Source organism: Flavobacterium ranwuense, from assembly GCF_004349315.1.
GTDB classification, from domain to species: domain Bacteria; phylum Bacteroidota; class Bacteroidia; order Flavobacteriales; family Flavobacteriaceae; genus Flavobacterium; species Flavobacterium ranwuense.
The window spans coordinates 1-57,671 of the sequence record NZ_SMLH01000012.1 but is presented as its reverse complement, the minus strand read 5'-3'; the positions used below and the strand labels follow the sequence as shown (position 1 = coordinate 57,671).

Below are 57,671 nucleotides of genomic sequence, written 5' to 3'. Positions count from 1 at the left end.
TACCTACACTTTACAACTAAAAGGAGCAGGGCCTACACCATATTCCCGTACAGCCGATGGTTTTGCAGTTTTGCGTTCTTCTATACGAGAGCATTTGTGTGCCGAAGCGATGCATTATTTGGGTGTTCCAACAACACGGTCGCTTTCACTAATGCTTTCTGGCGATCAAGTACTGCGTGATGTATTGTATAATGGAAATCCTGCCTACGAAAAAGGTGCAATCGTTTGTAGAGTGGCTCCTTCTTTTATCCGTTTTGGTAGCTTTGAATTGTTTGCTTCCCGCGAAGATCATGTTAATCTCAAATTACTAGCAGATTTCACCATCAAACATCATTTTTCTCATATTAAAGGAGAAGATGTCGAAAAATATTTAGCCTTTTTTCAAGAAGTAACCCAAACTACACTCAACATGATTGTGCACTGGCAACGCGTTGGTTTTGTTCATGGAGTTATGAATACCGATAATATGTCTATTCACGGCATTACCATTGATTATGGACCTTACGGTTGGTTGGAAGATTATAATTCCAGTTGGACTCCAAATACAACCGATAGACAGCATAAGAGATACCGTTTTGGCAATCAACCTGAAATTGCGCTCTGGAACTTGTATCAGTTGGCGAATGCTTTGTACCCTTTAATTCAGGATGCGAAACCTCTTGAAGCTATTTTGGATGCTTTTAGTACAGATTTCGAAAAGGAGTATTTGAATATGATGCAAAATAAACTCGGTTTACAAATCAAAAAAGAAGAAGATGCTGTTTTAATTCAGAGTTTGACAGCGCTACTTGAAAAGGTAGAAACTGATATGACCATTTTTTTTAGAAATTTAAGTAATGTTGCTAAAGCTGATACGGCAATAACAGCTTTCAATACCATAAAAGATGCTTTTTATAACGAAAAGGATTTGAATGAAACTATCTTGAAAGATTGGCACAATTGGTTTGAGAAGTACAGTATTCGAATCAATGAAGAAACACTTTCAGATTCTGCAAGAAAAGAGCAAATGAATTTCGTAAATCCAAAATATGTATTGCGAAATTATATGGCGCAATTGTGTATTGATGACGCAGATAAGGGAGATTATTCGTTGTTAAATGAGTTGTTTGAAATGCTTAAAAATCCTTATGACGAACAACCAAATTTACAAAAATGGTTTGCCAAAAGACCCGATTGGGCCAGAGACAAAGTAGGATGTTCGATGTTAAGCTGTAGTTCTTAAATTGGATTTGAGCAATATTAAATTACATTGAAAATAAAATCTATTTAACACCGATTTTTTCTTGGCCTCTTAAAATAATGTTATTTTTAGTGTCTAAATTCTCTTTGGTTTTCCCCAAGATGTTAATGATGTCAAATTTAATATCGCTTTTTCTTAAATTATAAAATGTTTCTGAATTGGTGACTTCAACTTCTAAAATATAGTTTCGGTCCAATTTGAAAGTCTCAATATTGTTTTTTATTAATGCACCATTTACCATATAAATGACATCGTTACTTTTGATTTTGGTAAATCCAGATTTAATTTGTTCCAAACTTATAAAATCATATTTTTTGGGGTTTTTGGAAATAATGTAAATTTGACCATGGTATACAGTACCATTTATTGTGGTGTCTTTTTTGATAACATTTACAGATTCAATTTCATTTGGGTCGATGTATTCCATTGAATTTGTCGAAACTAATTTTGAATCAATAAACATGGCTGGTTCTTCAGCTTTATTGTTTTGTCCAAAAAATAGGGCAGTAACAAATAATATAGCGAAGGTTAGAATACATTTCATTTTTGAAAGGATAAATTAGTAATGATGAATAAATATACAGAAAATCCTGAGTGAAAGCTCAGGATTTTTTGTTTAATTTTGTAGAGACGTACAGATCTGCACATCTTGCTATTTTTTATTCTTACCGAAATTAAATTTCACTTTCTCCACTATTTGAACTTTTGGAGTTCCTTTTGTAAATTGTTTTTTGAATGGTTTCTTAGCAGCAGGCTTCGATTTTGAAGGACTTTCGTCACCTCTTGATTTTTCTTCGTCTCTTGGCTTTGCTTTAAATTCAGTTCTTTCTGAAGCTCCTTCTTTTACAGGAATTTGAGCTTTGTGTTTAGCTAAAACATCATTTGGATTTTTTGGATTTTCTTTCGTTCCACGCAAGTGAATTACCAATGCATTTAGGAAGTTACGCAACACTTGGTCACCACATTCCATATAATTTTCATGTTTTTCATCACGGAAAAAAGCACCCAATTCTGATTTAGTGATTCTAAAATCCACCAATTCTAATATTTCAACTATTTGATCGTCACGTAACATTAAAGCTACACGAAGTTTTTTAAAGATATCGTTATTTGTCATCATATTCTAATTTTTTACAAAGGTACGGTTTAAAAGCAATTGCACCACAATTTTAGATTTAGAATTGGTTTTGGTTCAGAATGTGAATTATTGTATCCAAATCTTCTTTTTTATGATTGGCAGTAATTACAATTCTATTTAAATCTCGGGTATCAGTTGGGTATTTAAAATTAGTTACAATAATTTTATTTGTTGCTAAAAGACCATTAAGACCTTCTATTTTTGGATAAATTAGCGGATAATTGGGATCAAAATGAACTGCTTCGTTTTTAATTAAATGAGTATCTAAATAGTTCAGATTGTCTTTTAATTTTTGATGCTGTTGCAAATAAATACTGTCCGCATCAGCCATTGTCTGAACAAATGCTGCGTTCATTCCGGCACTGGAAACAAAAATATCGTGAGTTGCCATATTATTAATAAATTCAGAATCGCTGGCAATTACGCCTCCCGTCAATCCAAAAGCTTTCCCTAAAGATGACACCATGATTTTTCTTTTAATATTGGGCAGATTGATTGTCGAAAAAATCCCGCAACCATTCGTTCCTAAAATTCCAAGTGAATGCGATTCGTCAATAACCAAAGTGATTTCTTTATTTGACGGAATCGAATTTAGAATAGAAAGATCGATTGGTTTTATATGAAATGAAGGAACCGAATCAGTTAGAATCGTAATTTTTTCAGTTGCGTTATCCAGCAAACGAGAATTTAATTTTTCTCCAATAAAAAAAGGAAGACTATTAGACACTTTTATCGCAGGATGTGTATCCGGAAAATGAAAAAAACAATCGGTTTGAGGTGTTAATACTTCAACAACTAATTTTCCCGCCAACATGCCGGAAGAAACTGTAAGTGCAGCATCCGCTTTAATGTAATTGGCTAAAAATCGTTCTCCATTTTCATAAGCAGATAGTTGAATATTGGCACTTCTGGAACTTCCATAAGCAGTTCCCCATTGTAAAATATTTTTGATGAGCAGTTTTTGGAATTCGGGATGCGTTGGTAAACCCAAATAAGCAGTTCCTCCAAAATAGAGATATTCTTCATTTTCGATTTCAATTGTTCGATCCGGAAATTGGTTGACTTTCATTTATATTTAAATTAAAGTTACTCCAGTTCCATTGATTTCAGAATAGTTTATTTTTCCAAAATCTATAGTCACACCGGTTGCAATATCTTCTTTCAAAAGCAATGCGCCATCCATATCTACATAATCCAGTTGTGGCAATAAATGTGCAATCGCAGAAATACCCACGGTAGATTCGGTCATACAACCCACCATCGTTTTCAATCCTAATTTCTTGGCTTCCTGAATCATTCGCCTTCCAGGAGTTAGTCCACCACATTTTACTAATTTGATATTTACGCCATGAAAATGATGGTGACATATGGCTACATCTTCTTCTATAATACAACTTTCGTCAGCAATTATTGGTAAAACCGAGTGTTTGAAAACTTCCTTGTGTCCTTCCCAATTGTCAGCTTTCATGGGTTGTTCCAGAAATTCTACACCTAATTTTTTTAACTCGATGGCATTATTTATGGTTTCTTCCACTCCCCAACCGCAATTGGCATCTATTCTAAAAATGGCATTGGTGTGTTTCCGAAGTTCGGTAACAATAGCAATATCTTCTTTGGTTCCCAACTTTATTTTATAAATCGGCCAAGGCAATTCCTTCATTTTGGTAACCATTTTTTCGATGGAAGCAATACCAATAGTATAATCTGTCAATGGGTTTTTTTCGGTGGTGTAATTCCACAACTCATACAATTTCTTTCCTTTTTTACGAGCATACAAATCATTGTATGCCATATCCAAAGCGCATAACGCAAACATATCGTGTTTTAAATATGGATGAATCTTTGCCCAAAATTTTTCCGGAGTTTCATCTGCAGTGGTTTCGATTATAGTGCGAATTTTTTCTAAATCCTGCATCATAACCGGAACTGTTGTCTTGTAATACGGATTAGAAGTTGCTTCGCCAAAGCCTGAAAAACCATCACTTTTTAATTCCACAATCAAAGAAGGCTGAAAGTCGATCGATTCTCTGGAAATTGTGAATGTATGTTTTAATTTGAGGTTGTATTCTCTTAAGATTAGTTCCATTTGAATCTGATTTTATACTTAAAATTAATTGAGTTTCTTTAAACAATAGATTTAATAACCAAGCCATAACATTGCTTCTACAAAATTATCACGCCATAATTTTTCATTGTGTTGTCCGCCTTTTATAATTTTCTTTTCATTCAAATTAAGGCAGTAACATCTATTTGAGTTTAACAAATATTCCATTTTGTTCAAATCTGAAACCATATCGTCACTTTCATTATCTCCACATAGGAAATAGATTTTAGACTTTATCTTTTTGGATTTTTCAGTCAGATTATAAATGTCTTTACTGTACCAAAATGAAGGGGAAAACACACCCGCTTTTCCAAATATCTCAGGGTATTTTAAAACAGCATAATAGGATGTGAGACCCCCGAGTGAACTTCCCATGATAATAGTGTTTTTCTTTTTAGCTTTGGTTCGATATGTTTTGTCGATTTGTGGTTTTAATGTTTTTACGATAAATTCTAAATAACTGTCTGCTTTTCCACCACCATATTTCTCGTTTTTAAAAGGTGTTAATTCATCGATTCGTTTGTCTTTTCCATGTTCGATTCCTACAACAATAACTTGTGCTTTTACACTGTCCAGTTTTTCATCTACATTCCATTCACCCGAATAAGAAGTTTTAGCATCAAATAAATTCTGAGCATCGTGCATGTAAATTACTGAGAATTTCTTTTTTGACGTTAAATAATTTTCAGGCAAATACACCCAGATTTTCTTTTCCATCTGAAGTTGTGGTGCTTCAATAGTAAAAGTAGAAACTTGTTTTGAAGCTGTACTTTGTCTCGACTCTTTAGAGTCCTGAGCAGTAATTTTTGCTATTGTAAAAAAGAAAAGTAGCAATAGGAGCAGTGGTCGAATCATTATTAGTTTTGTGTTTTGATTTAAAAATAATATTTTAGCTAAAAATAATAATTTGATGAATACATTCGAAGAAAAGAGGAGTTTACTTTTGGAGATGATTGCCTTTTCCACTGTTGATGGACATCTGCATAAGAGAGAATATGATTTTCTAGCAATTATTGCTAATGAGTTGAGTTTCGAAATAGATATTTTTAAAGATTTATTTCATCAGGAGTTACCACAATTACCTATTAAATCGGAGTTTTTACGCATACAACAATTTTACAGATTAGCCTTGTTAATGTATAGTGATGGAATTTTACATGAAAAAGAAATGACTACTATTCAGCAAATAGCTATTGATATGGGACTTAATCCAATAGCTACAAAACGAATTCTTAAGTTGATGAATGAAGCACCAAATGCAATTATTGATGGCGAGATTTTATTGAATGTTTTTCAGGAACAACATAATTAAGTCAATTGTCCTTGCAGCGCTTTTATCTCATCACGTAATTTTGCCGCCTGCATAAAGTCTAATTCTTTTGCCGCTTTCTCCATGTTTTTTCGTTTTTCACGAATGCGTTTTTCAATATCCGGTTTTGATAAATATTCTATTATAGGTTCCGCTGCAGTATTCAAAGTGTAACCCAATTCATAATCTGCTAAAGGATTTTTGGTAAAGGCGCTCTCGATTTTTTTATTTAAGGCCTGTGGAACCAAATTATTTGCAGTATTGTAATTAATTTGTTTGGTTCTGCGATAATTCGTTTCGTCAATGGTTTTTTGCATGCTTGCCGTAATTTTATCAGCATACATAATCGCTTTTCCATTTAAGTTTCTTGCTGCACGACCAATTGTTTGCGTAAGCGAACGGTGGCTTCGTAGAAAACCTTCTTTATCTGCATCTAAAATTGCTACCAATGAAACTTCCGGTAAATCCAAGCCTTCACGAAGTAAATTTACACCAATTAACACATCAAAAATTCCTTTTCGTAAATCTTGCATGATTTCGATTCGTTCCAATGTATCTACTTCAGAGTGAATATAACGGCAACGAATATTGACTTTTGTCAAATATTTGGCTAATTCTTCTGCCATTCTTTTGGTTAAAGTCGTCACCAAAACACGTTCGTCAATTTCGGCTCGAACCTGAATTTCTTCAATTAAATCATCAATTTGGTTTAAACTTGGTCGAATTTCAATGATTGGATCCAACAATCCTGTCGGACGAATCACTTGCTCTACAACAACACCTTCGGTTTTTTGTAATTCATAATCGGCTGGTGTTGCTGAAACATAAATCACCTGATTTTGCATCGCTTCAAATTCTTCAAACTTCAAAGGGCGATTGTCCATTGCTGCAGGAAGTCGGAAACCATATTCCACTAAATTTTCTTTTCGGCTTCTGTCTCCGCCATACATAGCACTAACTTGGGAAAGTGTTACGTGACTTTCATCTACCACCATTAAATAATCTTTAGGAAAATAATCCAGCAAGCAAAAAGGTCTTGTTCCTGGTAAACGGCCGTCAAGGTAACGGGAATAATTTTCAATTCCGGAGCAATAACCGAGTTCACGGATCATTTCCAAATCAAAATTGGTACGTTCTTCCAATCGTTTTGCTTCTAAATGTTTTCCGATTTCCTTGAAATAGTCGACTTGTTTCACTAAATCCTGTTGAATTTCCCATATAGCACCCTGCAACACATCTGGGGAAGTCACAAACATATTAGCCGGATAAATTGTCAGTCTATCAAATTTTTCTATAACCTGAGAATTCTTTGTGTCGAAACTTTCAATTTCCTCGATTTCATCACCAAAAAAATGAACTCGGTAGGCCTCATCGGCATAACTTGGATAGACATCTACTGTATCTCCTTTTATCCTGAAACTTCCAGGATTAAAATCGGCTTCAGTTCTGGAATATAAACTTTGCACCAGTTGATGCAATAATTTGGTTCGGGAAATGATTTGTCCCTTCTCAATTGGAATTAAGTTTTTCTGAAATTCTATAGGATTTCCAATACCATACAAACACGAAACCGATGCCACTACCAAAATATCTCTTCGTCCGGAAAGCAACGAAGCAGTTGTTGACATTCGCATTTTTTCCAGTTCTTCATTGATGGATAAATCCTTTTCAATGAAAACGCCGGTAACGGGCATAAAAGCTTCTGGTTGGTAGTAATCGTAGTAGGAAACGAAATATTCTACGGCATTATTAGGGAAAAACTGCTTGAATTCTGAATACAATTGTGCCGCTAAAGTTTTGTTATGTGCCAAAACTAATGTTGGTCTTTGTACTTCCTGAATCACATTGGCCACCGTAAATGTTTTTCCGGATCCGGTAACTCCTAAAAGGGTTTGGAATTTATCACCATCAATAATTCCCTGAGTCAATTTTTCAATCGCTTGTGGTTGGTCGCCTTTGGGCTGGTAATCTGATACTACTTGGAAATTCATTTGATTAAGTGGCAAAGTTTTAGAGCTGCAAAGGTACAAAGTTTGGATTCTTTTTTTACCAAAGTTTAAGCCAAAAAAAACCATCCTGTTTTAGCAGGATGGTTCTATTATAAAAAAATAATTCTTAGAAACTGAAGCTTAATCGGGCAAAAACGAAACGACCGTTTTGACCAAATTGAGACACGTTTCTGGAATACGCAAACTGGTTGGCATTTGATAAATCTATTGTCGCTGGGGCTGCTGTATAATCAATAGCTCCTGATACTAATCTAGGTTTGATTGCAGTTTGTGTTCCAAGATTTAGATCTGGATAAATATCAAAAATATTATTGGCACCAATAACAATTTTCGCTGCCTCGGTAATTTTAAAACCTACGGATAAATCAGTAATGATTTTTGCACCCCAAATTGGGTGCTCAACTTCTACCGCTTGACCGTTTACTATAATACCTTCAACTCTTCCATCTCCATTTACGTCTGCAGTATTTGGATCCGTTACTTTACCAAAATAAACATTTCTCAAGAAGAAATCGAATTTTTTATAAGAAAGAGAATTGGTTAAATTAGCTTTTACTCTAGGAATTGCTTCTTGTAAGTATACTCTACTTGTTTCAGAATAGTATCTGTTTACCTGACCCGCAGCTTCTAATACTGGGGAAGCATGAATTTCTCCCACTCTGTAGGTTTTAGAAAAAGTCCCTGATAAATCAGTTTTTAAAGAGACGTTATTTCCAAAACTTGTTTTATGACTTATTACAACATCAATTCCTTTTGATTCCGTGTCAATTGCATTAGCAAAAAAAGTCGCTGCAGTTGCTCCTGCAGTATCAAATAATGCATTCAAAATTGCATTTGGCGATCCAGCTGCAGGAGTTCCACCCGGTCTTGAAAATTGATCTGTAAGAACCACTCTGTCCTCAATTTTTACAACATATGCATCAGCAGTAAAAGTAATATTGGCAGCTGGAATTTTTGCAGTAAACCCAATACTTGCACTTTGCGATTCCTCTTGTTTCAATTTAGGAATTCCTAATAATTGTGCCGCTTGCGAATCATTACTGAAAGTTCCAACTTCAAATGGTACGCCACCTACAAATTGTGTAGCGGTTGAATTGAAATAAATTTGGTGTAATGATGGTGCTCTAAACCCTGTTGAAACGGCACCACGTAAGTTGATGTTGTCTGTTATTTTGTAACGGGAAGCTAATTTAAAATTAGTGGTGTTTCCAAAATCAGAATAATTCTCAAAACGAACTGCTCCATTTACTAACCATTTACTGGTTACATCTAGTTCTAAATCAGTATAAACAGCAACACTATTACGCCCTTTGTCAATAGCATTTGCAGGTCTGAAACCTGGGAAAACTTGTGCGCCACCTGGTCTGGTTGCCCCGTAAAAATCAGTTACCTTAATATTGGCAGGAGTTGTTCCAGTTACAACACCTCCATTGATGTCATATAGATTGTATGAATCTGGTACACCTGCATTGATTGTGAAGTTTTCATGACGGTATTCCGCACCAAAGGCAACGTTTAATCCTTCCAAAACATCAAATTTTCTGTTTATGTCAAAATTTGTTGTGTTTTGGGCGAAAGCCAAACCACCAGCATCAAATTCAGTTGGAGAATTTTCCCTTAAAGAGGCGTTTACTGTATTTTCGATATTGTAATCAAAAGCATTTCTTCCAAAGGTATTGCTTAAGTCAAAATTCCAATTTTTGAATAGCATACCTCTAAGACCAGCAGCAACTGAGATATCGTTGATTGTAGAATGTATCTCTGGTAAAAATCCGTTTGGATACAATCCCGTGTATGATCTGGCTTGATTAGGTCTTCTGTAAAAACCGGCTGCTTCTCCGGTTCTATAACTGGTTCCACCAAAAGCATAGGCTTCCAATTTATCATTGATTGGATAAGCAGCATTCAAAAAGAACTGAGCACTTTGCAATGAAGATTGACCCACTCTCATATTGAAATTGTTTCTTTCAAGACCTCTGTATGCTAATTCACCTGCTGTAGCATCAAAGTTCAATGCGGTTTGCATTTGTGAAATATTTGTTGCGCCAAGTATTGCTGTTTGTTGTGCGCCTGTAAAATAACCCACTTGTGGAGCATACTGTTTTATTGTGGTAAGTATTTGTGTTGTATTTGGAGTATTCGTTATGTTTCCAAATAAAGCATTGATATTTGTTCCGGCTTCAGCAGCTCTTTGTTCTACAGCATTGTATGCGTTGAATAAGTTGCCAGTAACCTCTTTTGCTCTGCTTGTAGCATCTCTAAGTTGGAAGCTAGCTGTTGCATTAATAAAACTTTTTTCTTTGCCAAGACCAGTACCGTAGTTTAAATCTAGTTGGTAGTTGTTACCGTCATTCCCTCCTGTGTGGTCGTTTGCATTTTTAGAAAAGTTACTTCCGGCAAAAAGAGCAACATCTAATTTATTGGTGTTTTTCTTTACGTTAATATTGATTACACCCGCAATAGCGTCAGATCCATATTGTGCAGACGCTCCATCTCTCAAAACCTCAATTTTTTCGATAGCAAAAGCAGGAATAGCATTTAAATCAGTTCCTACCGATCCTCTTCCTGGTGAACCATTAATATTTACTAAAGAAGAAGTATGTCTTCTTTTTCCGTTAACCAATACCAATACTTGATCTGGTCCTAAACCTCTTAATTGTGCAGGGTCAATGTGATCCGTTCCATCAGCTACAGTCGTAGTATTTGATGTAAACGATGGCGCAACCATGTTCAAAATTTGATTTAAGTTAACTTGCGGACCTTGTGAAGCAATGTCTTTCATAGAAATCACATCAATAGGCACTGCAGATTCTGTTACAGTTCTTGCAGGATTACGTGAACCTATCACAACAACATCTTGTAGTGTTTCGCCACTTCCCGTTAAAGTAACGTTTAATGTAGTTCCTGTTACTGTTACCGATTTAGTTTCAAGTCCCACATAAGAAAATTGCAATACGTCTCCAATTTCAGCACTAATGGTATAATTACCATCTATATCAGTTGTTGTACCTTTTGTAGTTCCTTTTACAAGAATAGTTACGCCAGGTAAAGATTCCCCTTTTTCATCCACTACACGGCCTTTAATGATTTCGGCAATTGTATTTTGATTTAAAGTCGAGAAAACTTCTCCATTAATCCCAGCTTTGGTAATTCCTTCCTTTTGTAAAATAATTTGATTGCTTACTTCGGTATAATTAATTTTTAGTGGTTTTAAAATGCGCGTCAGCACACTTGACAATGCTTCATTATTAGCATAAACACTTACTTTTTGATTCAATTGTGACATTCTCGAATTGTACGAAAATTTCACATGAGCCAATTTTTCAAGTTTAGTCAGCGCTGTATCTAAGTTCAAATCGGTCACGGTAATAGTTACCTTTGTGTCCAGTTTTTTTTGACCTCTGATATTATTCGCTATTGTTACACTTGAAAAGACAAGGGCTAAAACAAATTGAAATAAGGTTATTTTCATAATTCGGATTAGTAGTCGTTGTTTAAGGACGGTTTTTTTCATAGTTTTGGTCTGTTTTTATTAATATTCGTTAGTTTGGTTATTGGTAGAACACAGCAATTACTCTTTACAGAGAGCGAATTGATTTTATTCAAGGCGTCGGGAATGTTACAGCATTTTCGGCGCTTTTTTATTGTATACTTTAATTCATAGGCAAGATAATGTTAGTTACATCCATCTGATATAATAATAATTTGGTTTCCATTCATTTCATAACTCGTATTGTTGCCAAGACTTTTACAAATAATTTTAAGCTTTTCAGACAAAGGCTGATCCGTTAAAGATGTTGTGAGATAGCAGTCTTTTAATTTTGTTTGAGGAAAATCAATTTTCACTAAATAAGCTTGTTCAATAGTTTTGAAAATTTGTGTCACAGGAATATCTGTGAATTCAAATCCCAATTGCTCTATATTGCTGGTGGAACGACTCAATGATTCATCCTGTGTGATATCGGTAATTTTATTAAAACTTAAATTTTTCCGAACGAATCGTAGGGCTTGATTTGGTAATAAAACAATCAATTCGTCTTTTGGATTTGAGATTAATTCATTAGATCTTACTTTTACTTTTCCAGTTCGAACCACAACTTCCACATTTGGCTGATTAGCGTATGCTTTTATTTTAAAACTGGTTCCTACTACTTTTGTAACAATTTCATTTGCAAAGACAAAAAATGGTTTTTTAGGATCTTTACTGATTTCAAAAAAGCCTTCACCAGAGAGGTACACTTTTCTTTCATTGCCCATAAATATTTTAGGATAACTTAATTTACTGTTGGGTTGTAATAAAACAGAACTACCATCGGATAACGTTATTATTTGTGGTTTGTCTGAATTATTAGTTTGTTCAACCAGACCTTCCTCATTTTCATAGATAAGTTCACTATAACTAAGTACCGAGTTTTCAGCAGTGTTGCTTTGATTGTACAACCAGCCGGATAAAAGACTTAAAATCAAAACTGCAGCAACTCCGTTAAACCATTTTTTTCTCAAAAGTTTAAGAACTGGTTTTTCCTTTTTATTTTCTTCTTTTCTTTCAATTTTTCCCCAAGTGGCTTCCAGAGCATCTTGAACTTCATCCGTAGCTAAATCATCATTAGGAACTTTCATTGCTAACAACCATAATCTGGCCTCTTCTACCAATTTAGCACGACTGGAATTTTCTAAAGTCCATTCTTCCCAATCTTGTTGGTCGTCTTTGAAACACACCCATAATCGGAATGATTCATCAGCTAAAAAGTGTTCTATCTCGGTATAATTGTTACGTTGTTGCATCAAAAAAAGGGGTTACAATTATATAGAGGACCATTTCTTTAATTGATACTCACTAAATTGTATATTTTTTTGAATTTATTTTTTAGAAAACTAAAATGCGAATGAAAATAGTGCTAAAATAAAGAAGATATTTCCTTTCCACTCTTTGCGTAAGCTTAACAAAGCACGGTGTAAAAGATTGTTTGCCGATTGATAATTAATGTCAAGTGTATCCGCAATTTGGTCTACGGTAAGTTCTTGGTTGTAACGAAGATATAAAGCCTCTTTTTGTCGAGATGGCAAATCATTAATCAGATGATTGAGATGTGACACTTTAGAAGCTGTCGTTTCATCTGCGATAAGGTCATGTTCAATAGAAAAATCAAATAAAAATTCAACGGTATCTATGGAACTACTAAGGCGAAAAATACGATCTCGTTCTTGTGATCTTGTAATTCGCTTGCGAACACATGCCAATAAATAGGCTTTTACGACCACTTTATCATGCAGTTTGTCTCTGTAAATCCAAATATCTGTAAAAACATCTTGAACACAGTCTTGTACTTTTTCAGGAAAAGGAATAAAGGAATTTCCATAACGGACTAAATGAGGATAATGTCTTTTAAAAAGTATTGAAAAAGCATTTTCATTCCCTTCCTTCAGACTGTTCCAAAGTGTGGAGTCATCTAGTATTTCGGTATGTAGTAGTTGCCTTTTCACAATTTAGTTTGAATTAGTTCATTGGTTTTATGCGAAATTTTGATAAACGTATTTTGGGATTAAATGTCAAAAAAATAAAATAAAAAAGATAATAAATGGGGGGTGTTGTTATCTTGTTTTAATAGTTTTTTTGTTTAAGAATTACGATTTTAAGTTAATGGTTTAATGAATCGTAAAGGAATATCTTTATGTTTATTTAAAGATTTATTTATCAAACTTACGTAAATTTAAGTTGAATTTTATTTTTTTTTCTTAAAAACATAGAGAAATGCAACTATTTATGAATAGCTGTATGTTTTTTTCGGTAAAATAAATTTTTTGGGGGTTTAATTATTGATTCAATAATGGAAGTTTTTTTAATGGCTTCATTCTAAATAAATAATATGAAAAGGTATTGGAATATACTGATTATTTCTACTGTCAAGAATAACTTGTGGGATTGAATACTAAAACGAAATAGGGATTATTTTTAAAACTTCCAGGCTTTTTGTTGTGCTTCACTTAGGAAAGTCCAAGCTATAATTCGGCTTGTTTTTTGGCCTTGAGCCATATCAATTGTTTTAATTTCGACAGCACTTACCTTGTTTAATGTTTTGTAAAGACTGGAAAGATTCTCTTTTTTTGAAACTAAAGTAGTAAACCATAAACATTGCATCGGATATTTAGCACTTTCGTAAATCATCTGGGTAACGAAACCTAATTCACCGCCTTCGCACCATAATTCAGCATTATGACCGCCAAAATTTAAAACAGGTTTTGTGGTTTTGGTATTTTCTAAATTATTGATTTTTCTAACCGTACTTTTCGTGGCTTCATCTTGTGAGGCATGAAAAGGAGGATTGCAAATGGTGAATGTAAATTTGTCTTCGGGAGTGATGATGTTTTTAAAAATAAAACGCGATTCTGTTTGTTGTTGTAAGCTTATGGCATCAATCAGTTTTGGATTATCTTCAATAATGGCACTGCAATTTTCAATTGCTTTTAAATCGATATCCGTTCCTACAAAACTCCATCCGTAAGCTGAATTACCAATTATAGGATAAATGCAATTGGCACCCACACCAATGTCTAAACCTTGAACAGTTTCCCCTTCAGGAATGATTCCGTTGTTGCTTGAAGCTAATAAATCGGCTATATAATGAATGTAATCTGCTCTTCCGGGAATGGGTGGACAAAGATAATTTTTAGGAATATCCCAGTTTTGAATGTCATAATGCGATAACAATAATGCTTTGTTAAGTGACTTTACGGCATCAGGATTGCTAAAATCAATGGTCTCGATTTTATGTTCGTTAACTGAAACAAAATGCTGTAATTCAGGAGATTTTTCTATTAATTCTTCAAAATTATATCCAAATCTATCAAGATTTCTAGGATGTAAATTAGTCTTTTCGGTAATCGTTTTCGGTTTTATTTTTTCCATTTGGGCGCAAAGATAGTCAATCTTTTTTTGTCAAATTATAGATTATCAATCTAAACATTCCATCATCAATAAATCACCTTCGTCATGTTCGATTGTTACAATGCCGTCTTTAATCACATGATTGCTGCTTCCGGTTCTGTATCCAATGGTTAGACTATCATCTTTCAATGGGTAAAATAAATTATCAGAGTGAATTCCAGTAACGTGACCGATGGGAATTAATGAAATAGGAGTATTGGCAGTGTACCATTTTTCGAATTTTTTAGGCAATAAAAATACTTTTGAATGATCGTCCAGAATTACAATTTTCAATAGATTTCTATATCGTGTGATGTTGGTAAGATTGGTAATCGTATGATCGGCTCTTCTTCCGGTTGCCCAAACGACGTTTACGGCAGGAATCTTTCTTTCGATCAAATAGTCAAAAGCTTTTTCTAAATCGGTTTTATTCTGGTCCGGCGTATGAATAATTTCGATTGGATATTGAGACGTTTTATAAATTTCTGGATCAAATCCTCTGTCGAAATCTCCTAAAAGTACATCTACTTTGATGTCTAATTCCATCACACGTACCATAGCCGAATCTAATACAAGGACAAGCGGTGACCATTCCAATAATTGGCCTAATAGTTCCGGGTTACAGGAAGCGCCGTTGGCAATGATTAAAGCAGGTTCTTGGTCGTCGCGAACGATATGGTGTGAAGACATTAGGATTTAAGATTTAAGAATGTTGATTTAGGATTTATGGTGTAAAGGTAAAAAAAGAAAGTTTATGGTTTACAGTTGCGATTGTAATGAAAAATAAAATAGTTTGCGTGAAAATTAAACTTTATTGGGTTTGAATAGAGGTATTTGTAGCGGTACTAATTTATTTTGCAAACATTTCTTAGATTTTGATTTCCAAATTTCACTAAATCGAAGTTGATTCTTGTTTGAGAAATGTTGATGTATTACTAAGGTAAAAAAAAAGACAACCGTTTCCAGTTGTCTTTTTAATATAGTTTATGAAAAAAATTAAGCTAGTTTAGCTTCTAAATTTTCTTTTATGGCTGCCAAGAATTTTTCGGTAGTTAAGTAATCAGCTTCAGTCAAACCTTCTGGTTTTACTAACATTGCTAAATCTTTAGTCATTTTTCCGCTTTCAACAGTATCAATACATACTTGTTCTAAGGCATGACAAAAATCAATTAAAGCTTGGTTTTCGTCAAGTTTACCTCTGTGTTCCAATCCTCTTGTCCATGCAAAAATAGAGGCAATTGGGTTAGTAGAAGTTGCTTTTCCTTGTTGGTGTTGTCTGAAGTGACGTGTTACAGTTCCGTGAGCAGCTTCCGCTTCTACTGTTTTTCCATCAGGAGTTACTAATACAGAAGTCATTAGTCCAAGTGAACCAAATCCTTGTGCCACAGTATCTGATTGTACATCACCATCATAGTTTTTACAAGCCCAAACAAAACCACCGCTCCATTTCATTGCAGAAGCAACCATGTCGTCAATTAGTCTGTGTTCGTAAATAATACCTGCTTCAACAAATTTTGCTTTGTAGTGCTCTTGGTACACTTCTTCAAAAATATCTTTGAAACGCCCGTCATAAGCTTTCAAAATCGTGTTTTTTGTAGAAAGGTATAAAGGCCATTTTTTTGTCAAAGCCATTTGGAAAGAAGAATGGGCAAAACCAAAAATACTTTCGTCAGTATTGTACATTGCCATTGCAACACCATCACCTTGAAAATCGTAAACTTCCCAAGACTGAGTTTCTCCAGCTTCGTTAGTAAAACTCATTGTCAAAGTTCCTTTTCCTTTGATTACGGTATCAGTCGCTTTGTATTGATCTCCAAAAGCGTGACGACCAATAACAATAGGTTTAGTCCAACCCGGAACCAAACGTGGTACGTTACTCATAATAATTGGCTCACGGAAAACAGTTCCGCCTACAATATTACGAATCGTTCCGTTTGGTGATTTCCACATTTTTTTTAAACCAAATTCTTTTACTCTGTCTTCATCAGGAGTAATGGTAGCACATTTGATACCTACATTGTATTTTTTTATCGCTTCTGCAGAGTCGATAGTGATTTGATCATTGGTAGCATCTCTGCTTTCCATTCCTAAATCGTAATATTTAATATCTAAATCTAAATAAGGAAGAATTAATTTTTCTTTAATAAAGGACCAAATAATTCGTGTCATTTCATCGCCATCCAATTCAACCACAGGATTGGCTACTTTAATTTTTGTCATAGTGTATTGATATATGTAATTCTTATTTTTAAATGTAGCTACAAATGTAATAAAACGTTATCGTAAAAGAAAATGCGTTTTCATTAAGTTTTTAGTAGTTTAAAATGAATTATCAAATTGTTGTTTTAGGGTATTCAAATTAAGAATATGAAAAAGATATTCCTTATTTGTTGTCAAATACGAAGCGCTTGAAATCCGCTTAATTCTTGTTAAATTTAAAGAATAGCATTGAGTATCTTGGTTTTAAACCAAAAAAAGTCCCAACAGTGTTGGGACTTTTATAGTAAAGAGACAGTAAACTATCTTCTTTTGTCTTTAATTTTAGCTTTTTTACCAGTAAGTTCTCTGAAGTAGAAAATTCTAGCTCTACGTACAGCACCTTTCTTATTGATTTCAATTTTTTGCAATGCAGGAAGATTTACTGGGAAGATACGCTCAACTCCAACAGCTCCTGACATTTTACGAATAGTGAAAGTTTCTGTGTTAGCAGAACCTCTTCTTTGGATTACAACTCCTTTGAAAAACTGTGTTCTAGTTTTTTCACCCTCTCTAATTTCGTAGTAAACGGTGATAGTATCTCCAGCTGCAAAAACTGGGAATTCTTTTCTTGTTACGAATTCGTCTTGAACGAATTTCATTAAATCTGCCATGATAATTTTTTTAATTATGGGTTGTATTAAATCAACATTCACGGATCTCGCCAGAGGTTGAACTAATGTGGGTGCAAAAGTAAATAAAAAAGTTTTAAGTTTTAAGTTTTTCTGGTTTAAAGTTTAGAAGTTGTTAAACACCAACTTTAGATCTCAAGCTTTAAAATAATTTTTTACTCTTCCAATAAATCCGGACGTCTGTTTTTAGTATGTTCATACGCCATATCTTCGCGCCATTTGTCAATTTTGGCAAAATTTCCACTGGTCAAAACTTCCGGAACTTTCCAGCCGTTGTAATCAGCCGGGCGTGTGTATATAGGTCCTGACAATAATCCATCCTGAAAACTATCCGTCAATGCTGAGGTTTCGTCACTTAAAACACCAGGAATTAATCGGATTAAAGCATCGGATAGTACCAAAGCTCCTAATTCGCCACCGCTCAATACATAATCACCAATTGATATTTCTTTGGTAATAAAATGATCGCGAACCCGTTGATCTACACCTTTATAATGTCCGCAAAGGATAATAATATTTTCATACATTGACATGGTATTCGCCATTTTCTGGTTCAAGGTTTCCCCGTCCGGCGACATATAAATAATTTCATCGTAGGTTCTTTCACTTTTCAAATGTGTAATGCAGGCATCAATAGGCTGTACAGTCATTACCATTCCAGCGCCACCTCCATACGGATAATCATCCACACTTTTCTGTCTGTTGGTGGTGTAATCCCGTAAGTTATGAAAATGAACTTCTACTAAACCTTTGTCAATAGCGCGTTTCATAATTGAGGCCTCAAATGGACTTCGCAATAATTCTGGGAGAACGGTAACAATATCGATGCGCATAATTTTTATTAAAAAGGTTCTAAGTTGCAAAGGTACAAAGTTGCAGAGGTTTTCAAATAACCAAATCAATGATTAAACTTTTTTTAGGAACTTTTTTAGCTTTTGGCTTAACTGATGTTGCTTTTAGCAGGAATTAATTCTTCAGGGCAATATTTCATATGATACTTTTTTCAACTACTTTTATGTCTTAAAAATAAACCACTTAATTATGCAAGTTTTTTCAAAAATAATCGTTGCTAGTTCCTTGTTTTTAGTTGCTTCTTTCCAAACTGAAACACTCTATGCACAAAACAAATCCGTTAAGATGACGAATCCTCTTTTGCAAAAAAGTGCGTTGCAGTATCAAGCACCGACTTTTAATTTAATTAAAGACGAACATTTTAAACCTGCTTTTGAATACGGTTTAAAAATTCATGATCAAGAAATTGAAAAGATTGCAAACAATCCGGCGAAACCTACTTTTCAAAACACGGTATTGGCATTAGAAACCAGTGGTGTGGATTTGAATAGGGCAAAAGGAATTTTTGAGAACTTAACGGGTTCAAATACCAATCCCACTTTACAGGCTATTGAAGCAGAATATGCTCCTGTTTTTTCAGCGCATGATGATAAAATATATTTGAATAGTAAATTATATAAACGATTCAAAGCATTGGATATTAATTCTTTGAAAGGTGAAAATAAAAAACTGGCAGAATATTATTTGCAAAAGTTTGAATTAGCAGGTGCGAATTTGTCGGCAGCCGATAAAGAAAAAATGAAAAATATTAACGGAGAGTTGGCTACTTTGGGGACACTCTTTGGAAATAAATTATTGACTGCCCGTAAAAATGGAGCCGTTGTATTTGACAATGTAAATGATTTAGCGGGTTTAAGTGCCGATGAAATTGCCGCTGCAAAGGCAAAAGCTACTGAAGCAGGTCAAGACGGAAAGTATTTAATAGGATTGTTAAACACGACGCAACAACCATTATTGCAAAGTCTTACCAACAGAGCCACGAGAGAAAAGATATACAAAGCATCTTGGAATCGTGCCGAAAAAAGCGATGATGGTGATACTCGTGAAGTAATTGAGCGAATGGCAAGATTGCGTTTGCAAAAAGCAAATTTAATGGGTAAGAAAAGTTTTGCCGAATGGAAATTACAAGATCAAATGGCGCAATCACCGGCACCAGCGATGGATTTATTGGCAAAAATTGCAGGTCCGGCAGTTGTAAAAGCAAAAGTTGAAGCAAAAGAAATTCAAGACCTGATTGATTCACAAAACGGAGGATTTAAATTAGAACCTTGGGATTGGAACTTTTATTCAGAGCAAGTGCGTAAAGCAAAATATGATTTAGACGAAAGTCAAATAAAACCGTATTTCGAAATTGCTACTGTTTTAGAAAAAGGCGTGTTTTTCGCCGCACAACAAATGTATGGCATCACATTTAAAGAGCGACATGATTTGCCGGTCTATCATCCAGATGTAAAAGTGTATGAAGTATATGATAATGACGGGAAATCAATTGCGATATATTATTTAGATTTTTACACTCGAGACAATAAAAATGGAGGCGCTTGGATGAATAATTTTGTGAACCAGTCGCATTATTTAAAACAAAAACCAGTTATTGTCAATGTCTATAATTTCTCAAAACCAGCCGGTGGAAATCCATCCTTGATTAGTTTTGATGATGTAACCACTCTGTTTCATGAGTTCGGGCATACTTTACACGGATTGTTTGCAAACCAGCAGTATGTAACGCTTTCTGGGACATCCGTTCCACGTGATTATGTGGAGTTTCCTTCCCAAATCAATGAGCATGCAGCATTGGATCCTTTGGTTTTAAAAAATTATGCGATACATTATCAAACCAAACAAGCCATTCCACAGGAGTTAATTGATAAAATCAAAAAAGCAGATACCTTCAATAAAGGATACGTAGTAACGGAGCTTTTAGCGGCAGCAACGCTAGATATGGCTTGGCATAGTGTAGAAAAGGAATCCGATTTCAAACCCACTTTAGTTTTCGAAAAAGAGGCACTGCAAAAATACGGCTTGTTGGTAAATGAGGTTCCAACAAGGTACCACACGCCTTATTTTGCTCATATTTGGGGCGGAGGGTATTCTGCAGGATATTATGCGTACACGTGGTCAAAAACATTAGACTATAATGCTTTCGACTGGATGCAGGCCAATGGTGGTATGACAAGAGCTAATTGTGAGCGTTTTAGAAAATACATTTTATCAGTGGGTAACAGTGTTGATTTAAACAAAGCTTTCAAAGATTTTATTGGACATGACATGCAAATAGAACCGTATTTGAGAAACGCTGGTTTATTAGTGAAATAATAAAATTTTGATGCAAATAATTAAAATGACATTCGTAAGGATGTCATTTTTTTTAGGATTTATTCTGAATTTAGTTCAGAAGCATTTTCCAGCTATTCGTTGCAATCTTTTTAAGGCGATGAAAAATCGCCTTAAAAAAGGATTTTCACTGCTATCTGGGCTAGGATTTAGTGGAATTATGGGGTTTTAAAGGACTAGATTAGTACGAAAAGTATTCAACAAATTGAAGGTTCTTCTGATGATTTGTAAGGATTAATATTTATATTTGGGTTTGAATAAAGTGTGTATATTACCACACATATACACCCGATTATGGGTAGGTATGTGTGATTTTGTCACACATATATACAAGTTAGCAGAAAGCCTTAGAAAATGATTGCAAAAAAGAAAATATTTGTCTTCTCAATTGTTTCGGTTAGCACTTTAATGCTAATACTTTTTTGCATCATTGTTTTACTTAAAAATAAAACCTTTGAACAAGAAAATCTCTTTAGTTTAGGTTTACCACCAGCAAATTTTTATGAAGATATTTGTGGCTGCTCACTTGAAAAAGTTTTAAGTTTTAGAAATTTCAAGTCATATGAATTAACAATAGAGACTAATGAAAAGCAAAAACAATTCGGTCAAATTCAAACAGATATCGGAAATATTGTCAGGAGAAATGATTCAAAGAATGGAATTCACGTTAAGTTAAATAAAAAAACAAGTTATGGCGACGTGGTTAGAATATTAGATATTTGCGAAATTGAAAAGGCACCAACTTATATTCTTAAAGATTACGATATTTGGATTATGACAGGTTCGAATCCTGAATTAGTAAAAAATTGCCCAATGAGAAGACCAAAGTCATAACGGCCATCTGCTAACAGCCGTTTGGCAAGATTGGGGTTTTGGCTGGATTTTAAATCGGTCTTGTATTTGTAAAATCAGTGATTAACCGAAATATAAATCTTAATTTAGTCCCCAACCTCGCCAAGCGGCGGGACGTTACCTGCTATTTTATCAGAAACTCAACAGAAACAATTATGATTTAAAATTGAATTTAGAAAAATGAAAAATATTATATTACTATTTGTTTTAACCCTGTTAAGTTGCAATACCAAAAAGAATGATGATTTAATTCGCGAGAAAGAATCAATTATCATTATTCAAACCTTAATTGAAGAAAAAGGATTAGAAATGGTAAGCGATTTTCGCACTGAAAAAGAACTTCCAATTTGTTTAAACTTAAAAAAAGTTATTGTCAAAACTAAATGTTTCGAAGAAACGAAAGCTAATGATAAAATAACAGTGATAAAATTTCCGGAAAAATCGTTTACAAACCAAGCAGAAGTTTGCATAGAAAAAATCTACAAATCTAGACCAATTAATAACTCATTTTTCTTGAAAAACGATTCTCTTAATATTGTTAATCAAAATGAAACTTTTAAAGCATTCAAAATCCCAAAAAGTATAACTCAAAAGTTTAAAACTGTTGAATTAACTAAAAGTTTAAAAATAACTGAAAAATATATTCAGTTTTCTATTCCAATATTTTCAAAAGATAATACTAAAGCATACTTAGAATTTGATCATTACTCCGACAATGAAAATAGTTATGGTAGATCAATATATTTAGAAAAAGTAAATGGAAAATGGAAAATAAAGTATATCGAAAGAAATTGGGCAATTTAAAAAACAGCAGGTAACAGCCGTTTGGCTAGATTGGGGTTTTAGGTATAATTTAAAGTTGGTCTTGTATTTGGAAATTTTGTGCTTAACCGAAATATTAATCTTAATTTAGTCCCCAACCTCGCCAAGCGGCGGGACGTTATGCGAGATTTTCACAACCAAAAGAGAAAGATGAAACATTTTTTTATATTACTGATAATTTTTCCAAATTTAGTTTCTGGACAAATTTTCAATGAAATGCAGAAATGTGACACCCTTATTTTTAAAGTAGGTCGAAATTTTGCGGATTCAGACGTCAGAATGCAAATAACTGATCGCAAATCTCAGGAAAGATACATTTTTACGAAAGGCAATATCAGTATTACATTTAGAAAAGATATAAACATAGAAGATATTCAACTTCAAAAATCTATTGAAAAACCTATTTTTAAGCTTGATGAAAATTTCTTCCAAACTACAGATTTCCAAAACTTTATAGAGTTCCTAATTGTTTGGAAGAAACCAGTTTATATTATTGATCGCGTTATGAAAAATAATAAGCTAATTAAAAGAAAAGTTTTTATTACATATACGCTTTAAAACCTCGCATAACAGCCGTTTGGCTAGATTGGGGTTTTAGGCTGAATTTAAAGTTGGTCTTGTGTTTGGAAATTTTGTACTTAACCGAAATATTAATCTTAATTTAATCCCCAACCTCGCCAAGCGGCGGGACGTTGTGCGATATTTTAGAAAAAATCGGAGAATTCAACAAACCTATCGAAACAAATTGATAAATTTTATTTAGTTAAATTTGGAAGTAGCTTTGAGATATCGAACAAAGGTAAAACTAAATCAATAGGTAAGTTAGATACTTTATAAGACATCATACCACGTGTAGCACCAATAGAAATACTCAATAAAGTACCCATTAATTCATCTGCTACAAAAACCTTTGAATCTTCTATTTTAATAACATTATCGTAAGTACTTTCAAACTTAAATAATGTTTCTGTTGTAAACTTAAAAAACTCTTTATATTTGTTTTCAATTTTGTATTTATAAAATATTGTTAAACTTAAAGCTACAGATTTTTCATTGGGAAAACCCTTAAGAGAAAAAGCAAGCCCTAATTCTAAATTATCATGATTAAAATCATTAACAATATCATCGCTTAACTTATTACTAAATAAAGTTTCTTTAATGTTTTTAAACTGAACCCCTATTTCTTTACTTTCTTCTGACATAATTATTTTAACAATGTAAAGTTTTAAACTTTTGAGCATTAAGCCTATAAGACTTTTGATTTTGAATATTTATTGGTGCTTTATCTACTTTTATATTGTTATATAAAAATTCTTTGTAAATGATAACGACCTCAGTTTTTTGTTTGTATTCTTCTTCTGTACAAATACTTAAAAGCTTACTACCTAAAACTTCCTCAATTTTTGCTAAAGTTTTAATAGTATAGTTATGAGAACCACTCATCCATTTGCTTATTTCGGATTCGTTTTTATTTAATTTTTTAGCAAGTTCTTTTTGATCAAAACCTTTTACATCCATCAAATATTGAATCCTTGTAGATAAGTCGTAAGAATTATCAATAAATATATCAATATATTTAGCTCTAACTTTTCTTATTCTATCTAATAACGAATTTCTTTTCATATGTTGTAACTTAAATTTCCAACTAATTTACGATTAATTATTGAAAGTCTATTGTATTTAATATTGCTTTTTATTTTGAAATCAATTGTTTGAAGTAATGAAACACAACTGTCTAAAAATGGGTCTTCATTATATGTTTTAGTAGTTTTATAACCTCCATTACCAATTATTACAATGTTTTTTGAGATATGAATTACATAAAGCCTTAATTTTGAACTATAGAGATATTCCGGAAGAGATGCAACATCATCTCTCATCTTACCTACATTTCTAAAATTTCTTGGTTCTGCCCCAGATTTACCAATTTTTTCAATCATTTTTGTAATTATTCCTAAATCTTCTTCAAACTCTTTCTTATCAATAAAGTTTAAAATAAATTTTTCTGCTTCACTAAACTCATCGCCAAGAAACCTGAAAGTGTAGTACGTCACTTCATCATATTCTTCAAAAATTTCTAATGTTATATTGTTACTTAAATTCACTTATAAGTTATGTGCAAAATTAGACTTTAAATCGAGTATTCCAAATATATTTAATTCAAAATTAACTTATAAGTGAATAATGAAAGTATTCTTGAAATTTAAAAAATTATCACTCCTACAAAAGTAATTATTTTTAACGAAAAAAAAACTATAAAAAAAACATCGCACAACACACGTCTCGCGCAATTTGCGAATTTAGTGGAATTACCGTTTTTTATTGTATTTTCGTTTAGCCGAAAATACTCGTCTTCGAAAGTCGCAAACTGCGCGAGGCGCGGGAACGTTATATGCCATTTTCAGGAGATTGAGAATAAAAACAACCAATTGAAAACACAACAAAAATCTATGAAAGAAGAAATTATAAACTGGATAAATAATATTCACCAAATTGATGGAATTCCTCCAAAAGAAGTAATCGCATTTAATTTTGGAATATATGAAGATGAAACAGGATATAAAATGTATTTAGTTGGCGGTTTTGAATATGATGAAAATAATGATGATTGGGCAAGTATTGAATTGCCTAAAGAATTACACAGATACCTAAATCTTCCTGTCAAATTACAATCAGAAACGTGGGATTTTATTTTAGATTATTGTGCAAATACGTTAATAGAATTAGAGACAGAAGGAAAATTAAATAATCCATTATTACAAAATGCAATTGCAATAACAACTGGGTTTGATGATGGAGATTTAATTAAAATTAGATAAAAACGGCATATAACAGCGGTTTCGCCTCATTGCGGCATAGTGCTTAATTTAATTGTTATTTTGTACTTGCAATATTTTGGCTAATCTAAAATTCTCTGTTTATTTGTCCGCAACGCAGGCGAAGCCGCGAGACGTTATGTGCTATTTTAAAGACGATTACGTATAAAATTAACTATTGAATTAAAAGTCAGAATGCTGAAAATTTACTACAGAATTTGGGTTAGCTTATTTCTTAAAATACAACTTTCACAAAATGGCAATAAATATTATTCTTTAATTATGTCACTTCTTGCTTTGAGTGTAACTAACTTTATAAATATTTTATTAATTATCACAATACTCGTTTTATCAGGAACTAAAATAAATATTTTTGAAATATTTCCAGAAAATAGAATGATTCGAAATATTTCAATTTTGCTTGTCTTTTTATTACCAAATTACTTTTTATTAATTTATAATAATAAATATCAATTGTTATTAGATAAATATGAAAGTCAAAATATTAAAAATTTGGGTATTAAATACTTTTTTGTCAGTACTCTTTTATTCTTGCTACTAGTGATTATAACTATGATATTTCCAGAATTTTTTAATTTAACTGTGAAAAAATAAAACAGCATATAGCAGCTACTACAACGGATTTGGGTATTAGGCTTAATTTGAAGTTAGTTTTGTATTTGGAAGATTTGGCCAATCCGAATAATGGGCTTAATTTAGTCCCAAACTGCGTGTAGCGCGGGAACGAACGTTAGATTAGTATTAAAACCAAAAAATCGCAACGTATTTCTACGCTACGCTTCCTTTTTTTTAATATTCTGAGATGCTATTTCAATATAGGATTATGGTTTTTACTACATGAGTTTACTAAAGAAAACTGCATTCCAAAATAATTTTTCGGTTCCCAACCAGAAAGCTCTGAAATTAGTGTTATCAGTAAAAATTAAGATATTCCCTTCTCCTTTTCGTATCGCTTGAAACGGAACGGTTTCTTTTAATAATTCTAGTTTTGGTTTCGAAATGTAACCGCTGAGTAATGGATTTTTAGTGTACTGTATCGGGTTGCTAAAGCTGTTTTTATTGGGTTCAATAAAAATCGATGAATTCCTGAAAATAGGCATTGTATTTCTAGGCATTCCATAATTAATCGGGTGGGATAAATCTAATTTAGTTTCAAATATGGCTCCGCCAATCTCTTGTGCTCCTTTGTAATCGCTAGTTTGTTCAAAGGTAATCGCTTTGGCTTCACTTTTACTGGTTTTTAAAGTCAACTCAATTAATTTGGCATCATTCAGCCATTTAATAGCATCCTGATAAGCAATTAAAGTCCCTCCGTTTTGTGTCCATTGTTCTATTTTAGTTACTGTGGCCGGTGAAAGTCCACCATAATTTCCATTCACGATGATTAAAGTAGTGTAGGCGCTTAGATTCACTTTTTGTAGTTGTTCCACATCTATTTTAGTTAACGGAATTTCTGCTTTTTGATCAAATAAATGCCATAATTCTCCCGCATCTGATGGATCAACATTACGGCCCACAACCATGGCTACTTTTGGCATAGTGAGATTAACTAAATTAGGGTTTCCTAAATTGGCACCATCGGTAAAACCTGTTTCTACTGCGGTAATAGCAATAGCATAGTTTGGGATAATTTGGTTGAGGTAGGCATAAATTTCATCCGAACTCAGCGTTTGATTTTGAATAGGCAATAATAAACTTCCATAGGAAAAAGTTTTCCCGTTGTGTACAAATGGTTTTTTGGTCGTTTTTACGCGCAGTCCTTTGGCCAGTAATTGGTATAAAAGTTTAGGAGAATTGTAATCGGTCCATTCAATTAAATAACCCACATCACTTTTTTGATTCACCATTCCGGATTTGAACGGGTTTTCGTAACGCGCTCCAGCCTGTGAAAGGGAATTCATTCCTTCAAAATTTAAATTGAAAGCCAAATCAAAATTCCATGCTGAAATGTCATAAAATAAGCTGTCTTTGAACTTGGTTTGTCTGTCGAAAATAGCGTGTATCAGCTTTGAGTTTTTTTGTTCCATAGGAATAATAACGCTCAAGTCTTTGCTGAATTTCTTTTTGTTGATGGTGATGTCTTCTTTCAAATGAAGCATTTCAATCTTATGTTGGCTAAGAATTTTAGTCAATTCTTTAACTTTAGTGGCATCTTTTTCGTCTCCAAAAACGTAGCCTTTTATTTTATTATTTTTACTTTCGATACTGGAATTAGCAAAAAAATCGTGTTGGTATTTCAATAATTCTTTTCGCATTTCATACGTAGCCTGCAGCGTTGATAGGCTGGAAGTAAATTGATTTCTGATCGTAAATGGGAAAGTGATTACTCCGTTTACGCTTTGTTGGGCATGTCCTCTTGAACTCGCTTGTTCGAATAAAATGCCGATACCGCCATTGATGTCTGGATAAGTAGATCCTTTGCCGTAATAAAAGTCATCAAAACCGTCTTCGACAAAATAAAAACTTCCAATTTTATCCAATGCTTTGGCATGGTAGCCAGCAATTTTTGCAGTTAGTTTTTGGTTTAATTCAGGAGTAAGCGGATTAGTGCGACTTTGAACACCAGGTTGAAAAAAGTAGGTCGAATTAGTTCCCATTTCGTGGAAATCACATAATACGTTAGGCATCCATTTTCTATAAGTTCTAATGCGTGCCTGACTTTCCGGAAGTTGAACAGGAAGCCAGTCTCTGTTCATGTCAAACCAATAATGATTAAATCGACCACCTGGCCATGCTTCATTGAATTCTCTATCATTAGGGTCAGTTACTAAATTTTTGCTTTTATGGCTATTTACCCAAGTAGAAAAACGATGTAATCCGTCTGGATTTAAACTGGGATCTAATAAAATGACCGTATTGTCCAGTATTTTTTCAAGTTCAGGACTTTCAGATGCTGCAAGATAATACGCCAAAGCAATCGCAGCACCCGTTCCGCTGGATTCATTACCATGAATTGAATATCCTAAATAGACGACAATAGGTAAGTCAGATACGTCCTGAACACTGGCATTTGAGTCCGTTAGTGCAAGATGTCTTTTATGGATTTCATCAATTTTTGCTAAATTTTTAGGGCTCGAAATAGTAAGTAATTGAAGCGGACGGTTTTCATAAGTATAACCGGTTGTTTCTATTTGTACTCGGTCAGAAGCTTCTGCAATTGCATTCATAAAATGAACCACTTGATTGTGATCCGTGTGCATTTCTCCTAATTCAAAATTAAATATACTTTTAGGAGTCGGAATTTTTTCATTGTATGTAGAATTTTGTGGCAAAAAATATTCTAATGTCACCAACTGCTGTTGCGCATTACAAATGAAGCTAATAAAGAATAAAATGCAATAGATAGATTTCATGAAAAAATAAGTTTTTATTGGTGATGGTATTAAAAGTATCAATTGAATTCAAGTTGACTTATAATTTATTCAAAGGTTAAATTTTAAACTACTTTAAATAAGATATTTTTAAGGCTGTAAATTGGACTAAATATCAAGATAATTTATCAAATGTAACATTTTAGTGAATAGGTTCAAATAAATTATTTTCGTAAATTTGCCCTTCAATAATAAATTAAACAAAAATGGAAAACGGAATATATGCTAAATTCAACACCACTAAAGGTGCTATTTTAGTAAAACTAGCACACGATTTGACTCCAGGTACAGTGGGGAATTTCGTAGGATTGGCAGAAGGAAACTTAGAAAATAAAATAAAACCACAAGGGGTTAAATTTTATGACGGATTAAAATTCCACAGAGTAATTCCTGATTTCATGATTCAAGGTGGTTGTCCACAAGGAACAGGAACTGGAGATCCAGGGTATAAATTTGATGATGAATTTCATCCAAGTTTGAAACATGATCGTCCGGGAGTTTTGGCAATGGCCAATTCAGGACCTGGAACAAACGGTTCTCAATTCTACATTACACACATTCCAACAGAATGGTTGGACAACAAACATACTGTTTTTGGTCATGTGGTAGAAGGTCAAGATATTGTTGATGCTGTTGCTCAAGGTGATGTTTTAGAGTCTTTAGAAATTGTTAGAGTAGGAGAAGAAGCTAAAAATTGGAATGCAATAGAAGCTTTTATCACTTTCAAAGGGTCTCGTAACAAGCGTGATGCAGCTTTAAAAGCAGATGCTGAAGCCGCTATGGAAAAACTGGCTGCTGGTTTTGAAAAAACAGAAAGCGGTTTGCGTTACCAATTCATCCAAAGAGGGGAAGGTAAAAAAGCAGAAAACGGAAAAACAGTTTCAGTACATTACACAGGACAACTTCCTGATGGAAAAGTTTTTGACAGTTCTTATCCTCGTAAAAAACCAATTGAATTTCCATTAGGAAAAGGAAACGTTATTGAAGGCTGGGACGAAGGTATTGCCTTGTTGCGCGTAGGAGACAAAGCACGTTTTGTGATTCCGGCTCATTTAGGTTACGGATCTCGTGGTGCTGGAGGAGCAATTCCACCAAATGCTACGTTGATTTTCGACGTAGAATTAATGGATGTTAAATAGTTTATACTATTCAGATAGCATATAAAATTTAAAAATCCCAAAACGAAAAGTTTTGGGATTTTTTTGTAATAAATGAATTGTGACTTATCAACTCTATTAAATTTGAATTTATGAATTCAAAAATTCAATCAAATCCTTGTTTAATTTATCTTTTTCAATGTAAAATAGCCCGTGTGGCGCTCCTTCATAAACGATAAATTTATTGTCCGGTATTAATTTTGCTGCTATCTCAGAAGTAATTTCAATTGGAACTGTTTTGTCTTCATCTCCATGAATAATTAATGTAGGAACATTTACGGATGCCATTTCACGACGAAAATCGGTTGTTGAAAAAGATATGGCACATTCTAAAGTGGCACGTGGTGAAGCAAAAGAGCACAGCATTCTATAATAATCCAATAAAGGTGTACTGATAGGTTTGCTGATAAAACTCACTCCAAAAAATGTTTTTCCAAAACTATCCAGAAAACCAATTCGGTCTTCCTTGATTTGTGCTGCCATGGCATCATACTTTTCTTGTGGAACACCATTTGGATTAGAATCTGTTTGCAATTGAAACGGTGTTACTGAAGCGATAAGTACCGCTTTTGAAACTCCTTTTCCACCATGACGACTGAAATAGCGTACCACTTCGCCACCACCCATTGAAAATCCAACAAGTGTGGCTTCTTTTAAATCCAATTGCTCAATAATAGCCTTTAAGTCGTCTGCTAAAGTATCATAATCATAACCATCCCAAGGTTGTGAGGATTTTCCAAAACCACGACGGTCATAAACAATAACTCTAAAATTATTTTGAACTAAAGTATCAATTTGGTATTCCCACATTTCATTCGATAGTGGCCAACCGTGAATAAGGATTACTGGTTTCCCTTCGCCATAATCTTTGACATATAATTTTACATTTGGTGCTGTTTCAATGTACATGTCTAATCCAGTATTATTTTTCTTTCTCGATTCGCTGCTGTTTCTTTGACTCATTTCCATAATAGTTTGCTATTTACAAGATGAATTTAATATTCATCTTTTGTAAAATTAGATGGATAAACTGAAAATAGTATTACAGAATTAGTGTAAATACTTGTAAAATTTATAGGTTTGTTATTCAATACTTTGTTTAATAAAATTAACTATGGAAAATCTTACTTGGCATGAATTTGAAAAAGTAGAAATGCGTGTGGGAACTATTCTGGAAGTCAATGATTTCCCTGAAGCTAGAAAACCCGCGTACCAACTTACCATAGATTTTGGTTCTGAAATCGGAATTAGAAAAACATCGGCACAAATAACCAAACGTTACAAAAAAGGAGATTTGCTCCACCGTCAGATTGTAGCGGTAGTGAATTTCCCTAAAAAGCAAATCGGAAAATTCATGAGTGAATGTCTGGTATTGGGTGCAGTAGGAAATGAAGGAGACGTGATTTTATTGGCTCCCGATTTCAAAATAGAAAACGGATTGCGAATTGGGTGATGTTGGATTCATAAATAAAAAACGAACTGCTATTTAGATTGGCCCCATAAAAAAAAGTCCAAAAATCTTCTAATTTTTGGACTTTTTTATTTGTAAGGAATAACTAAGAATTAAATATCATCAAATTCAATATCGGTAAAAGTCGATGTTTGTGGTATAATTTCATCATCTGATTTTTCAGAAGGATATTCTTTTTTGAAATCTTTTTGATGTCTTTCTGAAATTACTTCTTCGCCTTTGTGGTTCAAAACATAAGAAGTCATTTCGCCAAGAATTTCTGCAAAAGCTGCAAAATCTTCTTTGTATAAATAGATTTTATGTTTTTTGAAATGGAATGATCCATCTTCTTCAGTAAATTTCTTGCTTTCGGTAATGGTAATGTAATAATCATCTGCTTTTGTTGCTCTCACATCAAAGAAGTATGTTCTTCTTCCAGCTCTTAAAACTTTAGAAAATATCTCTTCTTTTTCTAACATGTCATGTTCTCTCATATTCCTTTCTATCAATTTATGGTTGTTAAGTAGTATCCAAAAATCTAAAAAATATATGTATTATCCAACAATTATATCATTTCTTTTTCTGAAAGTTGTTTCAAATACAAAGCGGCGTAATAGCCTTCTTGATTTATCAATTGATTATGAGAACCTTGTTGTATAATTTCACCCTTTTCAATGATGATAATTCTATCTGCATTTTTAGCAGAAGAGACACGATGGCTTACAATAATGGTAGTTTTGTCTTTGCAAATTTCATGTAAGTTGTTTAAAATTGCTTCTTCGGTTTCGGTATCAACTGCAGATAAACAATCGTCAAACAGTAAAATGGGAGGGTTTTTAATAATTGCTCTGGCAATAGAAACCCTTTGTTTTTGACCTCCGGAAAGTGTAATTCCTCTTTCTCCCAGAACCGTTTCGTATTGTTTATTAAAGCCCATGATGTTATCATGAACTACGGCGCTTTTTGCGGCTGCTTTTACCTCTTCTTCCGTTGCATTCTCTTTGCCAAACATAATATTATTCTTGATGCTGTCTGAAAATAAGAAAGCATCTTGTGGAACGATCCCAATACTGTTTCGCAAATCAAAAAGATTGACGTTGCTTATTTCGCTTGCATCAATGGTTATTTTTCCATCGGTTACATCATACATTCTGGAAATTAAGGATAAAATAGTTGATTTTCCGGATCCTGTTTTTCCTAGAATGGCTAAAGTTTCCCCTTTTTTTACTGTGAAAGAAATGTTTTGTAACGCTTTGATATTAGTGTCTTCGTAAGTATAGCTTACATTTTCGAAAGAAATAGAACCTTCAATCACTGATTTATTCAGATTTTTATTTTTTATCTCCGGTTCGATTTTAAGAAATTCATTGAGTCGTTTTTGAGAAGCTTCAGCCTCTTGAACCATCGAAGAAACCCAACCTAATGAAGCTACTGGCCAAGTAAGCATATTAACATACAAAATAAATTCGGCAATGGTTCCAATACTTTTTATGGATCCATTGATGTACATTAAACCACCAAAATAAATGACGACTAAGTTACTGATTCCTATCAGCGCCAACATTAATGGTCCAAATAAGGATTGCACTTTGGCCAAATTCAAACTTTTACTTTTGCTTTCATTGGCTAAATCAACCATGTTATTCTGATGTTGGTTTTCCAATGAATAGGCTTTTATCACTCGGATTCCTGAAAATATTTCTTGTGAAAAACTGGACACTTTAGATAAATATTGTTGAAAAATGGTGCTTCTTACATTGATTTCGGAGCTCAGCTTAAAGATAGCGTACGATAAAATTGGTAAAGGAAGTAAGGTGTATAAAGTCAGTATTGGCGATACATTATACATATAGACGATTACTATAGCAAAACGAATGACGGTATTTATGGTGTACATCACCGCTGGTCCCACATACATCCTTACTTTAGAAACATCTTCGCTGATTCGGTTCATTAAATCTCCAGTACGATTTTGCTTGTAGAAGTTCTGCGAAAGATTTTCATATTGGCGGAATACTTCGTTTTTTAAATCAAATTCTATGTGGCGTGACATCACAATTAAGGTTTGTCTCATTAAGAAAGTAAGAAACCCGGCAATAATTGTAGTGGCAATAATCAATAAGATATTCGAAATTAATTCTTCATAAATAATTGATTTGGCTATGGTTTTATCTTTGGCGAAAGCCTCAATGGCTTTGAATGATTTGCTAATCAACTTGGGCGTGAAAAGCATAAATATTTGTGCGATAATGGTAAAAATAATTCCCAGTAAGAAGCTGTATTTATATTTGACGAAATATTTATTTAAATAACGTAATTCTTTCATTTTTTAAGATATTCTATGTTAAAATGATTTTATTTTTAAAATAATTTTATTTTTTAATAATTTCAGCGACAAATTATTAATGGGGTTAAATTATTGATTTGATAATTTTTAAACAAAAAATCAATACATATTTGTTTTTTGTTTAAATTTGGATTGTCTTTTTGACAAATTCGTAATTTATTATTATAAAAACTTACACTATGAATGCAGCTTTCACAACTGGAAAGGAACTTCAAAAAATGGATCCCGTTTTTGGTCAATTATCATTTGATGATCACGAACAAATTGTATTTTGCAACGACAAAGATACAGGTTTAAAAGCAATTATTGGTATTCATAATTCGGTTATGGGTCCTGCTTTGGGTGGTACACGAATGTATAATTATGCAAACGAATGGGAAGCATTAAACGATGTACTACGTCTTTCTCGCGGTATGACTTATAAGGCAGCAATTACAGGATTAAATATTGGTGGAGGAAAAGCAGTGATTATTGGAGATGCTAAAACGCAAAAAACTCCTGAGTTGATGCGCAAGTTTGGTGAATTCGTGCATTCTTTAAGCGGGAGATATATTACTGCTGAAGATGTAGGAATGGAGACCGCAGATATGGATATCGTCAGAGATGTAACGCCTTATGTTACCGGAATTTCTGAATCAAGAGGTGGTTCAGGAAATCCTTCACCTGTTACAGCTTACGGTGTGTATTTAGGAATGAAAGCTGCTGCAAAACAACAATTTGGTTCTGATGTTTTGAGTGGCAAAAAAGTATTAGTTCAAGGAATTGGTCACGTTGGTGAAACTTTAGTTGATTATTTGACAAAAGAAGGAGCAATAGTTACTATCGCGGACATCAATGAAGAAAAATTGAATGAGGTAGGAGCCAAGTATAATGCAGAAATCTTCAGAGGGGAAGATTTGTACAGTGCTGATGTTGATATTTATGCGCCTTGTGCCATGGGAGCAACGTTGAATGATGCTACCGTTTATAAAATTAAAGCAAAAGTAATTGCTGGTGCTGCCAATAATCAATTGGCTGATGAGAATGTTCACGGTGCAATTCTACAAGAAAGAGGTATACTTTATGCTCCGGATTTCTTGATTAATGCAGGTGGAATTATCAATGTTTATGCTGAATTAGCGCATTATGACAAAGCTGAAATTATGCGTAAAACAGAAAATATTTATAACACGACATTAGAAATATTTGATTTTGCCATTGCTAACAAGATGACAACACACCATGCTGCTTTGACAATTGCTCAAAATCGAATCAATCAAAGAAAAATAGAAAACAGTAAAAAGTAAAAAAAACGTTCAGTTATCAGTATTCAGTGAACAATTTAGTACCGTTCACTGAATACTGTTGATTGAATACTTTTAAAATAAGCGATTATATATTTTATTTTAAAAAATGAAATACTTATTTTTGCAGACTAATTAATAAAAGTTCTTACAAGGTGGTAAATAGAAGACACATTCGCGTTAAAGTAATGCAATCCATTTATGCGATGCATCAAAGCGGTTCAGATAATCTGGAAAAAGAAGAAAAATTCCTTTTTTACAGCATCGACAATATTCAAGATTTATACCTTATAATGCTTTCTTCGCTGATTGAAATTTGTAAAACAGAGACTGTCTTTTTACATAAATCAAGTTTGAAACATCTTGCAACTCCAGAGGAACGTAAACCCAACGAAAAGTTCATCAAAAACAGAATCTTTCAAATTCTTTCCGAAAATAATTCACTAAGCATTGCATTGGAAAACCGTAAAATCAATAATTGGTCTTTAAATGACGATTATATTTTACTGCTTCTGAATGATGTAAAAGCAAGTAAATTGTATGCGGATTACATGAGTAATTCAGTAAATACATTTGAAGAAGACAGACAATTTATCGTTGATTTATTCATGGATGTAATTGTTCCAAACGAGAAATTATATGAATATTTAGAGGATGATAAGTTGACTTGGGTTGATGACATTCCATTAGTGAATACGCATATTATCAAGCAATTGAAAGCGATTAAATCTGGTGAAGACGATAATTTCAGAGTGCCAAAATTGTATAAAGACAATGAGGATAAAGATTTTGTTAAAGATTTGTTCCGAAAAACAGTCTTAAACGAAACGGAATTAGCCAAAGAATATCTTGATAAAACCCCAAATTGGGACACTGAAAGAATTGCTGAGATTGACACGATTATCCTAAAAATGGCAATCTGTGAATTTTTGAAATTCCCTTCCATTCCTGTAAAAGTAACTCTTAACGAATATTTAGAAGTTGCCAAAGAATATTCTACGCCAAAAAGTAGTATTTTTATCAACGGAATTTTAGACAATTTAGTAAAAGAACTGGAAGCCAGTAAAAGAATCATTAAAGCTGGTCGTGGTTTAATGTAATAATTAACAAATAAAAAAAGAATTTAAATTATGGAACAATTAACTCAATTTGCACCGTTTTTATTAATGTTTGTGGTAATCTATTTCTTTATGATCAGACCACAACAAAAAAGAGCGAAAAACGAAAAAGAATTTGAAAGCAGCTTGAAAGTAGGTGATAAAATCATTACAAAAAGTGGTCTTCACGGAAAAGTTTCTGAGTTATCGGATACAACAGTTGTTGTTGAAACGATGTCAGGAAAATTGAAAATGGAGCGTTCTGCTATTTCTATGGAAATGAGTGCCGTATTGAACAAAAAATAATTTTCATTTTAATGAATTAAAAAGTCCCAACCGATTATTCGGATTGGGACTTTTTTTTGATAAAAAAATATTATTATTTTTTATTCTTTTTATTCTTCTTCGCTTTTTTTGATTTTGCTTTGGCCTTTTTAGCTTTTATCTTGGCTTTGACTTTCGCTTTTTTCGCTTTATCCTTTTTGGCTTTTTTTGCCTTTTTGGCTTTTGCTTTCGCTTTTTGCTTTGCTTTCTCTTTTGCGTCGGCTTTTTTAGCCTTTTTCTTGTCTTTATCTTTCATTTTTACTTTGTTTTTAGTCTCGTTTTTATTTTTTTTCTTATTTGAAACGGTACTATCTTCATCCAGACTAATAGTCGAGATTTCTATAATTTCCGTTATGATTTCTTCAATTACCGGTTCTATAATTTCAACGGGTTCCGCTACAGGTTTAACAACTTTTGTTCTGCGAGCTCTAATTGGCTTATCAATTTCAGGTTTTGCTGGAGATACTGGATCAGTTTCCGCTTCTTTCTTTTGTATCATAATTTATAGTATTAGCTTTTATTCAATTAAACGAGTAGTTGTCCAGGTGTTACTAAATTATTAAGTGATTGTAAGTAAATATAGTGATTTAATACACTGGTCAATGTTAAGTTTTTCAGAATGGTACGTGTAATGCAACAAATAATACTCAAGGAAGAAGTGTTTTCTTTTTTTAAAGAAAGAGATTGTATAAATGATTAAGTAAGTAGAGTATATTATTCTAATGTGACTTTAAATAAAAAGTCCCAACTCTGAGTTTCAGGATTGGGACTTAATGTTATCGGTATTTATCATTCAAACCAATGTTTTCTTTTATCATTGGTTTAATTTTTTCGATCCGGGAACGTTTGGTTTCTTCTCGTTTTGCAGTTTCAATATACTCTAAGAATTCATATTGTTTGTAAGGAGAAAATTTTAGAAAAGCATCTGCCAAATTTACATCTGCATCTAATTCTTTTTGAAGAAGTTCAGAAACGATAGGTTCTTTTTTCTGTGGCTTACTATTTTTCCCTTGTTTCTCATTAGCAAGCGCCTCATGAATATAATCTAGTACTGCCGCTTCATTGACTTCTTCTTTTGATGAAAAGCGCCATTGTCGCAATGATTTAGTAACGCCTGCTTGTGCGTTAACTAAAACTTTTTTTTCATCTTTCAGAAAAACGCCATTAAAAAACCAAATTGTAAAATAATTTTTGAATCCTCCTATTCCGAGTACGTTTTTACCATTCAGAACATAAACAATACCACCCCATTTGGTAGTTTCCACGAGTTCAGTTTTGACAATAATTGATTTTAAAAGTTCTAATTCTTCTGACCAATTATTGTTTTTATCCCATGTATGAGTTGTTTTTGAGGATTCCAACAGCTTATTTTTTAGATGAATCTTTTGTTGCTGTCAATTCAGCAATTTTCACAATTACTTCGACTGCTTTTTGCATACTTTCTACAGGAACATATTCGTATTTTCCATGAAAATTATGTCCACCAGCAAAAATGTTTGGGCAAGGTAATCCTTTATACGATAATTGAGAACCATCAGTTCCACCACGAATCGGTTTTATAAGAGGTTTAATTCCTATTTCTTTCATCGCTTTTTCGGCAATATCAACAATATGTTTCACAGGTAGAACCTTTTCTTTCATGTTGTAATATTGATCTTTAATCTCAGTTATAACAATATCTTCACCAAATTGTTTCGCGAATTTTTTATTGATTTTTCGAGTGATTTTCTCGATTAGTTCTTTGCGCTTTTCAAACTTTTTCTTGTTATGATCGCGAATGATTAATTCCAAAACGGTTTCTTCGATACTTCCGGTTAAATGATGTACGTGAAAAAAACCTTTGTATCCTTTTGTTGTCTCGGGTGTCTCATCAATTGGTAATTCATTGATAAAATCATTGGCAATCAACATAGAATTAATCATTTTTCCTTTGGCATAACCCGGATGCACGCTTTTTCCTTTGAAAATAATTTTGGCGCCAGCCGCATTAAAATTTTCATATTCCAATTCGCCTATTTGACTGCCATCCATTGTGTACGCCCAATCCGCTCCAAATTTAGCTACATCAAAATGATGGGCACCACGACCAATTTCTTCATCTGGTGTAAAACCAACTCTGATTTTTCCGTGTTTGATTTCAGGATTGTTGACAAGGAATTCCATTGCAGTCACAATTTCAGTAATTCCGGCTTTATCATCGGCTCCTAATAATGTTGTTCCGTCAGTAGTAATCAAAGTTTGCCCTTTGTAAAGCAATAAATCTTTAAAATAGCTGGGTGATAATACTATGTTTTGTTCTGCATTTAATACAATGTCTTTGCCGTCATAATTAGGAATAATTTGAGGCTTTACATTGGCTCCAGTAAAATCAGGGGTAGTATCAAAATGTGAAATAAATCCAATAGTTGGGACTTCATGAGTTACATTACTGGGTAAAGTTGCCATGATATACGCTTTCTCATCAATTGTCACGTCTTGCATTCCAATAGCTTTAAGTTCTTCAACCAGTTTATTGGCTAAATCCCATTGTTTTTTTGTACTGGGTGTAGTTTCAGAGCTGGAGTCAGATTCCGTATCTATAGTTACGTAACTGATGAAACGGTCAATTATATGTTGCATTTTAATTTGTTTTTTATGCAAATATAAACATTTTTTCAGGAGCATTTTGAAGTTAATCAGGAACTAATTTTTACGAATTAAAAATAATAATTGCAGTATATGAATCTCGATAAACGATACTGTTTTCGGGGTGTAATATACTTTTTTATATAAAAAAACCACCCGAAGGTGGTTCAAATTATTCTCTCATTTTAGTTAACTTTTCTTTTGCTTCATCAAGATTTCCTTCCAGCTTATTTATTTTTATTTGTTGTTTACTGATTCGGATATTTTCTTTCTCAATTTCAATAGAACTGAGCTTTCCTTTAGATTTCTTTTGTTCAAATTTTTCTTTGAGTTTAATTAAATTTCTTTCTTCATTTGAAATCTTTGATTTTATTGTACTAATTGATTTTTCACTGGAAAGAATTTTGTCTTGTCGCTTGTCAAAAGCTTTTTGTTTTTTTTCAAAATCCTTTTGCTCTTTTTCGATTTTATTAGCTTCTCTTAGCGCTTTTTTCTCAGCTTTGAGTTTGTCTTTTAGTAGTTTAGCTTCCTCTTTTAATGCTTTTTCATTTGCATTATTTTGTATTGCTGCTGCGACAACCCCAGTTTCTACAGCCTTAGACACAATAACAGTGTCTTTAATTGTTGTTACAGTAGTTTTTGTCGCTAATTTGGTTGTGTCTTTTTTTGTTTCATTTTTTACTGCTTGCGCAAAAAATAGTTGAAAACTGGAAAGTAAAATAGCTGTAAAGAGTAATTTTATTTTCATGTCGGTACTATTTTAAGTTGATAAAAAATTAAATAAATACTTATTTATTTAGTACAATATAAGAAAAAACATTGAAAAATAAATATTTTATTTTAAATGAAGCAGATTGAAAGTAAATTTTATTATTTGTAAATAATTAGGAGCAAGTATTTTGTTTAACTACTGTTTTTTTGCTATTTCTTCTTTGGCTACAGCCAAATCAAATGTTGATGTATAATTTTTTTTCGAAATATTTAATTATCGATGAGATAGTTCTATTTTTGCACCAACAAACTACAACTATGTATAAAGTATTCATTCGCCCATTTCTATTTTTGTTTGATCCGGAAAAAGTCCATTATTTTACTTTTTCATTGATTCGATTTGCATCTAAAATTCCTGGATTTACCTCTCTTTTTAAGTTGCTTTATGAAGTCAATGACCCAAGATTAGAGACCGAAGTTTTTGGTTTGAAATTTAAAAATCCAGTTGGACTTGCGGCTGGTTTTGATAAAGATGCCAAGTTGTATAAAGAATTGTCCAGTTTTGGTTTTGGTTTTATCGAAATAGGAACGCTTACTCCAAAAGGGCAGGAAGGAAATCCTAAAAAACGATTGTTCCGTCTGAAAGCAGATAGCGCCATTATCAATAGAATGGGATTCAATAACGGCGGAGTTCAGGAAGCGGTGGAACGTTTGAAACAAAATAAAGGCGTTTTGATTGGTGGAAACATTGGTAAAAATAAGTTGACACCAAACGAAGAAGCAACTTCGGATTATGAAATCTGTTTTGATGCTTTGTATGATTATGTGGATTATTTTGTGGTGAATGTAAGTTCCCCAAACACGCCAAATCTCCGTGCCTTACAAGACAAAGAGCCATTGACACAATTGTTGCAAACACTTCAAAATAAGAATTTGGCTAAGCCAAAACAAAAGCCAATTCTGCTAAAAATTGCTCCAGATTTGACTGATGAGCAATTACTAGATATTATTGATATTATCAAGGAAACTAAAATTGCGGGTGTTATCGCTACCAATACCACCATTTCCCGTGAAGGATTACAATCCGAAAATAAAACAGAAATGGGTGGTTTGTCAGGAAAACCATTAACGCAACGTTCTACCGAAGTCATCCGTTTTTTATCTCAAAAAAGCAATAAAGCCTTTCCTATTATTGGAGTAGGAGGAATCCATTCTGCCGATGATGCGATTGAAAAATTGGAGGCAGGAGCGTGTTTGGTGCAATTGTACACCGGTTTTATTTATGAAGGTCCAGCTTTGGTTAAGGCCATAAACAAAAAGATTTTAGAAAAATTGCAACAACCCAAATTTTACTAAAAGCCCTGTCAATAATGCAATGCCAAAACTCAATAAGGTTCCGATAAGAACATATTCAGTAAGTTTTCGGTCTTTGGCTTCTTTTAAATCTCCAAATCGGAAAATAGATTTTGCTGCCAATAAAAAACCAATGGCTTCAAAATGGCCAGTAATCACAAAGCAAAAAACGAACAGGCGTTCTAATATTCCAATGTAATTTCCGGCATTGGATAAGGAATCGTCGCTTGTTTTGTTTTCAGGAGTCCAAATCGAAATGATATTCTTTATAATTATCGATGTAGGTTTTGTTAATAAAAGTATTCCAGTCACAAAGATCCAAAATCGGTTGTCGAATGCTGTAAAATCAATACGTTCGTTATTGTAAAATAGTGTAATTGCTATGAGTACAATAAGATGCAACAGTTGATCCATTACAAACCAGTTGCGTTTTGTTTTATTTTTTTGAAAATGTAATTTCAAAAAATCAATTCCTCCATGCGTTAGTGCCAGTAAAATGGCAAACCAAACAAAATCAGTCCCGCCAACTAAAGCCCAAGCCAGTATAAAATGAAGAAGTGTATGGATATAAAGATAAATACTTTTGTGTTTCTTGTTTTCTTTATCTAAAACCCAAGATGTAGGTTGAAATAAAAAATCACCAAGTAAATGTGCCAATAGTAGTTTTACAAAAATAATCATACACTGAGGGTTTTAATTTTTTTTCTGAAATGATTATCTAGTTCCAGCACCAAATCAAACTGCGCTCGTTTTCGTCTGCGACTTACTGCAGCTTGATTTATACCTAATCTCACACCTATTTCTTCTTGAGAAAGCGATTTGTTTTCTATGGATGCCAAAACAAATTCAGCCGATTGCACCAGCCAATTATCCATAAAGGTCAATCCTAAACGGAGCATTAAATTCATCTCAGTGTCTAAATCAGTATTCCCTGAATTAATGGCTAAGGTAGTTTTTTGTTTTTTTAAAGTTTCAAAAAGCTCTCCCGAACGAACGAACGCAGTTCCATTGCTTTCAGAAATTGTTACTGCTGAATAGGTTTTATCTCCAAAACCAATACTCATTCTCGCGTCGAGCTTTAGGGTTTTTAGATAGGCCTTAATTTGCAAAGCTGTCAATAGTGCTTCTTCAGGATTTATAATTTCCATCTGAAATTCGTCACCACGATAAATTTCCCATTCACTCGGGTTTTTACCTTTGGTATTCAATAGTTCTTTCAAACCGTCCATCCATATTTTAGAAGGTAGTTTTCTTGAATTAACAATGTCTCCAGTTATTATGCTTGTCATATCCAAATATAATTAAAAAAGTAAGGTCTACTTTAAAAGTTTAAAGTAAATTATTACCAAATAACGTAATAATATTTAATATTACCAAATTACGTAATATTTTAATTTATTACCAAAATACGTAATAATGTCAATTTTCAAAAATTTAAAACTGATAATTTAAAATTCTTAATTGTTTTTCTATCTTTGGCTTTCTATGGAGCCAATAAAAATTATAGAATGTCCACGTGATGCCATGCAAGGCATAAAGCCTTTTATTCCTACGGCGAGAAAAGTGACTTATATTCAGTCTTTATTGCGTGTAGGTTTTGACACCATCGATTTTGGAAGCTTTGTTTCGCCAAAAGCGATTCCACAAATGCAGGATACGGCTGAGGTTCTGGCACAACTTGATTTATCTCAAACCAAAAGTAAATTATTGGCGATTATAGCGAATACGCAAGGAGCAAAATTAGCTTCAAATCATTCTGAAATACAGTATTTAGGGTTTCCATTTTCGATTTCTGAGAATTTTCAAATGCGGAATACCCACAAGACGATTGCCGAATCATTAATTACGTTACAGGAAATTCTTGAAATTGCCGATAATACGAATAAAGAAGTTGTAGGGTATCTTTCTATGGGATTTGGTAATCCTTACGGCGATCCTTGGAGCGTTGAAATAGTAGGGGAGTGGACTGAAAAATTAGCTTTAATGGGAGTCAAAATTTTATCACTTTCGGATACGGTAGGAAGTTCAACACCAGATGTGATTTCGTATTTGTTTTCGAATTTAATTCCAAAATATCCAAAAATAGAATTTGGAGCTCACCTTCATACTACGCCTGATAAATGGTTTGAAAAAATTGATGCGGCTTACAAAGCGGGTTGCCGTCGTTTTGATGGTGCTATTCAGGGTTTTGGCGGATGTCCAATGGCAACAGATGATTTAACGGGTAATATGCCTACAGAGAAACTATTGTCTTATTTTACCTCACAAAAAGAGAGTACTGATATGAGCCCTATAAGTTTTGAAAGTGCTTACAATGAGGCTTCAAAGCTATTTGGTGAATTTCATTAAAATGGAAAAAATGGTAATTGAACTCTATATCTTGAAAATAATAAGTTTATGATTGATACGTTAGTTATACTGTTCCCAAATTTACCTTTAACATACTAAATATGATGAAACTACGGGCCATTCATAGAATCTTAAGTATACTAATTTTGATATTATTTTCATCTTCATGCGCAAGTGATTTAGATTATAATCAAGTCAATGATATAAAATTAGAACCTGTATTTATATCAAACTTAGCTTATTTTAATATTCCCGCAAATGAATTTGTAACTGGAGGAATAGAGCACACCGTTTTTATGGATACGCCAGCTGTTGATGTATTCAATGATAAATTTTTCAAGGATAATTTAAGCAGAGTAGACCTTTTTTTTGAAGTTAACAATACTATAAATAGAAGTTACAGAATAGATTTAGTATTTCTGGATAGAAATAATCAACCTGTTCATTCCACAAATTTTATTGTGCCAGCGTATACTGGTGCAGAAAATATAGTTACTAAAACTGAAATATTTCAAAATGCTACACTGGACTTATTAAAAAGAACTACTAAAATTACTTTCACGCTCACCATGTTTGCCGGTCCACCATTAAGTGAGAATAGCATAGGGAGTTTAAAATTACGTTCAGGAGTAACCGCTTATTTTATAATTGAATGAGAAAAATAATTTTGATTTTTGTTCTATTTCTAACAATAGGTTGCATTTCACAAAACAAACAAATTTTATATAATTTCACTTCAGTGCCTCAGTCTTTGCTGACTAATCCGGGTTCTGATGTGAAGTACAATTGGTATTTTGGGATTCCTTTATTGTCTGGTATTTCTACAAATGTTGGTTCGAGTGGATTTTCTGCGTATGATTTATTTGCTGATAATGGTGTAGATTTTAATGTAAAACTGCGAAATGTAGTATTCTCTACAACAAGAAAAGATAGAGTAGTCCTAAACGAACAAATAGAATTATTTAGCGGAGGCTTTAAAATAGCGGGAGATCAAGGGGATTCCTATGTTTCGTTTGGAATGTACCAAGAATTTGATTTTATGAGTTATGTGCCTAAAGATATTGCAGTTTTGGCTTTAGACGGAAATAGAGATTATTTGGGTAAAGTATTCAATTTAGGGGATTTGAGTGTAAAAGCAGAAATGCTTTCGGTCTTTCATATTGGATTTCATAAAAAAATAAATGAAAAATTAATTCTAGGAGCGCGAGGAAAGATCTATTCCAGTATTTATAATGCCAATTCAACTAATAATTCAGGATACATTTATACTATTCCTTCCACACAAGGGGTTTATGAACAAATGATTTATTCGGATTTGCAGCTCAATACATCGGGAACTGCTAAATACGATGATGAAGATTATGAGCCAAATGCAGTAAAAGATATTACCAAAAGAGCCTTTCTGGGTGGCAATTTAGGCTTGGGATTTGATGCTGGTTTGACTTATTATCCAAAGAAACACATTCAAATAACAGCAAGTGTCATAGATCTTGGTTTTATAAAACATGCCAAAGAAGTAGAAAGTTTGACTTTTAAAGGAACTTACAAATACGAAGGAGTCATTCCTAAATTTAGTTCTGGAGGTTCTGCAGAAGATGGATATCAGGAATTTAAGGATGCCATTCCTTTGGATACTTTGTATGCCGATTACACGACTTGGCGACCCACAAAGTTCAACACTTCAATTCAATTTTCATTTGATGAAGAAAGACCTGAGGATTGTAACTGTCTTAATTATGATCCTGAAACTATTTATAAAAGCGCTGTAGGTGCTCAATTATTCGTAATGTCTACCCCGAGAACACCTTTAGTTGCTTTCACGACCTATTACAGAAGAAAAATTTTCAATTCGTTGCAAATGAAAGCAACTTATACTATAGATTCTTATTCTTATAAAAATATTGGAGTGGGTTTATCCAGTATGTTTGGACCGGTTAATTTCTATGTTCTCGCCGATAATCTTTTGGAATATAAGGATGTTACCAAAGCCAATAGTCTATCTTTTCAGCTAGGACTTAATGTTATTTTTAAGAATAGTAAAAAATAATATTCAGTTTTGTTCGAATTTTTGTCGCTTAAATCTGCTGTGAATTTCTATTCATTCTGTCATTGAAAAACGAATGAATCAAATTTCCTCGATTGAAAACCAAGGAGTAATTTGGAACCAAAGAATTGACTTTGAACTGTAATTTAATTATTTATTGTAAAATCATAGCGATTTTTTGCTTAAAATTATCTATATTTGCACGCAATTAAACTCCAACTACAATTGCAATGATCGCACACAACTCTAAGATTATCGGTGAAGGATTAACTTACGATGATGTTCTATTAGTTCCTAACTACTCAAATGTGCTTCCTCGCGAAGTGAGTATTCAATCAAAATTTTCAAGAAATATAACACTTAATGTTCCAATTGTATCTGCTGCTATGGATACTGTTACCGAAAGTGCAATGGCAATTGCTATGGCTCAAGAAGGAGGAATTGGTGTTTTGCATAAAAATATGACTATCGAGCAACAAGCTGCGAAAGTCAGAAAAGTAAAACGTGCCGAGTCTGGAATGATTATCGATCCTGTTACTTTACCATTGACTTCTACTGTTGCAGATGCTAAAAATGCGATGAAAGAATTTGGTATTGGAGGTATTCCAATTGTAGATGAAAATAAAAAACTGAAAGGTATTGTTACGAATAGAGATTTGCGTTTCGAAAAAAACAATGCCAGACCTATTGTTGAAGTAATGACCAGCGAAAACTTGGTAACAGTTGCCGAAGGTACTTCTTTGGAACAAGCCGAAGTTGTTTTGCAAGGGTATAAAATCGAAAAACTTCCAGTAGTAAATGCTGATTATAAATTAGTAGGTTTAATTACGTTTAGAGATATTACTAAATTGACTCAAAAACCAAATGCAAACAAAGACAAATACGGACGTTTACGTGTTGCGGCTGCATTAGGTGTTACTGCAGATGCTGTTGAAAGAGCTACTGCTTTGGTTAATGCTGGAGTAGACGCAGTTATAATCGATACTGCTCACGGACATACAAAAGGAGTTGTAGATGTACTAAAATTAGTTAAAGCTAAATTCCCTGACTTAGACGTTATTGTTGGTAATATTGCCACTGCTGAAGCAGCCAAATATCTTGTCGAAAATGGTGCTGACGGGGTAAAAGTAGGGATTGGACCAGGTTCTATCTGTACGACTCGTATTGTTGCGGGTGTTGGTTTTCCACAATTTTCAGCTGTTCTTGAAGTAGCAGCAGCGATTAAAGGTACTGGAGTTCCCGTAATTGCTGATGGTGGGATTCGTTACACAGGAGATATCCCTAAAGCGATTGCTGCGGGTGCTGATTGTGTAATGTTAGGTTCATTACTGGCAGGTACCATGGAATCTCCTGGTGAAACTATCATTTTTGAAGGAAGAAAATTCAAGTCATACCGTGGAATGGGTTCTGTTGAAGCGATGCAAGAAGGCTCAAAAGACCGTTATTTTCAAGATGTGGAAGATGATGTAAAAAAACTGGTTCCAGAAGGAATTGTAGGTCGTGTTCCATATAAAGGAGAATTGAACGAAAGCATGCAACAATTCATTGGTGGTCTTCGTGCCGGAATGGGATATTGTGGTTCAAAAGATATTCCAACGTTACAGGAAACAGGACGTTTTGTTCGGATTACTGCAAGTGGTATCAACGAAAGTCATCCTCATAATGTGACGATAACGAAAGAAGCTCCAAATTATTCTAGATAGTTTTTCGTTCAAAATCATAAAAAAAAAGCATAATTAACTCCGTTTTAAGGGTGTTAATTATGTTTTTTTTATTGTTGTAAACTGTATTATATTAGTCCGGCAATTCAGATGTGTCAGACAAGTCTGCTAAGTTGTTTTTTAAATGCTGGCTATCCCAACTGTGATTGGTTGCTGCAACTTGGGAATAAATATCACTCTTTAATAACTGTTCCTGTAATTCAATTTCTTCCTTGATTGTAATAAGAAACGCCATTTTATCGTGACGTTTTTCAGCTAATTTACGTGTGGTAATTTCATCGTATTTTATAAATTGCTGTCCTTGTCTGGTTGCCGTATATTTTCGAAGTCCTAATTCTACTAATGCATCAACACCCATATTTACAGCGCTGTATAAAGTTTCCCTGTAAATATGTTCGACTTTATGATCGATTAATTCATAGGCATCATTCCGGTTTCGGGCACGAGTTAAGATTTTTAAATTTGGAAAGTGTTTTTTTAAGGTTTCAATTACTTGAAGATTTACGGTAGGATTATCTATGGCAGCGATAAAAATTTTAGCATTCTCACAACCCGCAGCTTTCAATAGTTCTAATCGAGTCGCATCTCCATAATAGACTTTAAACCCCATTTTTCGTAATAAATCGATTCGGTCTGAATCATAATCCAGAATAGTTGATTTTATTTGGTTCGCTCTCAGTAAGCGACCAACTGTACTTCCAAAATGCCCAAAACCAGCAATAATAACGGGATTATCTTCGTCAATATAATCATTATCTTTTTTTATTTCTTTTTCCTGAATTCGGGTATTGGGATAAATTATTCGCTCATTTATTAATAGCAGAAAAGGAGTTGCAACCATACTCATGGCTATTACTGCCATAATTTGATTGGCTAAAATATTGGGAACTATATTCAATTGCAGGCAGAAACTCATGATTACAAAACCAAATTCTCCCGCTTGGCTCAAACCGAAAGCGAATAATAGATTTTGATCTATTTTATTTTTATGAAATCTGCTGATTACAAATAAAACTACGAATTTCACCAGAGTTAGGATGGCTCCAAAAACAAAAATGAAAAGAGGATTCTCAATAATTAATAGGAAGTTTATTGAAGCACCAACACCAAGAAAAAACAGCCCCAAAAGCAATCCTTTAAATGGTGCAATATCGCCTTCTAATTCATGACGAAATTCAGAGTTGGCAAGTACGACACCAGCCATAAAAGCACCAAGTGCAGGACTTAACCCAATCAATTGCATTAAATAGGAAACGCCAACAACCAATAATAAAGCCGAAGCAGTAAACAATTCCTGCAAACGAGTTTTTGCGATAATATGCAATAATGGAACAAATACAAAACGACCGGCAAAATAGATTGTCGATATAATTCCGATCACAATTACCGTTTGCAACCAGCTCGCATAACCTGTAATTAATGATTGTGGCGCATCATTTACAGCCTCAAGGTTTACCGTTGACAAAAGAGGTAAAAAAGCTAAAATTGGGATTACTGCAATATCCTGAAAAAGTAAAACCGCAAATGAGGAACGTCCTACGGAAGTGTTTGATAATCCTTTTTCTTTTAAAGTTTGCAAGACAATAGCAGTAGAAGATAAGGCCAATCCCAGTGAAATGGCTAATGTAGTTTCCCATCTCCAGTCCATAAAAAATAGACATCCAATAAATAGAATAAGAGTGGTTCCGATCAATTGTGCAGCACCCATTCCCAGAATGAATTTCCGCATTTTCCAAAACTTATTTGGCTCTAATTCCAAACCAATCAAAAACAACATCATTACGACGCCAAATTCAGCAAAATGCATAATATCCTGACCTTCCTGACCTATAAAACCAAGAACATAAGGACCAATAATTATTCCGGCTAATAAATAGCCTAAAATGGAGCTCAGCCCTAATTTTTTAGCAATAGGCACACAAATTACGGCTGCTGTTAAATAAATGATTGCCTGAAGTAAAAAATTTGTATCCATGTTATGTCTGTATTGTTGCAAACCATTCATTCAGATAATGGTGTTGCAAAATTTCATCCGTATCTAAATTATTACTTTCTAAATAGTCCAAAAAATAACCATAAATCAAACCATTTTTTTCATAATCTTCTTTGGTCATATTATGAGTTCCATGCACTACAAAAGGAGGTAAATAAATCATATTACACACTTTTGCAGTTTGGTTAAACGGTTCCAATAATTCAAGAATACTATAGCGATCACTACCCGTTTCGCAATAATTTTCCTTATCGCCGCCGGTTGTAATTACCTGAAAAATAATTTTATCCTGTAATGCTTTACCCTTTTTTCCATAAGCCCAATTATGCTCAAGCACCATATCAATCCATTGTTTCATCAATGGCGGACAACTATACCAATACATGGGATGGTGCCAAATGATAATATCATGTTGACTTAATAAATCTTGTTCGTATTTTACGTCAATATCAAAATCCGGATATTCCTCATATAAATCATGAAAAGTAATGTTTTCTGAATCGGGAATATTTTGCACTAAAGCCTTATTCGCATGAGATTTCTCGAATAAAGGATGTGAAAATAGGATTAAGATTTTATTTTTTGGCATAAATTTATTGTAACAATTTAAAAGGATTATTGTGTTGATTTACAATGTTCTTTATAAAAAGAAAACTCATCTAAGGTATAAAATATTGCTTAATTTTAATGATTTACTATTATTCAAATGCTACTTTTTTTTAACAATAAACAGAAAATCCCGTTTGAACAAAATCTAAAGTTTTGCTCAGACGGGATACATTTAAAATGTATATTTTGGAATGCGCTAATTCAACCAAAATAGAATTGTAAAAAATAAATTTTCTTGTTTAATTTTTGGAAAGATTCGCCAACAGTTTTTTGCTGCCAACAATCCAAAGAATATCGTTTTTTTCTAAAATTAATTTTGATTCTGGATTGAGAATTCTTTTCCCTCCTCTCTCCAAACCAACAATCAAGCCACGCGTTTTTTCGCGTAATTCAGAATCACGTATGCTTTTTCCAATAAATGCTTCGTTGATTAGCTCTAACTGCTGTAAAACAATATCAGATTCAGTTACCAATGGTGAGACATCAATCTCATGCTGGTCCAAATATTTTTTAAATGCTGCCACTTGGGTATCAGTACCGATCACACAAATTTCGTCTCCAGGAAATAATCTTTCGTTTCTGCTAGGAATATTAATGGTGATTTCTCCACGCTTGATGAAAGCGATATTAATTCCTAATTGCTCTCGAATGCTTAATTTTTCTAATGTTTTTCCGGCAATATTCGAGGTTGGAGCAATTTCAAAAGTGGTCATGTGACCATCCCAAGGTGTTAAATCACTACGACTTCTTACCGCTTTTTTAATTTCTCGGGCATTTAAATTTTTCAAAAAATGGTCTTCAATTTTGTGATATTGCGCATTTAGTTTTTTTGGAAAAATAAAATATACAACAACGGCAACAATCAGCATTATAAAAGCGATTCCGGGAGAGAAAAAGATATTTAATAAGAATCCAATATAAAAAAGGGCCAATACCATTCGTAGCAAAATCATCATCAGTATTGGTCCGCGATATTTACGTTCCTCTCTCAAAATGGCTACTTCTTTTGTCGCGACGCGTCGCAAGGATAACGCCCATAAAAAAGGAGATATTATTACGATTGTAATTAATGCCGCAAATATGTTTCCAAATTGTGATCCTTGAACTAAAGGCAGAATGTATTTTGATGAAAGTAAAATAACAGCCACTATAATTACGGAATGGATAATTACCTGCGTCAGAAACGCACGTACGACTATTTGCCAATTGCTTACTAATTTTATGGATTGCGCATTAGCACTGTACCGTTCAATTTTTTTAATCCATTTCCTAGGCAGTTTTTTTTCCAGATATTCTGAAAATGGAGTGGCGAATTTGACCATAAAAGGTGTCGTAAAAGTCGTCACTGCTGATACAGCCACTACAATTGGATAAAGAAAATCACTGGTTACATTCAATGTCATTCCCAATGTTGCAATAATAAAGGAGAATTCTCCAATTTGAGACAAACTCATTCCTGTTTGCACCGATTGTTTCAGAGGTTGTCCTGAAAGTAAAGCGCCAATTGTTGAACTTACGGATTGTCCTATAATCACTACCAATGTCAAAATAGCGACTGGCAAAGCATATTCGGACAATGTACTTGGATTAATTAACATACCAACGGACACAAAGAAAATCGCACCAAAAAGATCTTTAACGGGTTTTACTAAATGTTCGATGTGTTCCGCCTGAGTTGTTTCGGCAATGATGGAACCCATTATGAAAGCGCCTAATGCAGGAGAAAAACCAACATTGGCAGCAAGAATTACCATCATTAAGCACAAAGCAAGTGAGATGATTAGCAGCATTTCGTCTGTCAATATGTTTTTGGCTTTTTTAAGTAAAGTCGGGATAAAAAAGATACCGCCAACAAACCATATTGTCAAGAAAAAGATCAGTTTAAAAACGGATTGCAACAGCTCGCCACCTGAAAATTGTTGACTTACCGCAATAGTAGAAAGCAATACCATCATCAAAATGGCGACTATATCTTGCACGATAAGCGAACCGATAACTATTCCCGCAAATTTTTGGGTTTTTACTCCGAGTTCATCAAATGTTTTCAAAATAATAGTGGTGGATGAAATCGAAAGAATCACTCCTAAAAAGATACAGTCCATTGGTTTCCAACCAATCCATTGGCCCACTAAATATCCGATGGCTACCATCGAAATAATTTGTGTTACAGCAGTAATAGATGCGGTACCACCCACTTTCATCAGTTTTTTAAAACTGAATTCCAGTCCCAAACTAAATAATAAAAAGATTACTCCAATCTCTGCCCAAACTTCTACGCTTTTAATATCTTTTACCGATGGGAAAAAATCAAAATGATTTCCAGCCAAAAATCCGGCAATTAAATACCCCAGAACCAGAGGTTGTTTTATTTTTTTAAACAACAAAACTGCAACGGCAGCTGTCATCAGAATTAATCCTAAATCACTAATTAAAGGTTGTAAATGGTGCGATGCATTTGCTACTGTTTCTGCTGTATTCATAGGCGTTTACTTCTATTGTAAGGGTTTTGTGTATCTTGGTAAGATATAAAAAAAACTTTAATTTTTAAAGTGTAATTTTAGCTAAATACTGCTTTTTATGATTTTTTTAGCAATAAAAATCCCGTTGAAAAGAATTTTTGCCTCTTTTCAACGGGATTTTACAAATTTCAATAATTTCTTAAAGCTTATATTCCTAAGAAATTACTTGGTGTGATTTGCATCAATTCTGCTTTAATTTCATCCGAAACTTCTAGGGTTGCTATAAAACCGTGAATTGCTTTTTTATCAATCGCTTCATTGGTTCTAGTTAATCCTTTCAACGCTTCATAAGGATTTGGATAGGCCTCACGACGCAAAATCGTTTGAATTGCTTCGGCAACAACAGCCCAGTTTTTCTCTAAATCTTCGTGGAATTTTGGTTCGTTCAATAACAATTTGTTTAATCCTTTCAAAGTAGCTTCAAAAGCGATTAGCGTGTGTCCCATTGGTACACCAATATTTCTTAAAACCGTACTGTCAGTCAAATCGCGTTGTAATCTTGACAATGGTAATTTAGCCGATAAATGTTCGAAAATTGCATTGGCTATTCCTAAATTTCCTTCTGAATTTTCAAAATCAATTGGGTTTACCTTGTGTGGCATTGCCGAAGAACCTATTTCTCCTGCTTTGATTTTTTGTTTGAAATATTCCATGGAAACATACGTCCAAATATCTCGGTCTAAATCAATGATGATGGTATTTATTCTTTTCAAAGCATCAAAAAATGCGGCGAAATGATCGTAATGTTCTATTTGTGTAGTAGGGAAGGAGTGGTGTAAACCAAGGTTTTCTTCAACAAATTTTCCTCCGAATTTTCTCCAGTCAATTTGAGGATATGCCACATGATGCGCATTATAATTCCCTGTTGCTCCGCCAAATTTAGCTGCAAAAGGAACATTAAATAACAAACGCATTTGCTCTTCTAAGCGCTCTACAAAAACACCAATTTCTTTACCCAAACGAGTTGGAGATGCGGGTTGTCCGTGGGTACGGGCAAGCATTGGTATGTCTTTCCATTCAACACTTAAATCTTTCAATTTTGATGTCAAAGTAATCAAGGAAGGCATATACACTTTCTCGAAAGCTTCTTTTGTAGATAATGGAATTGCTGTATTATTTATATCTTGGGAAGTCAATCCAAAGTGGATAAACTCTTTATATTCTGATAATCCTAATTTTTCAAAAGCATCTTTGATGAAGTATTCCACCGCTTTTACATCGTGGTTGGTCACTTTTTCTGTTTCTTTGATCCAAAGGGCATCTTCAGTAGAGAAATTTTTATAAATGTTGCGTAAGCTTTCGAATAAATCTGGGTTTACGTTTTTTAGTTGTGGCAAAGGCACTTCGCACAAAGCAATGAAATATTCAATTTCAACCAATACGCGGTATTTGATTAAGGCTTCTTCAGAGAAAAATGGAGCCAGTGAAATAGTCTTGTTTCTATATCTTCCGTCGATTGGCGATATAGCATTCAATTCGTTTAAAGTAGTCATTGTTTTGTTGTTTGTTCGAAAGGCACAAAAATAGTTATAAGTTATAAGTTATGGGTTATAAGTTTAGATTTTTTGCGGGAATTCTTTATTGAAACTAAAATTTTTCATTGTCATTATCATTGCCATTGATTTTGTTATTGATTGAGTAGCCTTTCTTTCAAAAAAGCAACTCCTTCTGAAGCCACTTCTGGGATTACTTCCAATGGATTTCTAAGATTTGGAATTTTTGCCGGTTTTGGGTCAATATAAAAAACAGGTGTTTCGGGATGCGTAAAATCGATTAATCCAGCCGCAGGATACACTTGTAATGACGTCCCAATGACGGCAAAATAATCTGCACTTTGAGTTAGTGTTATTGCTTCATCAAGAGCAGGAACTTCCTCGCCAAACCAGACAATATGCGGGCGCAATTGATTTTTGTTTTCGTCTAAATCGCCAAAATTTAAATCGTCCTGCCAATCTAGAATATAATTTGGGTTTTTGGTGCTTCTTACTTTCAATAATTCGCCGTGCAAATGCAACACATTAGAACTCCCGGCGCGTTCGTGTAAATCATCTACATTTTGGGTAATAATGTAAACATCGAAGTGATTCTCTAATTCAGCCAAAATTAAATGTCCCAAATTAGGTTGTACTTCTTTGAGTTGTTTTCGTCTTTGATTATAAAAATCCAGTACCAAAGCCGGGTTTCTATGCCAGCCTTCGGGAGTTGCGACATCCATGACGTTATGACCTTCCCATAATCCGTCACTGTCACGAAAAGTTTTGATGCCACTTTCGGCACTGATTCCGGCTCCTGTCAAAACCACTAATTTCTTTTTCATTTGTAAAATGCATTTGTAATGAGAATCAGATTTAATAGCTGTTTGGGTGTGCCGTTAGTCACTAAATATTGGGAGTAATTAGGCTCAAAATTTATTAGCGTGCCGTAGGTACGCGACAAAACCATAAATGTTGCGTACCTACGGCACGCTAAATTCGTTTCACCTCTTGTTTTCTACCAATATTTAGTGCCTAACGGCACATTTCAATCCTTGATTCTAATTAGTATATAAAACTAGTCTTTTTTAGTATTTTTGCCAAAAAAACAACCCACAATGATTGATGTCGATTACCTTAATTTTCTTGAAAATATCCTAACCGATAATCGAAAAGAAAAATTTCTGAAAGTATTGGAAAACAGAACCAAGCATTTTACTATTGCTGTTGAGGATATTTTTCAAATGCACAATACGAGTGCGGTGATGCGCAGTTGTGAGATTTTTGGAATTCAAGAATTGAATGTTATTGAGCAGCGTTACGGAAAAAGTATCGACAAGGAAATTGCAATGGGCGCCCAGAAATGGGTTGACATCAATACCTTCGACAGCATTACGAATTGTGTGGATACGTTAAAAAGTAAAGGGTATCAAATCATTGCTACCACGCCACATGATAATGATTGTTTGATGGAGGATTTTGATATTTCGAAACCGAGTGCTTTATTTTTTGGAACAGAAAGAGACGGCTTGTCAGAAGAAATATTGCAACGCGCCGACGGTTTTCTTAAAATTCCGATGGTTGGTTTTACCGAAAGTTTGAATATATCCGTTTCGGCGGCGATAATCATTCAAAACTTAACGAATCGATTGCGCAATTCAAACATTGATTGGCATTTATCCGAAAATGAGATTTTAGAAAAGCGTTTGGCTTGGGCCAAAAATTCCATAAAAGACATCAAGCGAATTGAAGAACGCTACTTTGCTGAAAACGTGAAATAGCTGTTTTATGTATTGTTATGATTATGTTATTTATTTTAAAAAATATCATGTAACTTGTACAGTTTTCGCAAAACAAGATACTTTGACGTATACTTTATTTAACGCATGATTTAAAGAGAAAAACAATGAAAGAATTTAAAAATAGCAATGAAAATTTAATAAATTCTACATTGCCAGTGGGAGGGGAAAGAGTTGATGCGCCTATTTTAATTGTAAAAGAGGATGCAGACAATATGGTGGAGTATAGTGTTGGTTGTTTCCAAAGACCCAAGGTATTATTTTTTGACGTAAATGAAACGTTGCTGGATCTTAATACGATGAAAAAAAGTATTGGCGCAGCGCTGGGAGATCATCCAGAATTGATGTCATTGTGGTTCACTACAATGCTTCAGTATTCATTGGTTACAACAGTAGCAAACCAGTATAAAGATTTTGGAGAAATTGGAGTCGCTGCACTTATAATGGTTGGCCACAAAAATGGAATTGCTATAACGGATAAACAAGCTAAAGATGCTGTTACCGCAATTTTATCATTGCCCGCACATCCAGAAGTGAAAGAAGCACTCTTACTTTTAAAAAGAGAAGGTTTTAAATTGGTTGCCTTCACTAACTCATCCAATAAAGCGGTAGAAAAGCAACTTAAATATGCGGGAATTCAGGATCTATTTGACGATGTATTAAGTATAGAAGACGTAGGTAAATTCAAGCCACATGTAGATACTTATGATTGGGCTGCCAAAAAAATGGGATTAAAATCGAATGAATGTATGCTGATAGCTGCACACGGTTGGGATGTTGCCGGTGCAAATTGGGCTGGTTGGCAAACGGCATTTGTCAGCCGTCCGGGACAGCAATTGTTTCCTCTTGCGAATTTGCCTGAAGTTAATGAAAAAAATATTTTATCAGTTGCTCAGAAGCTAATTTTAATATAATTTCTGCAATTCTAATCATTGAAAAATTAACGAATCGATTGCGCAATTCAAACATTGATTGACATTTATCTGAAAATGAAATTTTAGAAAAACGTTTGGCTTGGGCCAAAAATTCCATAAAAGATATCAAACGAATTGAAGAACGGTATTTTGAGGAAAATCCAATATAGTGTAAACGAACGCTTAAATTAGATTTTAACAGTTTGCTGAGTCATTGCGAGGAACGAAGCAATCACATCTAGTATTTTCTTTTGATTAAGTGCTTATCGTTGTGGGCACGGATTGCAAATCCACGCTATCGGGTTTTATTTTTCTTCAATTATTGTTTTAATTCTTTTGTAAAGTTCATTTGATAAGTTTCTATAGCCTTCATCATTCGGCAAATATTTCAACGCTCTGTGATGTACCAGGTCTGAAGGAATATCATTGAATGATTGTGTTATTGGAATTACTATTTTACCAAGTGTATGAGCAATTCCAGTTTCATACATAACGTTTGGATTTCTTTCGCTAAAATCTACGATAACTATTCTTGAGCAAAATATTAAGTCAAAAATATCTTGTATAATAGTTGAGTTTTCCCAAATATCGTCTGCTCTTAAACACTCTAATTCCATATGGTCGGCAACTCGTTTAATTGCTTCATATGTCCCGCGATAAGCAGGACTAAAAGGCATCATTACTGAAATTAATTTAGAATTTGTTGGTTTTTTAGGGATTTTGAATACAGATGGTGTAAATGTAATTTGTTGTATTGCTTCAATTTCGCTAATACCGGTAGAGATAAATTGTCCTGTTAATGTTGTTAGCAAATATTGTCCGTCAGCTTTTTCTTTAAGTATGATTTTTGATGATTTTAAAGCCTTATTTACATCTTCAACAGCTTTTTTATGGTCTAATTTTTCATCAAAGAGAAAATAATCTGGATTTACTAACGATATTATTACTTTGATTAAATCCCTATTTGGCAAATTTTCGTGTTCGCTTGATTGGTCATTAAGCTTATTTAAAACGTCTTGAACCCAAGAATGTCGGGTTGAACCATCTTGAACAAAGTCTAGGTCATTGTCTATGAAAAATTTTGTCAGTTGGGATGAAGAACGATAAGGGAAATGGTTAAATGCTTCGTTCCCACATATCATTTCGGATAATTTCATTATTGCAGGTCTGCTTATTTTCATTCGAGTATTTTTTGTTGTTGATGTCGTTCTAAACTTGGCTAT

General features: G+C 33.6%; 53 protein-coding genes (1 of these 53 running past the window's edge). 20 read left to right on the top strand and 33 right to left on the bottom strand.

What is annotated here, in order from left to right; genetic code table 11:
* Window positions 1-1,222, top strand: partial view of a protein adenylyltransferase SelO gene (locus tag E0I61_RS15695; RefSeq protein WP_131998120.1) — the 3' portion only. 344 nt of this gene lie to the left of the window's left edge; the window shows 1,222 of its 1,566 coding nt (coding positions 345-1,566); its start codon lies off the left edge, out of view; its stop codon occupies window positions 1,220-1,222.
* Window positions 1,223-1,262: 40 nt separating this feature from the next.
* Here the strand turns inward: E0I61_RS15695 and E0I61_RS15690 are convergent, their stop codons facing one another.
* The 5 genes from E0I61_RS15690 to E0I61_RS15670 all read right to left on the bottom strand — a co-directional run bounded on the left by E0I61_RS15690 (window position 1,263) and on the right by E0I61_RS15670 (window position 5,337).
* The gene (locus E0I61_RS15690) at window positions 1,263-1,784 is read right to left on the bottom strand and encodes a hypothetical protein (RefSeq protein ID WP_131998117.1); all 522 of its coding nucleotides are present in this window, start codon (window positions 1,782-1,784) and stop codon (window positions 1,263-1,265) included.
* A gap of 108 nt (window positions 1,785-1,892) precedes the next feature.
* On the bottom strand, window positions 1,893-2,357 hold the full coding sequence (locus tag E0I61_RS15685) for a DUF1456 family protein (RefSeq protein WP_131998147.1): 465 nt from the start codon (window positions 2,355-2,357) through the stop codon (window positions 1,893-1,895).
* 58 nt (window positions 2,358-2,415) lie between these two features.
* On the bottom strand, window positions 2,416-3,447 hold the full coding sequence (locus tag E0I61_RS15680; protein ID WP_131998114.1) for an aminotransferase class I/II-fold pyridoxal phosphate-dependent enzyme: 1,032 nt from the start codon (window positions 3,445-3,447) through the stop codon (window positions 2,416-2,418).
* Between the two features lie 6 nt (window positions 3,448-3,453).
* Window positions 3,454-4,464, bottom strand: coding sequence for a dipeptide epimerase (locus E0I61_RS15675; RefSeq protein WP_131998111.1), 1,011 nt, complete (start codon window positions 4,462-4,464; stop codon window positions 3,454-3,456).
* A gap of 51 nt (window positions 4,465-4,515) precedes the next feature.
* Complete coding sequence (locus E0I61_RS15670; RefSeq protein WP_132072593.1) at window positions 4,516-5,337, bottom strand: alpha/beta hydrolase; 822 nt, start codon at window positions 5,335-5,337, stop codon at window positions 4,516-4,518.
* Window positions 5,338-5,392: 55 nt separating this feature from the next.
* Here E0I61_RS15670 and E0I61_RS15665 point away from each other — a divergent pair, with 55 nt between their 5' ends.
* Window positions 5,393-5,794, top strand: a complete 402-nt coding sequence (locus E0I61_RS15665; RefSeq protein WP_132072592.1) for an excinuclease ABC subunit B — start codon at window positions 5,393-5,395, stop codon at window positions 5,792-5,794.
* Here the strand turns inward: E0I61_RS15665 and uvrB are convergent.
* The 9 genes from uvrB to trmD all read right to left on the bottom strand — a co-directional run bounded on the left by uvrB (window position 5,791) and on the right by trmD (window position 18,446).
* Window positions 5,791-7,782 carry an excinuclease ABC subunit UvrB gene (gene uvrB / locus E0I61_RS15660; RefSeq protein ID WP_132072591.1) on the bottom strand — a complete coding sequence of 664 codons (1,992 nt, stop codon included), beginning with the start codon at window positions 7,780-7,782 and terminating at the stop codon, window positions 5,791-5,793. The two genes, E0I61_RS15665 and uvrB, sit on opposite strands and share 4 nt — an antisense overlap.
* A 124-nt stretch (window positions 7,783-7,906) precedes the next feature.
* Window positions 7,907-11,314, bottom strand: coding sequence for a TonB-dependent receptor (locus E0I61_RS15655; protein ID WP_235832142.1), 3,408 nt, complete (start codon window positions 11,312-11,314; stop codon window positions 7,907-7,909).
* Between the two features lie 161 nt (window positions 11,315-11,475).
* Window positions 11,476-12,585: a FecR family protein gene (locus E0I61_RS15650; protein WP_132072590.1), complete on the bottom strand. Its 1,110-nt coding sequence runs from the start codon at window positions 12,583-12,585 to the stop codon at window positions 11,476-11,478.
* Window positions 12,586-12,675: 90 nt separating this feature from the next.
* Window positions 12,676-13,284, bottom strand: coding sequence for an RNA polymerase sigma factor (locus tag E0I61_RS15645; RefSeq protein ID WP_132072589.1), 609 nt, complete (start codon window positions 13,282-13,284; stop codon window positions 12,676-12,678).
* A gap of 469 nt (window positions 13,285-13,753) precedes the next feature.
* A complete protein-coding gene (gene rlmF, locus E0I61_RS15640; protein ID WP_394346073.1) occupies window positions 13,754-14,707 on the bottom strand; it encodes a 23S rRNA (adenine(1618)-N(6))-methyltransferase RlmF in 954 nt (317 codons plus the stop codon).
* Between the two features lie 45 nt (window positions 14,708-14,752).
* Complete coding sequence (locus E0I61_RS15635) at window positions 14,753-15,415, bottom strand: thiamine diphosphokinase (protein WP_131998093.1); 663 nt, start codon at window positions 15,413-15,415, stop codon at window positions 14,753-14,755.
* 306 nt (window positions 15,416-15,721) lie between these two features.
* The gene (locus tag E0I61_RS15630; RefSeq protein ID WP_131998090.1) at window positions 15,722-16,945 is read right to left on the bottom strand and encodes an isocitrate dehydrogenase (NADP(+)); all 1,224 of its coding nucleotides are present in this window, start codon (window positions 16,943-16,945) and stop codon (window positions 15,722-15,724) included.
* A gap of 299 nt (window positions 16,946-17,244) precedes the next feature.
* Window positions 17,245-17,595 (bottom strand): 50S ribosomal protein L19, encoded by a 351-nt coding sequence (gene rplS / locus E0I61_RS15625; RefSeq protein WP_073207643.1) that lies wholly within the window; start codon window positions 17,593-17,595, stop codon window positions 17,245-17,247.
* Between the two features lie 173 nt (window positions 17,596-17,768).
* Window positions 17,769-18,446, bottom strand: a complete 678-nt coding sequence (gene trmD, locus E0I61_RS15620; RefSeq protein WP_074723946.1) for a tRNA (guanosine(37)-N1)-methyltransferase TrmD — start codon at window positions 18,444-18,446, stop codon at window positions 17,769-17,771.
* A gap of 208 nt (window positions 18,447-18,654) precedes the next feature.
* Between trmD and E0I61_RS15615 the strand changes: the two genes are divergently transcribed.
* The 4 genes from E0I61_RS15615 to E0I61_RS15600 all read left to right on the top strand — a co-directional run bounded on the left by E0I61_RS15615 (window position 18,655) and on the right by E0I61_RS15600 (window position 23,031).
* Window positions 18,655-20,781, top strand: coding sequence for a M3 family metallopeptidase (locus tag E0I61_RS15615; protein WP_132072588.1), 2,127 nt, complete (start codon window positions 18,655-18,657; stop codon window positions 20,779-20,781).
* Window positions 20,782-21,153: 372 nt separating this feature from the next.
* Window positions 21,154-21,633, top strand: a complete 480-nt coding sequence (locus tag E0I61_RS15610; protein WP_132072587.1) for a hypothetical protein — start codon at window positions 21,154-21,156, stop codon at window positions 21,631-21,633.
* A gap of 198 nt (window positions 21,634-21,831) precedes the next feature.
* Window positions 21,832-22,455, top strand: a complete 624-nt coding sequence (locus E0I61_RS15605) for a hypothetical protein (RefSeq protein WP_132072586.1) — start codon at window positions 21,832-21,834, stop codon at window positions 22,453-22,455.
* A gap of 168 nt (window positions 22,456-22,623) precedes the next feature.
* Window positions 22,624-23,031, top strand: a complete 408-nt coding sequence (locus E0I61_RS15600; RefSeq protein ID WP_132072584.1) for a hypothetical protein — start codon at window positions 22,624-22,626, stop codon at window positions 23,029-23,031.
* A gap of 197 nt (window positions 23,032-23,228) precedes the next feature.
* On the opposite strand, the gene E0I61_RS15595 is transcribed toward E0I61_RS15600, so the two are convergent.
* Genes E0I61_RS15595 through E0I61_RS15585 form a run of 3 tightly spaced genes read right to left on the bottom strand, consistent with a single transcriptional unit; the run spans window position 23,229 to window position 24,578 of the window.
* Complete coding sequence (locus E0I61_RS15595; RefSeq protein ID WP_132072582.1) at window positions 23,229-23,675, bottom strand: hypothetical protein; 447 nt, start codon at window positions 23,673-23,675, stop codon at window positions 23,229-23,231.
* A 7-nt stretch (window positions 23,676-23,682) separates the two neighbouring features.
* A complete protein-coding gene (locus tag E0I61_RS15590) occupies window positions 23,683-24,096 on the bottom strand; it encodes a helix-turn-helix domain-containing protein (protein ID WP_132072580.1) in 414 nt (137 codons plus the stop codon).
* Window positions 24,093-24,578 carry a hypothetical protein gene (locus tag E0I61_RS15585; protein WP_132072578.1) on the bottom strand — a complete coding sequence of 162 codons (486 nt, stop codon included), beginning with the start codon at window positions 24,576-24,578 and terminating at the stop codon, window positions 24,093-24,095. Before E0I61_RS15585 ends, E0I61_RS15590 begins: the two co-directional genes overlap by 4 nt.
* Before the next feature lie 324 nt (window positions 24,579-24,902).
* Here E0I61_RS15585 and E0I61_RS15580 point away from each other — a divergent pair, with 324 nt between their 5' ends.
* Window positions 24,903-25,292 (top strand): hypothetical protein, encoded by a 390-nt coding sequence (locus tag E0I61_RS15580; RefSeq protein WP_132072576.1) that lies wholly within the window; start codon window positions 24,903-24,905, stop codon window positions 25,290-25,292.
* A 192-nt stretch (window positions 25,293-25,484) separates the two neighbouring features.
* A complete protein-coding gene (locus tag E0I61_RS15575) occupies window positions 25,485-25,904 on the top strand; it encodes a hypothetical protein (protein WP_131996096.1) in 420 nt (139 codons plus the stop codon).
* 239 nt (window positions 25,905-26,143) lie between these two features.
* On the opposite strand, the gene E0I61_RS15570 is transcribed toward E0I61_RS15575, so the two are convergent.
* Window positions 26,144-28,663, bottom strand: coding sequence for a M14 family zinc carboxypeptidase (locus E0I61_RS15570; RefSeq protein ID WP_132072574.1), 2,520 nt, complete (start codon window positions 28,661-28,663; stop codon window positions 26,144-26,146).
* Window positions 28,664-28,887: 224 nt separating this feature from the next.
* Between E0I61_RS15570 and E0I61_RS15565 the strand changes: the two genes are divergently transcribed.
* Window positions 28,888-29,820: a peptidylprolyl isomerase gene (locus E0I61_RS15565; protein WP_132072572.1), complete on the top strand. Its 933-nt coding sequence runs from the start codon at window positions 28,888-28,890 to the stop codon at window positions 29,818-29,820.
* A 108-nt stretch (window positions 29,821-29,928) separates the two neighbouring features.
* Here the strand turns inward: E0I61_RS15565 and E0I61_RS15560 are convergent, their stop codons facing one another.
* Entirely contained in the window at window positions 29,929-30,801 is an 873-nt protein-coding gene (locus E0I61_RS15560; RefSeq protein ID WP_235832141.1) for an alpha/beta fold hydrolase, read from the bottom strand.
* 151 nt (window positions 30,802-30,952) lie between these two features.
* On the opposite strand from E0I61_RS15560, the gene E0I61_RS15555 reads away from it, so the two are divergent.
* Window positions 30,953-31,291 (top strand): tRNA-binding protein, encoded by a 339-nt coding sequence (locus E0I61_RS15555; RefSeq protein WP_131996105.1) that lies wholly within the window; start codon window positions 30,953-30,955, stop codon window positions 31,289-31,291.
* Window positions 31,292-31,401: 110 nt separating this feature from the next.
* Here the strand turns inward: E0I61_RS15555 and E0I61_RS15550 are convergent, their stop codons facing one another.
* Both E0I61_RS15550 and E0I61_RS15545 read right to left on the bottom strand, forming a co-directional pair.
* Window positions 31,402-31,782 (bottom strand): PUR family DNA/RNA-binding protein, encoded by a 381-nt coding sequence (locus E0I61_RS15550; protein WP_131996108.1) that lies wholly within the window; start codon window positions 31,780-31,782, stop codon window positions 31,402-31,404.
* Between the two features lie 71 nt (window positions 31,783-31,853).
* On the bottom strand, window positions 31,854-33,614 hold the full coding sequence (locus E0I61_RS15545; protein ID WP_132072568.1) for an ABC transporter ATP-binding protein: 1,761 nt from the start codon (window positions 33,612-33,614) through the stop codon (window positions 31,854-31,856).
* Window positions 33,615-33,814: 200 nt separating this feature from the next.
* On the opposite strand from E0I61_RS15545, the gene E0I61_RS15540 reads away from it, so the two are divergent.
* From E0I61_RS15540 to yajC, 3 genes are all read left to right on the top strand, one after another.
* Window positions 33,815-34,921 carry a Glu/Leu/Phe/Val family dehydrogenase gene (locus tag E0I61_RS15540; protein ID WP_132072566.1) on the top strand — a complete coding sequence of 369 codons (1,107 nt, stop codon included), beginning with the start codon at window positions 33,815-33,817 and terminating at the stop codon, window positions 34,919-34,921.
* A 185-nt stretch (window positions 34,922-35,106) separates the two neighbouring features.
* Window positions 35,107-36,018: a transcription antitermination factor NusB gene (gene nusB / locus E0I61_RS15535; RefSeq protein WP_131996659.1), complete on the top strand. Its 912-nt coding sequence runs from the start codon at window positions 35,107-35,109 to the stop codon at window positions 36,016-36,018.
* Between the two features lie 30 nt (window positions 36,019-36,048).
* On the top strand, window positions 36,049-36,321 hold the full coding sequence (yajC, locus tag E0I61_RS15530; protein WP_131996117.1) for a preprotein translocase subunit YajC: 273 nt from the start codon (window positions 36,049-36,051) through the stop codon (window positions 36,319-36,321).
* Between the two features lie 73 nt (window positions 36,322-36,394).
* Here the strand turns inward: yajC and E0I61_RS16380 are convergent, their stop codons facing one another.
* From E0I61_RS16380 to E0I61_RS15510, 4 genes are all read right to left on the bottom strand, one after another.
* Entirely contained in the window at window positions 36,395-36,838 is a 444-nt protein-coding gene (locus E0I61_RS16380) for a hypothetical protein (RefSeq protein ID WP_205728693.1), read from the bottom strand.
* 277 nt (window positions 36,839-37,115) lie between these two features.
* Window positions 37,116-37,700, bottom strand: coding sequence for a YdeI/OmpD-associated family protein (locus E0I61_RS15520; RefSeq protein ID WP_132072564.1), 585 nt, complete (start codon window positions 37,698-37,700; stop codon window positions 37,116-37,118).
* A 4-nt stretch (window positions 37,701-37,704) separates the two neighbouring features.
* Window positions 37,705-38,958, bottom strand: a complete 1,254-nt coding sequence (gene pepT, locus E0I61_RS15515; protein ID WP_131996123.1) for a peptidase T — start codon at window positions 38,956-38,958, stop codon at window positions 37,705-37,707.
* Window positions 38,959-39,136: 178 nt separating this feature from the next.
* Window positions 39,137-39,712, bottom strand: a complete 576-nt coding sequence (locus E0I61_RS15510; RefSeq protein ID WP_132072562.1) for a hypothetical protein — start codon at window positions 39,710-39,712, stop codon at window positions 39,137-39,139.
* A 281-nt stretch (window positions 39,713-39,993) separates the two neighbouring features.
* Between E0I61_RS15510 and E0I61_RS15505 the strand changes: the two genes are divergently transcribed.
* On the top strand, window positions 39,994-41,031 hold the full coding sequence (locus E0I61_RS15505) for a quinone-dependent dihydroorotate dehydrogenase (RefSeq protein WP_132072560.1): 1,038 nt from the start codon (window positions 39,994-39,996) through the stop codon (window positions 41,029-41,031).
* Here the strand turns inward: E0I61_RS15505 and E0I61_RS15500 are convergent.
* Window positions 40,999-41,709 carry a DUF3307 domain-containing protein gene (locus tag E0I61_RS15500; RefSeq protein ID WP_131996132.1) on the bottom strand — a complete coding sequence of 237 codons (711 nt, stop codon included), beginning with the start codon at window positions 41,707-41,709 and terminating at the stop codon, window positions 40,999-41,001. The two genes, E0I61_RS15505 and E0I61_RS15500, sit on opposite strands and share 33 nt — an antisense overlap.
* Window positions 41,706-42,317, bottom strand: coding sequence for a hypothetical protein (locus tag E0I61_RS15495; protein WP_132072558.1), 612 nt, complete (start codon window positions 42,315-42,317; stop codon window positions 41,706-41,708). The genes E0I61_RS15500 and E0I61_RS15495 overlap by 4 nt, the downstream gene beginning before the upstream one ends.
* A 196-nt stretch (window positions 42,318-42,513) precedes the next feature.
* Between E0I61_RS15495 and E0I61_RS15490 the strand changes: the two genes are divergently transcribed.
* From E0I61_RS15490 to guaB, 4 genes are all read left to right on the top strand, one after another.
* On the top strand, window positions 42,514-43,377 hold the full coding sequence (locus E0I61_RS15490) for a hydroxymethylglutaryl-CoA lyase (RefSeq protein ID WP_132072556.1): 864 nt from the start codon (window positions 42,514-42,516) through the stop codon (window positions 43,375-43,377).
* Window positions 43,378-43,478: 101 nt separating this feature from the next.
* Complete coding sequence (locus tag E0I61_RS15485; protein ID WP_235832140.1) at window positions 43,479-44,033, top strand: hypothetical protein; 555 nt, start codon at window positions 43,479-43,481, stop codon at window positions 44,031-44,033.
* Complete coding sequence (locus tag E0I61_RS15480) at window positions 44,030-45,424, top strand: DUF5723 family protein (protein WP_132072554.1); 1,395 nt, start codon at window positions 44,030-44,032, stop codon at window positions 45,422-45,424. Before E0I61_RS15485 ends, E0I61_RS15480 begins: the two co-directional genes overlap by 4 nt.
* Window positions 45,425-45,651: 227 nt before the next feature.
* Window positions 45,652-47,124 carry an IMP dehydrogenase gene (gene guaB, locus E0I61_RS15475; protein WP_131996144.1) on the top strand — a complete coding sequence of 491 codons (1,473 nt, stop codon included), beginning with the start codon at window positions 45,652-45,654 and terminating at the stop codon, window positions 47,122-47,124.
* Between the two features lie 91 nt (window positions 47,125-47,215).
* Here the strand turns inward: guaB and E0I61_RS15470 are convergent, their stop codons facing one another.
* The 5 genes from E0I61_RS15470 to E0I61_RS15450 form a co-directional block, all read right to left on the bottom strand.
* Complete coding sequence (locus E0I61_RS15470; RefSeq protein ID WP_131996147.1) at window positions 47,216-49,117, bottom strand: monovalent cation:proton antiporter-2 (CPA2) family protein; 1,902 nt, start codon at window positions 49,115-49,117, stop codon at window positions 47,216-47,218.
* Between the two features lies 1 nt (window position 49,118).
* The gene (locus tag E0I61_RS15465) at window positions 49,119-49,724 is read right to left on the bottom strand and encodes an NAD(P)H-dependent oxidoreductase (protein WP_131996150.1); all 606 of its coding nucleotides are present in this window, start codon (window positions 49,722-49,724) and stop codon (window positions 49,119-49,121) included.
* Between the two features lie 259 nt (window positions 49,725-49,983).
* Window positions 49,984-52,224 carry a cation:proton antiporter gene (locus E0I61_RS15460; protein ID WP_132072552.1) on the bottom strand — a complete coding sequence of 747 codons (2,241 nt, stop codon included), beginning with the start codon at window positions 52,222-52,224 and terminating at the stop codon, window positions 49,984-49,986.
* Between the two features lie 185 nt (window positions 52,225-52,409).
* Window positions 52,410-53,756 (bottom strand): adenylosuccinate lyase, encoded by a 1,347-nt coding sequence (purB, locus tag E0I61_RS15455; RefSeq protein ID WP_132072550.1) that lies wholly within the window; start codon window positions 53,754-53,756, stop codon window positions 52,410-52,412.
* A 134-nt stretch (window positions 53,757-53,890) separates the two neighbouring features.
* Window positions 53,891-54,580: an SIR2 family NAD-dependent protein deacylase gene (locus E0I61_RS15450; protein ID WP_132072548.1), complete on the bottom strand. Its 690-nt coding sequence runs from the start codon at window positions 54,578-54,580 to the stop codon at window positions 53,891-53,893.
* 273 nt (window positions 54,581-54,853) lie between these two features.
* On the opposite strand from E0I61_RS15450, the gene E0I61_RS15445 reads away from it, so the two are divergent.
* On the top strand, window positions 54,854-55,516 hold the full coding sequence (locus E0I61_RS15445; protein ID WP_132072546.1) for a TrmH family RNA methyltransferase: 663 nt from the start codon (window positions 54,854-54,856) through the stop codon (window positions 55,514-55,516).
* 125 nt (window positions 55,517-55,641) lie between these two features.
* Window positions 55,642-56,448 carry a haloacid dehalogenase type II gene (locus E0I61_RS15440; RefSeq protein ID WP_235832139.1) on the top strand — a complete coding sequence of 269 codons (807 nt, stop codon included), beginning with the start codon at window positions 55,642-55,644 and terminating at the stop codon, window positions 56,446-56,448.
* Between the two features lie 305 nt (window positions 56,449-56,753).
* On the opposite strand, the gene E0I61_RS15430 is transcribed toward E0I61_RS15440, so the two are convergent.
* Window positions 56,754-57,671 (bottom strand): hypothetical protein (locus tag E0I61_RS15430; protein WP_205728764.1); only part of this gene is annotated, 918 nt, incomplete at its 5' end.

Excerpts from the sequence above, each read along its gene's own strand:
- E0I61_RS15690 (WP_131998117.1), bottom strand. The coding sequence starts at position 1,784 with ATGAAATGTATTCTAACCTTCGCTATATTATTTGTTACTGCCCTATTT.
- E0I61_RS15685 (WP_131998147.1), bottom strand. The coding sequence starts at position 2,357 with ATGACAAATAACGATATCTTTAAAAAACTTCGTGTAGCTTTAATGTTA.
- E0I61_RS15680 (WP_131998114.1), bottom strand. The coding sequence starts at position 3,447 with ATGAAAGTCAACCAATTTCCGGATCGAACAATTGAAATCGAAAATGAA.
- E0I61_RS15675 (WP_131998111.1), bottom strand. The coding sequence starts at position 4,464 with ATGGAACTAATCTTAAGAGAATACAACCTCAAATTAAAACATACATTC.
- E0I61_RS15670 (WP_132072593.1), bottom strand. The coding sequence starts at position 5,337 with ATGATTCGACCACTGCTCCTATTGCTACTTTTCTTTTTTACAATAGCA.
- E0I61_RS15665 (WP_132072592.1), top strand. The coding sequence starts at position 5,393 with ATGAATACATTCGAAGAAAAGAGGAGTTTACTTTTGGAGATGATTGCC.
- uvrB (WP_132072591.1), bottom strand. The coding sequence starts at position 7,782 with ATGAATTTCCAAGTAGTATCAGATTACCAGCCCAAAGGCGACCAACCA.
- E0I61_RS15655 (WP_235832142.1), bottom strand. The coding sequence starts at position 11,314 with ATGAAAAAAACCGTCCTTAAACAACGACTACTAATCCGAATTATGAAA.
- E0I61_RS15650 (WP_132072590.1), bottom strand. The coding sequence starts at position 12,585 with ATGCAACAACGTAACAATTATACCGAGATAGAACACTTTTTAGCTGAT.
- rlmF (WP_394346073.1), bottom strand. The coding sequence starts at position 14,707 with ATGGAAAAAATAAAACCGAAAACGATTACCGAAAAGACTAATTTACAT.
- E0I61_RS15635 (WP_131998093.1), bottom strand. The coding sequence starts at position 15,415 with ATGTCTTCACACCATATCGTTCGCGACGACCAAGAACCTGCTTTAATC.
- E0I61_RS15630 (WP_131998090.1), bottom strand. The coding sequence starts at position 16,945 with ATGACAAAAATTAAAGTAGCCAATCCTGTGGTTGAATTGGATGGCGAT.
- rplS (WP_073207643.1), bottom strand. The coding sequence starts at position 17,595 with ATGGCAGATTTAATGAAATTCGTTCAAGACGAATTCGTAACAAGAAAA.
- trmD (WP_074723946.1), bottom strand. The coding sequence starts at position 18,446 with ATGCGCATCGATATTGTTACCGTTCTCCCAGAATTATTGCGAAGTCCA.
- E0I61_RS15615 (WP_132072588.1), top strand. The coding sequence starts at position 18,655 with ATGCAAGTTTTTTCAAAAATAATCGTTGCTAGTTCCTTGTTTTTAGTT.
- E0I61_RS15610 (WP_132072587.1), top strand. The coding sequence starts at position 21,154 with ATGATTGCAAAAAAGAAAATATTTGTCTTCTCAATTGTTTCGGTTAGC.
- E0I61_RS15605 (WP_132072586.1), top strand. The coding sequence starts at position 21,832 with ATGAAAAATATTATATTACTATTTGTTTTAACCCTGTTAAGTTGCAAT.
- E0I61_RS15600 (WP_132072584.1), top strand. The coding sequence starts at position 22,624 with ATGAAACATTTTTTTATATTACTGATAATTTTTCCAAATTTAGTTTCT.
- E0I61_RS15595 (WP_132072582.1), bottom strand. The coding sequence starts at position 23,675 with ATGTCAGAAGAAAGTAAAGAAATAGGGGTTCAGTTTAAAAACATTAAA.
- E0I61_RS15590 (WP_132072580.1), bottom strand. The coding sequence starts at position 24,096 with ATGAAAAGAAATTCGTTATTAGATAGAATAAGAAAAGTTAGAGCTAAA.
- E0I61_RS15575 (WP_131996096.1), top strand. The coding sequence starts at position 25,485 with ATGCTGAAAATTTACTACAGAATTTGGGTTAGCTTATTTCTTAAAATA.
- E0I61_RS15570 (WP_132072574.1), bottom strand. The coding sequence starts at position 28,663 with ATGAAATCTATCTATTGCATTTTATTCTTTATTAGCTTCATTTGTAAT.
- E0I61_RS15565 (WP_132072572.1), top strand. The coding sequence starts at position 28,888 with ATGGAAAACGGAATATATGCTAAATTCAACACCACTAAAGGTGCTATT.
- E0I61_RS15560 (WP_235832141.1), bottom strand. The coding sequence starts at position 30,801 with ATGAGTCAAAGAAACAGCAGCGAATCGAGAAAGAAAAATAATACTGGA.
- E0I61_RS15555 (WP_131996105.1), top strand. The coding sequence starts at position 30,953 with ATGGAAAATCTTACTTGGCATGAATTTGAAAAAGTAGAAATGCGTGTG.
- E0I61_RS15550 (WP_131996108.1), bottom strand. The coding sequence starts at position 31,782 with ATGAGAGAACATGACATGTTAGAAAAAGAAGAGATATTTTCTAAAGTT.
- E0I61_RS15545 (WP_132072568.1), bottom strand. The coding sequence starts at position 33,614 with ATGAAAGAATTACGTTATTTAAATAAATATTTCGTCAAATATAAATAC.
- E0I61_RS15540 (WP_132072566.1), top strand. The coding sequence starts at position 33,815 with ATGAATGCAGCTTTCACAACTGGAAAGGAACTTCAAAAAATGGATCCC.
- nusB (WP_131996659.1), top strand. The coding sequence starts at position 35,107 with ATGCAATCCATTTATGCGATGCATCAAAGCGGTTCAGATAATCTGGAA.
- yajC (WP_131996117.1), top strand. The coding sequence starts at position 36,049 with ATGGAACAATTAACTCAATTTGCACCGTTTTTATTAATGTTTGTGGTA.
- E0I61_RS16380 (WP_205728693.1), bottom strand. The coding sequence starts at position 36,838 with ATGATACAAAAGAAAGAAGCGGAAACTGATCCAGTATCTCCAGCAAAA.
- pepT (WP_131996123.1), bottom strand. The coding sequence starts at position 38,958 with ATGCAACATATAATTGACCGTTTCATCAGTTACGTAACTATAGATACG.
- E0I61_RS15510 (WP_132072562.1), bottom strand. The coding sequence starts at position 39,712 with ATGAAAATAAAATTACTCTTTACAGCTATTTTACTTTCCAGTTTTCAA.
- E0I61_RS15505 (WP_132072560.1), top strand. The coding sequence starts at position 39,994 with ATGTATAAAGTATTCATTCGCCCATTTCTATTTTTGTTTGATCCGGAA.
- E0I61_RS15500 (WP_131996132.1), bottom strand. The coding sequence starts at position 41,709 with ATGATTATTTTTGTAAAACTACTATTGGCACATTTACTTGGTGATTTT.
- E0I61_RS15495 (WP_132072558.1), bottom strand. The coding sequence starts at position 42,317 with ATGACAAGCATAATAACTGGAGACATTGTTAATTCAAGAAAACTACCT.
- E0I61_RS15490 (WP_132072556.1), top strand. The coding sequence starts at position 42,514 with ATGGAGCCAATAAAAATTATAGAATGTCCACGTGATGCCATGCAAGGC.
- E0I61_RS15485 (WP_235832140.1), top strand. The coding sequence starts at position 43,479 with ATGATGAAACTACGGGCCATTCATAGAATCTTAAGTATACTAATTTTG.
- E0I61_RS15480 (WP_132072554.1), top strand. The coding sequence starts at position 44,030 with ATGAGAAAAATAATTTTGATTTTTGTTCTATTTCTAACAATAGGTTGC.
- guaB (WP_131996144.1), top strand. The coding sequence starts at position 45,652 with ATGATCGCACACAACTCTAAGATTATCGGTGAAGGATTAACTTACGAT.
- E0I61_RS15470 (WP_131996147.1), bottom strand. The coding sequence starts at position 49,117 with ATGGATACAAATTTTTTACTTCAGGCAATCATTTATTTAACAGCAGCC.
- E0I61_RS15465 (WP_131996150.1), bottom strand. The coding sequence starts at position 49,724 with ATGCCAAAAAATAAAATCTTAATCCTATTTTCACATCCTTTATTCGAG.
- E0I61_RS15460 (WP_132072552.1), bottom strand. The coding sequence starts at position 52,224 with ATGAATACAGCAGAAACAGTAGCAAATGCATCGCACCATTTACAACCT.
- purB (WP_132072550.1), bottom strand. The coding sequence starts at position 53,756 with ATGACTACTTTAAACGAATTGAATGCTATATCGCCAATCGACGGAAGA.
- E0I61_RS15450 (WP_132072548.1), bottom strand. The coding sequence starts at position 54,580 with ATGAAAAAGAAATTAGTGGTTTTGACAGGAGCCGGAATCAGTGCCGAA.
- E0I61_RS15445 (WP_132072546.1), top strand. The coding sequence starts at position 54,854 with ATGATTGATGTCGATTACCTTAATTTTCTTGAAAATATCCTAACCGAT.
- E0I61_RS15440 (WP_235832139.1), top strand. The coding sequence starts at position 55,642 with ATGAAAGAATTTAAAAATAGCAATGAAAATTTAATAAATTCTACATTG.